Source organism: Leeuwenhoekiella sp. W20_SRS_FM14 (assembly GCF_052119605.1).
GTDB lineage: Bacteria > Bacteroidota > Bacteroidia > Flavobacteriales > Flavobacteriaceae > Leeuwenhoekiella.
In genome coordinates this window covers 288,357-346,027 of record NZ_JBGQOK010000004.1, presented here as the reverse complement: position 1 = coordinate 346,027, position 57,671 = coordinate 288,357, and the positions used below count along the sequence as shown (strand labels likewise).

Here is a 57,671-nt window from a genome sequence, read left to right as displayed (position 1 = left end):
CTTAGAATCACCTACTTCTTATCGTTGATGTTATTATTTTCCTGCACAGATAAACCTGCAGAATTAACCATGTTTGTAAAGATTCCCGCACATTTATCACATTTAGATTTTGAAAATACCCTTGTAGAAAATGAATTGTTCAATATTATGGATTATCAATATATGTACAATGGCGGCGGTGTGGGAGTAGCAGATTTTAATGGTGATGGTCTTCCCGATGTCTGTTTTACCGGTAATATGGTGAGTAGTAAAATTTACATCAACCAGGGGAATCTACGTTTTAAAGATATAACTGAAACCTCGGGCTTTATAACAGATAAATGGTGTACAGGTGTATCAATTGTAGATATCAATAATGACGGTAAACCAGATATACACATATCGACCGCGCACGATCTTAATTTAAAGGAATCTAAAAATTACTTCTACATCAATAAGACAGATGCAGACGGAATAGTAAAGTTTGAAAACCTTGCGGTAGAAATGAATCTAACAACTACGGGCTACGCCATACAGGCAGCCTGGTTAGATTATGACAAAGATGGCGACCTGGATATGTATCTGGCAACAAACTCAAATGAAAATTACCCTAAGAACAATCCGTTTGGACAGCGCAAAGATGGCACAGGTAACAGCACAGATCATTTGTTTCAAAATCAGGGGTTAAATGAAAACGGCATTCCGGTTTTTAAGGAAGTTTCTGCACAAGCCGGTATTCAAATTGAAGGATGGAGTCTGGGCCTTAAAGTGCTTGATATTAATCAGGATGGTTTCCCAGATATATATGTGGCAAATGATTTTATGTCTAACGATATCTTGTATGTTAATAATGGGGACGGAACATTTACAAATAAGATAGCAACGTATTTTAAGCATCAAAGCCATAATAGTATGGGCATAGATGCTGCAGATTTAAATAACGATGCCCTGTTAGATCTGGTAGTACTTGATATGCTCCCAGATGATAACGTACGTAAAAAGACCATGTTTTCAGAAATTCCTTATGATCGCTATAATACTGCCATAAAGTCTGGGTATCAGCCCCAATTTGTGCGTAATGTGTTGCAAATAAACACTGGAAACAACTTTAGTGATTTGGGCTATTTTTCTGGAATCGCGGCAACAGACTGGAGTTGGTCTCCTTTAATAGCAGATTTTGACAATAATGGCTATAAAGACATTTACATCACAAACGGCTACAAAAAAGACATTACAGATATGGATTTTGTCGATTTTAATAATTCGGCAAGTAGTTTTGAATCACGCGATAAGCACATTGAAAAATTACGCGCAGAATTGGCCAAAATGCCAGGTGTAAAAAAATCGAATTTCTATTTTCAAAATGAAGGGTCAAACAGGTTTTCAAATCAAACTAAAGCCTATGGCTTAGCATTACCCTCCTACTCTAACGGTGCTGTTTATGCAGATTTTGATTTAGACGGCGATCTGGATATGATTACAAATAACATAGATGAACCCGCTTTTCTATTTGAAAACACCACGTTCAAAAAGGAAACAACCGCACATAATTATTTAAAATTAAACTTTCAGGCAAATGGGCAAGATCTGGGAGTAAAGGTGTGGTTGTATGCTCATAACGGTGTTCAGTTTTCAGAATTGTATCCGCATCAGGGTTATTTATCCTCTTTTGAACCTTCGCTATATTTTGGTTTAGGCAAGTCGCAGCAAGCCGATTCTATACGCATTTTGTGGCCAGACAATACCACCATCCTCTTAACAAATATTGAGAAAAACCAGATACTTACACCCACAAAAGGAAAAAAATTTCTAGCAGATCAAAATACACAAAAGCCTAAATCTTCCTATTTAACGCTTTATGAAGTAAAAGGTTTAAACTTTAGACCTGAAGAAACTACGTTTAACGATTTTAAAAAGTGGCCGTTACTCTTTAGAGCACACAGTAAACCGGGCCCTGTCATAGTCACAGGAGATAGCAACGGTGACGGCATTGAAGATGTATTTGTAGGCGGATCGAAAAATCAAAGAAACCACCTCTATTTACAATCTAAAACAGGTGATTTTAAACTAAAAAAGGAAAACCTGGTCGCTTTAGATTCAATTTCTGAAGTTTCTGCAGCCTTGTTTTTTGACGCAGATGGTGACACGGATCTTGATCTTTATATCGCCTACGGAAGCTCTGAGAATTACTTTGACACCAGTCGTTATCAAGACAGGCTTTTTATAAATGATGGTACGGGTAACTTTACCTACTCCCCCAATAGCTTACCTAAGATAGAATTTCCAACCAATACGGTTGTACAAATTGATTATGATCAAGATGGTGATCTCGACCTCTTTGTAGGCGGCAGACTCAACCCCAATAACTACCCATATGCTCCGCGATCGTATCTTTTAGAAAACAACAATGGCATCTTTAAAGATGTTACTGCTTTAAAAGCGCCTGCACTTCTCAATCCGGGAATGGTGACGGGTGCTTCTGTACAGGATCTCAACGCAGATGGCACTGCAGATCTGGTTCTCGTTGGCGAATGGATGCCTATACAGGTCTATTACTCTAAAAATGGTAAACTCATACCAGACACCTCAGCAAATGGTTTAGCTAACACAAATGGCTGGTGGAACTGCATAAAATCTGGAGATTTTGATGGGGACGGAGATCTGGATTTTGTTGTAGGCAATTGGGGACTTAATAACCCGTTTAAAGCTTCGGTAGAAGAACCGCTGCGTATTTATGCTAAAGATTATGATTCTAATGGAAGCATTGAGCCCATTATGACGCACTATATGCAGCACAAAGAATATATTATGCAGCCCAGAAACACGCTTATAAGTCAGATACCTATGATACGTAAACGTACAGGCTCCTATAAAATGTACGGCAGCTCAACCTTTCAGCAACTCTTTGGAAGTGTAAAATTTACTTCCGAAGAAATTTTAAATACATATATGTTACAATCTATATATATAGAAAATCTTGGCGACGGAACTTTTAAGTATACCGCTCTTCCTGATGAAGCGCAATGGGCTCCTATTTTTGATTTTGAGTTTATAGATATAAATGCAGATAAAAAACCTGATATTCTCGCAGTAGGAAATTATATAGATACTGAAGTATTAACGGGACAATACGATGCAGGAAATGGTTTATGCCTTATAAATAGAGGACATAATACCTTTACAGCTGCAAATGCTACAGAAAGTGGTTTTTATGTACCTGAAGAAGCCCGAAAAATCGTAAAACTGAAAACTGAAGATTCTAAAGATATATACATTGTGAGTCTTCAAAATGCTCCTTTAAAACTATTTAAAACCCGGTAGAACTTGCAATACTGCCACTCAATAAAAACCCTGAAGCTACTAAAAACACATTATACACGTGATTTTTAGTAAGTTTAGGGAATAGCATTTATTCTAAACTATTTAATTCTACGCTGTTTCAAGTCGGTTTCTATTTGAGTTTCTGCTTTTTTATTAATCTCGTAGAAAAACAACAAGCCTATACCTATTAAAAAAGGTATTGAAGGATAAATACTCACCAGCAAACGGGTTCCCTGTATAGCACTTTCGGGCTGTATAAGCGCTTCTCCTGCTACCGCAGCTTCTTTAGTGATATAGTTATATAAACCTAAAATCCACGTGACTAAAGCACTCCCAATACTCAACCCTCCTTTTAAACCTACCATCATTGCCGAAAATATAATAGCGGTTGCTCTTCGATTATTTTTCCATTCAGAATAATCTGCAACATCTGCAATCATTGCCCAAAGTAAGGGTATGGTTAACCCATAAAAGAATCCGTGTAGGATTTGGGAGAGAAATATTAAGCCTACAGACTCTTTTGAAAAAAAGTAAAACGCAATTATAAAAAGTGTTGATAAAAATAAAGCCACACCAAAAACATCTCGTTTTCCGTATTTATCTGCAAAGCGTTTTGAGAAGGTAATCCCCACAATCATAAAGATAATACCGCCGGCATTAAATAGACCAAAGCCCGCAGAGACCGGGTTTTCCCCAAAAAAATTAATTCCTATAGAATTTAAAAAATCGAGTATAGGCTGTATAAACGTAGTAAGCGCATTTGGGTCTACATAATTTTTAAAGTAATAGACATACGAACCCCCTTTCATTGCAAGTGTTATAAAAACTAACGTAGTAAGCACCAGCATTATCACCCAAGGGCGATTTTTGAATAAATCACCCAGGTCTTCCTTAATACTTGACTTTTGATCTACAGATGGTATAATACGCTCTTTTGTGGTTAAAAAAGTAATGATGAGCATTATGGTACCTATTATAGCAAGCCATGTCATTACAATCTCAATGCCTACGGCTTTATCGCCATCTCCTGCAGATTCAATGATAGGCAGCATAAATACCTGAACAAAAAACTGAGCAAACATAACTGCCACAAAACGATAGGCAGATAAACTGTTGCGTTCTCCCATATCTCCCGTAATCACCCCGCTAAGTGCGGAATAAGGAAGATTATTAGAAGCATATAAGAGTAATAATAATGTGTAGGTTACAACCGCATAAACCACTTTACCTTTATACTCAAAATCTGGAGTTGTAAAGGCTAAAAGCGCTACAATACCCAAAGGTACTGCCGTCCAGATAATCCACGGTCTAAATTTACCATACTTCGATTTTGTACGATCTGCCAAAGCCCCTATTACTGGGTTGAAACCAAATGCAGCCACCAGTCCTACAGTAAGAATAATTGCTGAAGCATCATTTGCTTTTAAACCGTAGATATCTGTATAAAAATAGGCCAGGTAGGTCATTAGGGTTTGAAAAACCAAATTTGCTGAAAGATCGCCCAGGCTGTAGCCTATTTTTTCCTTGATCGATAATTTTTGTGAATGGGTGCTCATGAAATATGTGGTAGGGTATTTATTAGTTTAAAAGGAGCTTATTTTACATGAATTTGAATCAACACATTTTGTAATACAAACAAACTAGAAAACGTTTTACGCAAATACATCGTTTGCGTAATTAACCGGTTTAGTCTAGATGTTTCCATTATTAATTTTAGCGATTAGGTGTTCAAAAAACACGTGTTGTTAGATCTCTAAAATTCGCCCAATTAAAATCTACCCAATACTAACTATGAAGCACTTGTTGAAACATTTGTGGCTAAATGCAGCAAATACGCGATCTACGAGCTCTATTTAAGCTCAGTAGGTAAAATCCCAAAATGAGCCTTAAAACATTTAGTAAAATACGAAGGGGACGAGAAACCCACTTTAAAACAAACCTCACTTATTGAAGCATTACCACTTTCGATGAGTTCTTTTGCTTTTTCAAGGCGTATTTTTCTCAAGAATTCATTAGCAGAATTACCGGTAAGAGCTTTAATTTTTCGATACAACTGACTTCTACTTAAATTCAGCTCTTCGGCCAGATTTTCTACCGTAAGGTTTTCATCAGAAATATTTGTAGTGATATACTCCAGCACTTTTGTGATAAATTTCTTGTCGAGCTGTGAGGTGTTTTCGGGAATCATGACATTATTAGAATCCTTTAGATATTTATTAAAAAGTACCTGACGACTCAAAATAATCTGACGTAATTGTGCCTTTAAAATTTTCATGTCAAAGGGCTTGTTGAGGTATACATCTGCACCGGCATCTATACCGGTTACCCAATCTTCAGTCATTGCCTTTGCCGTTAACATTATTAGTGGAATGTGACTGGTTTTTAAATCGGCTTTGAGCTGTGCGCAAAAAGCAAAGCCATCTAATTCGGGCATTACCACATCTGTAATGATTAAATCGGGTATCTTCTTCGAAGCAAGAGCTAAACCTTCGGTACCGTTAGAAGCTTCCAGAATAAAATATTCTGAAGAGAGTTCGTTTTTTAGATAATTGCGCAACTCTGCATTATCTTCAACAATAAGCAAACTTTTTAAATCGCTGTCTTTTAATAATTCTGAAACCGAATCCCTTTGAATCATATTATTTTGTGGCACAGTAGCACTTTCCTGCGGAACCAAAAACAGTTCATTTGCACTAAAGTGCGCATAGCCTAACGGGAAAAACAATTTAAACTTGGTCCCTACACCTTCTTCACTTTCTACTTCAATTTTACCTTTAAGAAGGTCTATAAAATTTTTAACCACCTCGAGACCTATACCTGTACCGCCGTAGTACTGACTGTTCATTTTTTCAACTTGATAAAACCGCTCAAAAATTTTATCTACTTCTTCTTTTTTAATACCCAGGCCAGTATCCTCAACCTGTATTTCTAAAGCAGAAACGGGTTCGTTCTCATCTACTAGCGGGAGTATTATTTTTTGATTACACCTGTACACACTTACTGAAATGCTACCAGAATCTGGTGTGATTTTAAAGGCATTTGACAATAAATTGAATAAAATTTTCTCAAGCATAGAAGGGTCGCTCCACAGATTTACATCAACCTCATCGGTCTCTACGCTCAGTGCTATATTTTTAAGTGAAGCTTCTTCTTCAAAATGAGAAGTGATTTCTTTAACAAAAGCTCCTGCATCTAATTTTGAAGCTTTTACCGAAAATTTATTGATCTCGAGCTTTCTAAAATCCATAAGCTCGTCTATAAGGCGCTTGAGACGGTTTGTATTTTTATGAATGATTGCAAGCTTATCGGTAACGGGTTTGGGCATTTTTGAAAAACCCCCATCTATAATATCTTCTAACGGATTTAAAATAAGTGTGAGGGGCGTTCTAAACTCGTGCGAGATGTTTGTGAAAAACTGAAGCTTTCTATCATTTAATACTTCTTCCTGTATTCTTCTGTCCCGTTCTGAAGCTATTGCGCGTTTTTCGGCAACCCGTTGTTTTACGAGATTGTATATAAAAAACGAAATGATAAGCAGTGCAAATAAATATGCCCCAATAGCTGTATTTGTAGACCACCACGGGCGTAAAACTTTTATGTTTAATGTCTGCGGAATTTCATCCCAAACACCATCATTATTAGCGGCTTTTACTTTAAACACATAATCACCGGGAGGAAGATTTGTGTATGTAGCGCTTCTGCTTTGACCTACATAATTCCATTTCTCATCAAAGCCTTCTAGATAATATGCATATTGATTTTTTTCAGATCGTGTAAAACTAATTCCTGCATATTCTATTGTAAATACAGATTGCGCACTGGTGAGTGTGATTGCCTCTGTTTGTGAAATAACTTTCTTTAAAGGAGCATCTTCACTATTAGGAATAACAGATTTATTAAAGAGTTTGAAGTCTGTAAAATAAACCTGCGGACTATAATCGTTAAAACTTATGTTCTTAGGATTTAAATAATTTATACCCTCATAACTACCAAAATATAAATAGCCATTCTCGTCTTTAAATGATGCATTATAATTAAAATCATTGGCCAGGAGACCATCTTGCTTATCAAAATTCTTAAACGTTTTTGAGGCGGTATTAAATTGCGTTAGACCGTTGTTTCCACCTACCCAAATATTACCCAGATCGTCTTCTAATATAGAAGCAATCGTCTCTTGACCCAGGCCATCTTCTCTAGTAAACCATGTAAATGTATTTTCAGCAGGATTGTATTTACACAAGCCGGCTCCTATGGTACCTGCCCAGATGATACCTTTAGAATCTTCAAATAGCGAAACGATGATATCTACCTCTGTTCTGTTTACTAGATTTTGACGCATTTTCTCTTTAAAAGAAATTGCACGCATACTGCCGTCAGGAAGTTGTTCTACTTCGTAAAGACCACTGGTAGTACCCAGCCAAACCGCATCTTTTTTATCTACTAAAACAGTACGCACATCGCGCTGGCTTGCCAGGGGATTCGTAAATAACTGGTCGTTAACGTGAGTGAATTTTTTAGTTTGTGGGCTGTATGAATGCAAGCCCATGAGAAATGTTCCTATCCAGATAGTGCCTTTTGAGTCTTCTGCAAAACTCATAATACGGTTTGATTTTAAACCGCCATCAGTATTAGAGACATTGTATTGTATAAATGCCGAAGCATTTTCTGGCAGATAGAAAATCCCCGAATTCCAGGTGCCCACCCAAATTGTATTTTTACTGTCTATAAATAGTGTGACAATATCGCGGGCATCAAGATTTTTTGCTATAGGGTTGTTAGGATCTGTAAGGTGTGTGATATTTTTACTTGCCGTGTTATACACATCAACACCACCGCCGTCTATCCCTATCCAGATATTTCCTTTTTTATCGTTAATTATACCGGTTACCGAAGCACCGTGCAGCGAATTATTAACGTATGGCAGGCTTTCTATATCTTTAAATTTATCATAGAATTTATCGTAAACAGCCAATCCTTGATTGTAATATCCTATCCATATACGGCCTTGCGTGTCTACAAACAAAGACCAAATAGAATTTGATTTTATGCTTCCGGTATCAAATTTATTATGTCTGTAATTTTTATAAACCTGATCATTTTTATCAATAACAAAGAGTCCGTCATTTTCAGTTCCGCAGAGCATTTTACCATCTGGAGCCTGTGCTATAGCAAGAATACGTTTATCACTTATTTCATAACGTAATGTGGTATAATTTCCTCGCGCATCAAAGCTTATTTTAAATAATCCGTTTGCAAAGGTTCCCAACCATAAAGCACCGGTATTATCAAAATACAAGGTTTCAATATGGTGTGATATAAGTTTATCATCTTGTTCATATTGAGCTAATACCGGTTCTACAATGGTACCCGTATATTTAAAAAGCCCTTTATTTGTACCTATGTATAAATCTCCGTGTGTACTATTTACAATGCTGTTAACTTCTAGCGAATTAATTCCTGAAAACCGCACGGGCACCTGATATCCTTTTAATGTTTTTGGGTTTACTTTAAAAAGCCCGTGATAATGCGAGCCTATTAACAAATTGCCATTTGCATCTTCCTGTATCGCCCTAATTTGAATATTTGAAACCTCTAGTGAGTCTACATAAAGCTTAACTTCTTTAAAATTATCAAAATCTCGATTATACAGATTTAACCCATAGTTTGTACCTGCCCACAGGCGATTTGCCTTATCTATAAAAAGTTTATGTATAAGTGAACTACCTAAAGAGTTGCTATCATTAAAATTCTGCTTGTACGATGTTAAGTCGGCACCATTATATCTATTTATGCCTACGCCATTTGTACCAAACCAAATAAAACCCAGACTATCCTGAACAATTGTAGAAACAGCTCGTTGTGTATTTCCGTTTGCAATATTTAAAAAACGGTACTCTTCTCCTACTTCCTGAGCAAATAGACTACTTTGTAGTAGTAAACTAAAAATAACTGCTATCTTGAAAGACACTCTAATCTTCATAATTCTTTAAAACGAAAAGGTACAGGTTAATTCTATTTTGACGCGTATAGGGAGTTCGTTAATTTAAAAAAAGAAAAATATCTTTTTAAAAAAATGGAAGAACTTCAGCTTTAAATTTTAGACCACATATTAGATTAATTTCAATATAAATAGAAAAAAATAACAGATTTATAAATGCACCATATGTACTAGCAAGAGCAACATATATGCTAGAAACTACCGGTTTTAACCAGGATATTTGAGCTCTAGAGAAATTAATATCATAGATAAATCTATTTTAAAATATTACCTGCATAAACTTTAAACTCCTATGAAGAATAGAATTAAAACATATATTCAAACCCTGCTCTTATTAATCATAGCTGTATTTACAACAACTGCACAAGTACAAGAATCATCAATTCCGCATCTTAGAAAACAAGGTAATGCCACTCAACTTATTGTAGAAGGGAAGCCTTTTTTAATATTGGGAGGAGAACTGGGCAATTCTACGTTTACCAGTCTTGAAAATATGGCACCTGTATGGCCCAAGTTGAAAGCACTCAATCTCAATACTGTTTTAGCTCCCGTTTACTGGGAATTATTAGAACCGGAAGAAGGAAAGTTTAAGTTTCAGCTTTTAGATGATTTACTAAAAGAAGCTCGTAAAAACGAACTCAAAGTGGTGTTGCTTTGGTTTGGTTCCTGGAAAAATAGTATGTCTAGTCATGCTCCATCCTGGGTAAAAACCAATCAGGAAAAATTTCCGCGAGCAAAAGATGATAACGGAATTAGCCAGGAATTACTTTCCCCATTTAGCTCGGCAAATTTAAATGCAGATCGCGCTGCGTTTAAAGCATTAATGCTGCATTTAAAAGAGTTTGATTCAAAAGAACAAACTGTAATTATGGTACAGCCCGAAAATGAAATAGGAATGCTACCCGCTGCACGAGATCACAGCAAAGAAGCTAATCTCAAATTTGAAATGGCAGTTCCGCAAGCTCTTATAACTTATATGCAGAAACACAAAGAGAATCTTGTGCCAGAACTTTATAGCGCGTGGGAACAACAGGGCTTTAAAACAAAAGGAAATTGGGAAGAACTCTTTGGTAAAGGAGAACACACCGATGAGTTTTTTATGGCCTGGTATTTTTCTGAATTTACAAATGCGGTTATTACAGCCGGTAAAGATGCCTATGCGCTCCCTATGTTTGTTAATGCTGCTTTAAATTACAAAGGTCGTAAACCGGGTGAATACCCTAGTGCCGGCCCTCTGCCGCATTTAATGGATATCTGGAAAGCTGCGGGATCTAAAATAGATTTTATGGCTCCCGATTTTTACAATCCAGATTTTAAATATTGGAATGATTTATATGTAAGACAGGGAGACCCTTTATTTATTCCTGAGCATCGCTATGATAATACCATTGCCGGGAAAGCTGCTTTTGCAATAGGTCACTATGAGGCAATAGGTTTTTCACCATTTGCAATAGAATCTGCTGAAAATCCCGAAAATCAACCCTTATCTAAAATGTATAATTTACTGCGACAATTAACACCAATTCTAATGGCTAATCAGGGTCAAAATAAAATTGAAGGTGTCTTGCTTGATAAAGAAAATGAAGGGAGTGTAATTACTCTGGGAGATTATGAATTTACATTTAACCACAGTTACAAATTAGGTTGGGAAGATGCCGCTAAAAATGAAAATTGGGATATGGCAGGAGCACTCATTGTACAAACCGGAGCGCATGAGTTTTATATAGCAGGAAACGGAATCTATGTAACCTTTAAAAATCTCAAAAATCCAGATTTACATGTGGGCATTTTAAAAGTAGATGAAGGAGTTTTTGAGAATGATAACTGGAAAATAATACGCCATTTAAATGGTGATCAGACGCATCAGGGCAGGCATTTGCGCATCTTTAAAGAAGATTATAAAATACAGCGTTTAGAGCTTTATAATTATAAATAAAAGTAGATTTCAATTAAAATATATACGTCACCATCTTATTAAACAAAAAAAGAAAGCCAAAAAATAGTACACATAAAATAATAACCTGCAGATAAAATTTAAAATGGTTTGTTTTCATCTGTTTTAAAATTTAAGTGAGTTATAAACTTCTTGTGTCTCTATACGTGTTATCTTATTTCTAACGAAATAAGGCGCTCATAAATGATGTTTTGTAGCGCTTTAAACTCTCTAAAATGATTTGTAAACTGATTGCGTTGCATATCTTGCTCGTGATTCCAATCTAAATTGTAAATCCCAGAGCCGTATTCTTTTTCTTTTTGAAGCCTCTGCTCCTGTCTAAATAAAGCAGCAAGAAATAACGTATTTTTTCTTCTGAATGCGAGCAGGTTATAATTTAAAGAATTGTTTTTTAATAGTTTTTTTTCGATAGCAGTTAATTGGTTTATCTCTACAGTGAGCTGCTCTAGTTGCATCATCCAGAAATTCAATTCTTTAATATCTTTATTAAAAAGTTGAATTGTTAAAAAATAGTCTTGAGGTTTATTCATTAGTATACAGCCAGAATCTTACTTCATTCCCGCTTGAATGTTGTTTTTAAGTTGAATATTTGATTGCAGGTTTAAACTATTAAAAAAACTGCATTTTAATTTTGTGCATTGTTCAGCATGATAGTTAAATAATCGTCTTAGCTGCTCGTGCTGGCGTTGATAATAAATTTCACAATCCATATCATCGCATTCTCTATTATCTTCAACCTGATTTACATATTTATAATAAATATTAAGCTGTGAGCTTGTTTCTGCTTTCTTATCAACTATCTTTTGAATTAAGCTTGAGTCTATAGTATGATTATGTTCAACGAGATTAACGAGTGTTTCAAACTCCAGATTTAGATTTTCTAATAGCTTAATCCAGGTATACAGTTCTGCGCGTGTATTCTTCTGAAAAAGATCAAACTCGTTATCGTGATTATAAGTTCTCATATTCATAATAAATAATTTACTCAACTATTATAAAACAGTAGTATCTATAGAAGTGTCTTGCTGCAAAACAGCTTTAATAAGTAAACGTTTAGAACCATCTGGGAAATCGCCTAAGACTTCATCTCCTTCAGAGAAACCCATTAATGCAGCACCTAAAGGTGACATAACAGAAATGCGTTTTTTTAAGAGATTACTTTGCGCAGGAGGCACTATGTATAAATCGTGTGTTTGCTCGCTGCTCTCAACCGTAACTTTACTATTAAACCGAACCACATCTGCGGGGACATCTATATCCTCGCAGATCATGGCCAGTTGTAATTCTTCGTTCAATTTATGTATTGAATCGCGTATAATAGGGTCGTCTAAATGATAGGAGATATTCATAATACGCTTTAAAAGAACGTATTCTTTCTTCTCTAAAATTAAGCTTCCGTATTTCAAAACAGGTATTTCAATTATGGGAAAATCCCGCGTTGCACATATGCTTTTTCAATACGCTCTATCGCTAAAATGTACGCAGCAGAACGCATATCTATATTACGCTCTTCTGCAGCATTGCATACATCGTGAAAGTTTGCTCCCAGTTTTTTATCTAATTTTTCAATAACCTCATCAAGCTTCCAAAGCTCTCCGTTACGGTTTTGAAGCCACTCAAAATAACTGGTTATAACCCCGCCAGAATTGCATAAAATATCAGGAATGATGGTCACACCTTTTTTAAGTAGAATTTTTTCTCCCTCTACATTTGTTGGTCCATTGGCACCTTCAGCTATAAGAGTTGCTTTAATATCTGCGGCATTATCTTCGGTGATTTGATTTCCTAATGCTGCCGGAATAATAAGATCACAGTCTATACCAAAGAAAGTGTCTTTCTCAATTTCGCTAGCACCCGGAAAATTCTGAACACCGCCTTCATTAGCATTAATATGGGTAAACAGCTCTGCTACTCCTATACCTTCTGCCTTATAAATACTTGCAAAAGCATCTTGAACACCTACCATAAGAGCACCTTCCTGCTCCATAAAATAAGCGGCCCAGTATCCTACATTTCCAAAGCCCTGTACAATATATTTTTTGCCCTTAAGCGGCATATTGTTTTTTTCTGCCCAGAGTTTGATACATAAATAAACACCATATCCTGTTGCACGATCGCGGCCTTCAAGACCACCAGAACCTACCGGCTTACCAGTAACAACGTGTTGATGCGTAGAACGCTCAGACGGACTTTTTGTAGACATGTATGTATCTGCAATCCACGCCATCGTTTGCGCTCCTGTGTTAACATCTGGCGCAGGTATGTCATGTTCAGGTCCTATGTTTTCACCTAATGCATACGTAAACCTACGGGTAATACGTTCTAATTCAGATTGAGAATACAGTTTAGGATTTATTTGAATACCTCCTTTTGCACCCCCGTATGGTAAACCAGCCAATGATGTTTTCCAGGTCATCCACATAGCTAAAGCCTTTGCAGCATCAATATCTACGGTATCGTGGTAACGCAGGCCGCCTTTATAAGGTCCTAAAGCATTATTGTGTTGTACACGATAACCTGTAAAAATTTCGACATCACCATTATCCATCTTTACCGGAAAATGTATGATAATCTCATTGTTAGTTACGCTAAGAATCCTGCGTATGTTAGGATTTAAATTGATAATATCTGCCGCAGTGTTAAACTGCTCCAGAACATTTTCTACCATCCCCGTTGCATTAGATTTTGAAGGACGATTTACAACTACCGTTGTATTTTTTTCTAGACTTGTCATATAAATTTATTATTTCAAGGTTACTTCACCAGTTGATAAAGCACCCTTCAAATTTATGCTAACTGCACTAACTGCATTAAAAAACTTTGATCCATCTGCGAGTTTAACGTCAATTTTAGAAATACAGCCTTCTTTATGTTGTACACCTGTTATTTCTACCTCTTTATTATTTAATTTTTTGTAGTCTACGATGCCTCCACGTTTAATTATGAAGTTTTTCTTCGGAAAATTTATATGTTGAAAGGTCGTATTTGTATCACCAGAAATTTTTAGAACATCACCTACTTTCAAATCTGGAGTATCACATTGCTTTTGTGCCTGAAGACTTAATGAACCAAAAGCGATTAGCATTGTAAATAAAATAGTTTTCATAGTACTATGTTTTAAGTTTAGTAATTATTTTTTTTGTTGTTGTGTTTGTATTAAATGTGAATTAATGAGCGTATCTGAAAAGTCGTATTCGCTGCAAGACCATACCTGATCTTTTTGCATTGTTAGCACACACGTATGCACGTGTCTGCAACTGGGGCAAATGTTAAATGAATTGATTTTCATAGTATATAACTTTAACTATACTGCTAAGGGCAATACTAATGCCAATACCGCATTAATAAAGCAGGACAAATCTCAACATCCTTATATTTAGACACTTATAGTGTCGTGCGTTATTTTTTTCGATTTAAGAAATAGGAAAAGTTTACCCAAGTGGGTAAGGATTGACCAGCTGGTGTATGTAGCACCAATTAATGGTTTTAAAATTTTAATCGTTAAATAAGAAATCCCGTCCTTTACTTGTCTGTGCTGCTTGTACCTTAGCAATGCAATTTGATAGTTAATCTTTAAGTTTTTCGCGAAGTGTTTTGCGGGTAATTTGAAGAATTTCTGCTGCTTTGGTCTTGTTGTTACCTGTAGCTCTAAGTACTTTTAATATATAATTCTTTTCCATTGCAGCTAAAGTAGTTAAAGCCTCTTCCGGAAAATCTAAAACATATTTCAAGTGATCTGGTAAATGTGTTACCTTAATATTCTTGTCACACATTATAACAGCTCGTTGTATTACATTTTCTAACTCTCTAATATTACCGGGCCATTGATAGCGCTTTAAAACGTCTACAGCTTCTCTATCTATTTTTATAAACCGGTCTTTGTATTCAATCCCGTATTTAAAGAGAAATTTTTCTACAAGCAAGGGTATATCTGCTACACGTTCGCGTAATGGCGCAACATTTATCTCTACCACACTAAGCCTGTAATACAAATCTTCTCTAAAAGTTTGTTTTTTAATCATTTCGTGTAGATCACTGTTTGTTGCTGCAATCACACGTAAATCTATTTTTTCTGGGATCTGCGATCCTATACGTACTACTTCTTTTTCCTGTAAAACACGTAGTAATCGCACCTGTACTGCAAGCGAAGCATTGCCTATTTCATCTAAAAAAAGCGTACCACCCTGAGCCGCTTGAAAAGCTCCTTTTCTATTTTTATCTGCTCCTGTAAAAGCTCCTTTTGTATACCCAAAAAGTTCTGCTTCAAGTAAATTTTCAGGAATACCCCCACAATTAACTGCAATAAATGGTGCCGCAGCAAACTTTCCGCTGTAGTGAATTGCCCGCGCCACCAGTTCTTTACCAGTACCACTTTCACCCGTAACCAGAACTGTAGCTTTGTTGTTTTTTACACGATCAATAATCTGCAGAACCTCGCTTATTTTTTCGGAGGCACCTATTATTTCATTAAACGCAGTATCATTATTTTTTGAACGCTGAATTGGTTCAACACTCTCTTTTAAATCTTTAGGGATTGCTTTTTCAATAGCATTTTTTAATTCGTCTTTAGTAAAGGGTTTAGTAAGATACTCGAGTACGCCAGATTTAATCGCTGCAAGCGAGTCTTGAACCGAAGGATAGCCGGTAACTATTAACTTAGGAATCTGTGGGTAATGCTCAGAAACAAATTTTATAAGTTCGAAGCCATCTATTTGAGGCATTTTTAAGTCTGTAATCAACAAATCTACTTGAGTATCGCTTAAAATACTCACGGCCTCTTTAACCGAAACTGCCCTGTAGGTATGATAATCCCAAGAGTTTAAATGCCGCTGCAATAGCTCTAAGATATTGAGATCATCATCAACAATAAGAATATTCTCTTTACGTAATTGCATCTCGTTTATTTAGGTAAGCTTACTATAAATGTAGCGCCTTTATCACTATTGTTTTCTGCACTAATAGTTCCCTGATGGCTTGCTACAATGCCATGTACCACGCTAAGTCCTAAACCAGAACCTTCTCCCGTAGGTTTTGTGGTAAAAAACGGCTGAAAAACTTTTTCTAAAGCGTCTTCAGTCAAACCGGGACCTTCATCAATGATTTTTAAAACAATTGTATTTGAATCTTCGTGGACTTCAACGGTAACTAATCCTTCTTCTGGAGTAAAGTATATAGCATTTATAATAAGGTTAAAAATAATTTGCGTGATTTGCACAGTATCTGCCCGCAAAAACATTTCCTCTTCCTGTATTTTTACTATGTATTTTACCCGCTCTTTTTTAAAGGTAGCGTCAAGCAGATTAATAGCATCATTAATATGAGGTACGATGTTTATCTTCTTTTTTTCCTGAGGCATAGCACAGGCAAAAAACATGAGTTTCTTTACCACCTCTCTAGAAAAAATAGCGTTTTTAATAATCTTATCTAAATCTGCTACTGTTTCTTTATCATCTTCAAAATTATCTTTAAGTAGTTCTGAAAAACCTAAAATATTAGCCAATGGTGTATTGAGCTCATGAGCAATACCCGCAGTAAGTTCGCCTAAAATTGATAGGCGGTCTGCACGCTCCATCTGTTGTTTAAGGAAGGTCTCACTACGTTTAATTGCAACCCGCTCTAGAAAATCTCCAATTTTAAGTGCAATATTGTCTATGAGCTGCTGCTCTTCCGCAAGAAAAAGCAACTCTTTTTTATTAAGACCTACCTGCAGAATACCTTCTTCTTTGTTGAATAAATTTATTGAAGCTTTTAAAAAATTGTCTGTTTTAAAATCGCCCGTTTTTGTGCTGGTCTCCCCCTGTTGAATTTTAATCTCGGTAAATTCAGGATACTGAAAAGCCCGCTTTAAACACAAGCTAATAGCTCTAAAAGTCTCTTCCTGCTCCTCAGGATTTGCATTTACCAGAATTGAAGAAACTTCATAAAGGCAGGTAAGTTCTTTAATACGTTCTCTTAATGCATCTTCGGGACTATTCATAAATTTAAATATGTTACCATAATTACCCTAAATACTGAAAACTTCAAGCTGTAAAATTACGCTTGCTTTCAGATTACTCACCACGTTTAAACCTCAATATCAAATATCCTAAAATCGCTGCAATTAACGAACCTATAAGTATGCCCATTTTTGCAGATAAGTTGTAAATAGGATCACTCGCAAAAGCTAAATTAGAAACAAAAATTGCCATCGTAAAACCTATACCTGCCAGAAAAGATGTTCCAATAATATGCTGCAGCGTAATATCTTTAGGAACTACAATAAGTCTCATTTTTTGTGCTAAAACTACAATTGCCGTGATGCCTAAACTTTTACCTAAAACAAGACAAACAATTATATTTATTATCAACATGGTGTCTAGATCTACATCATTTGACAAGGTTATCCCTGCATTAGCAAGTGCAAATATTGGAATTATTAAATAGGCTACCCAGCCATGTAAATTGTGCTCCATATGCTGCAATGGAGATTGATATCTACTCGTCCAATCTTGTAAATCATCTATTTCTTGTATTTGCTCCTTACTTAAAATAGGTTTCTTAGATATAGCTGCCTCTTTAATATTGGTGGTAATAGCTATTAGATTTTCTATAAATGCCGGTGTGTTTATGGTTTGTCGTATAGGTACTGAAAATGCCAGTAACACGCCTGCAAGTGTAGGGTGAATGCCCGACTTGAGAAACAATACCCAAATTATAATCCCAAACGTAATTAAAACAAATTTTGAATAATACCGCTTGTACGAGAGTAAATACAACATCCCTAAGAGTGCAACAGCAATACTTAAAAGTATGAGATTAATAGTCCCACTATAGAAAAAAGCAATCACCAGCACTGCTCCCAGATCATCTACGATGGCAAAAGCCGTTAGAAATATTTTGAGACTAAGCGGTACTTTTTTTTTACTTAATGTATTTAAAATAGCAAGAGAAAAAGCAATATCTGTTGCCATAGGTATTCCCCAACCTTTATAAGTTTCTCCATTGTTATTTAGTACCAAGAAAAACACAACCGGTATCAGCATTCCGCCTACTGCACCAAAGAGTGGAAAAGCCATTTTTTTTAATGAATTTAATTCTCCTATGAGAACCTCGCGCTTTATTTCTAACCCTATCAAAAAGAAGAAAATAGTCATAAAACCATCATTTACCCAAAGAATTAATGGTTTATAGAGCTCAAAACTTTCCATCTTAACACCTATCTTATAATCCCACAAGGCAGCATAACTTGCCCCTAGGGGTGAATTTGCCCACAATAAAGCGGTAAATGTTGCGAGTAAAAGTAATATTCCTCCTGAACTTTCAATTTTTACAAATTTTTAAATGGAGTAATGCGTAGTATTTTTTTTTCCATAGAGAATTTTTAAAGGATAATTAGTACTGCCCCAGGTTGTGCAAGATGCATCCTACTAACGGCTTTTCTTTACCCTATAAAAGAGAATAAATTGTATAGCTATTCCGGTTATAATAAGAAATAGGATTTCTAAATTAGAAAGGAGCTCACTAAAATCTAAAGACTTTTGAGCATTAAAGGTAAGATCTCTACTCTCTCTAATTTGAATTTCAGAAAGTTCTTTAAGATTTACCTGCATTGCTTCAAGCGTTTGAGAAATTTTGCCTTTAAGCACTACTGTATCTTTTACCGGTTGAGAATATTGAGATTCTAATTGAATTAATCGATCAAAGTTCGCCTGTAATTTATCGAGATTTCGTGCTTCGGCAACAGTAAGCTTAGTCTCTTTAAAATTTAAAAGAAGTGTGCGTATATTCTCATTTTCTTTAAGTCGTTGCAGCTTAACAAGACTATCTTTTAGAGCCAAACGCTTATAAAATAAAGCATTAGATATTGAGAATATATAATCCTGTACTACAACTCGATCATTATAAACTTCTTTAACTGAGTTTTGAGCGACTTCAAAATGTTTTCGATCTATACGATTAGTAGCCAGTACCAATAAAAAAACAATGGAAAGGGCGAGAATGGCGTTTACGCGTTTTGATATCGATATTTTTTTAAACATACTTGGCTGTACTTAAGGTTTGTATTTCTTTGAATATGAACCTGCAAAGACTTTTCCAAATCAAAATGAAACAAAACTGAAAATCTATAACCGCCTAAATACCTGTATTTTACGCAAAAAGGAACAGATTAGAATGTGTTATATCAATGGATTTATTTTTCCCGATAGGGTAATTATTACCCATAACAAATTATATAGCAATAAAATAAGCTGATACACAAAAATCTAAAAAAGGAACAAAGCGTAACCCAGACAAGAAAGATTCTAAAATTTTCCTATTTCAACATAGCGAGATCAACCACAGTTCTAAAACCGGTATGGTCTGAAGAAGAATTTAAGCTTTGCCCCATACGGGCAGAAATGCGATAGCTCGCACAATAAGACTTATCACATAAAAACGAACCTCCTTTAATCACCTTCTCCTGTTGATAAGGATTTTCAGGATTAAATGATTTTTTTGGTCCTTGTGGATTGAGTGACTTTTTGTTATTATTTATATCCTGATAATAACGCACTGAAAACCAGTCTTGGGTCATCTCCCAAACGTTACCTGACATATCGTAAATACCAAGTGAGTTAGACTCAAAAGAAGCTACCGGTGCTGCATATGCAAAACCATCTTCTTGCATATTTTTATTAGGGAAATCACCTTGCCATGTATTTGCCTTAGTAGTTAATTCTTTCTCATCATTTCCCCAGGTATAAATACCACCATGCATTTTTCCATGGGCAGCGGCTTCCCATTCGGTTTCGGTAGGCAGTCTCCTATTTGCCCATTGGCAATAAGCAAGAGCATCTTTATAGGTAATGTGAACAACAGGATAATTTTCTTTTCCCTTAATCGAACTTTCTGGTCCCTGAGGGTGCTGCCAATTAGCTCCTATTTTCCATACCCACCATTGTATATAATTACGCAAATCTATTACCTGCTTAACGTTACGATTAAATATTAAAGAGCCAGGCTGTAGTAGGCTGTCTTCTGGCTTTGGAGTTCCTGCCGGTAATTCTTTTTTTAATTCCTCCCATTCAATAGGCCGTTCTGCTACAGTAACATAACCCGTTGCATCAACAAAATCTTTAAATTGAGCGTTTGTAACTTCGGTCTTATCTATAAAAAAACCATCTACAACTACAGGATGTGCGGGTTTTTCGCGCGGTAAAGCCAGTAGATCAGTAGCTGTTGCTCCCTGAGTAAACTGTATCCCCGAAACCCAGACCATTCCGTCTGGTGTAGCAATACTATCTGGTTGTGCTATAATTCGTGGCGCTATTTCTAAAGCTGCATTTTCTGTAATAGTTTTTATAGGGTGCTTCTCTCTACACCCCGTTGCTTGCGTGCATAAAACTATCGACATCAATAAGACGGAAAGATATTTTTTTAAGATCATAACCTTACTAATTATATTGAATCTAATCTTCCTCATACCCAGGCAAACGGTTCTCTGGTAAAAGTAACCACGTAAGTACTTCTAATAAAGTTTTTGCTGTTAATTGTAAATTTACAGAAGCCCAATAGCACTTATTCAAATCTAAAAAATACTACTTTTGTAGCGATGAGAATATTGATTCTGACCCTTTCTGTTATCACGCTTTTTTCTTCGGTTTTTCCGTGCTGTTTTACAGAGCGTTTTTGCGATTCTGCACCTTTAGAAATTTGTGATGACACCTCACAGCGTGATCACGATGCTGATCATTTACCCTGCTCTCCATTTTTTAGCTGCGGAAACTGTACCGGTTTTATTAGCCCTAGTTTTGATCATATTTCATTTATACAAGAATCTATTTTAACTTCTAAGATCGTATCCTATAAAAGTCTGAACACCTATAACTTCTGTTCACCTTCCTTTAAGCCTCCTAAGGCTAGGTATAGAAATTCTTCCGATTTCGCTTAAGCGAAAAACAAATTTTATAATCAAAACATTTACAAATTGAAACATCTCGTTTTAATGTTGTGGCTATTAGCATGCACAACAACCTGGGCTCAAAATTCATTTGAAGCCACTATACAAGAATCTGAAAACAACGAACCGCTTTATGGCGTTTCCGTATTCATTAAAACTTTAAATAAAGGTGCGGTAACTAATACGCAAGGTCTCGTACATTTAAAGAATATACCAGACGGCACACACACTATAGAAATTAGCTATGTAGGTTTTAAAACCTTAAGAATTACACGAAATTTTCCTTTAGATAATCAATATTTAAATGAAACAATCCTACTTCAGGAATCTCACGAAGAAATGGACGAAATTATTTTGACCTCTACACGAAGTTCAAGAACTTTTCAAGATACTCCTTCCCGTCTAGAATTTATTGCCGGTGAAGAATTAGCCGAGAAAGGAAACATGAAACCTGGTGATATTAGAATGCTACTTAATGAAAGTACCGGAATACAAACGCAGCAAACCTCTGCAACCAGTTACAACTCGAGTATTAGAATACAAGGTTTAGACGGTAAGTACACCCAGTTAATACGTGATGGTCTTCCGTTATATTCGGGTTACTCAGGCGGATTAAGCCTAATGCAAATCGCACCCTTAGACCTTAAGCAGGTCGAAGTAATTAAAGGTTCGTCTTCAACATTATATGGCGGCGGAGCGATTGCAGGTCTGGTTAACCTAATTTCAAAAACACCTCAAGAAGAACGAGAGTTAAGTTTTATGGCCAATGCCACATCAGCATTAGGTTTAGATTTGAGCGGTTTTTATTCTGAAAAATATGGCAAAACCGGAACCACAGTTTTTGCTTCCTACAATACCGCTACTCCTTATGATCCGGCAGATATAGGCCTTACAGCGATTCCTAAATACGATCGTTTTACCTTAAATCCCAAGCTCTTTTTGTATTTAAATGAAGAAACTAATTTAAATATAGGCTTCAATTTTGTTACTGAAAATCGCTTGGGCGGATCGATAGATTTTATAAAAGAAGATCGCGATGCGGGTTATTTTGAACGCAATAGTACAGACCGTTTTTCGACACAACTGCTAGGGTCACATAGCTTCTCGAGTACCCTGTCACTGGTAGTCAAAAACAGCATTAGTTTTTTTGATCGAAAAATTGAAATCCCTGAATATACATTTGCAGGAAAGCAAACCTCCTCATTTTCAGAAATAAACCTAACCGCAATTGAGGAGAAGACCGAGTGGGTTGCCGGTATTAATTTATGGACAGAAAATTTCAAACAATATGAGGGAAATCCCAATCAGGATTTAAGTTTTACAAATTATACCTTCGGAATGTTTGCCCAAAATATATGGGATATTAAAGAAAATTTGACGCTTGAAACCGGCTTGCGAGGTGACTATCAAAGTGATTACGGGTTTTATATACTTCCCCGATTTTCTGTAATGTACAAACCTTCAACTCAACTTACCTTAAGAGCCGGTGGAGGTTTAGGTTATAAAACACCCACCGTTTTTACAGAAGATGTAGAGCGCTTGCAGTTTCAGAATATATTACCTATAGATGTTGATGAAACCAGTGCAGAGCAATCTGTGGGATTAAATTTAGATGCTAATTACAAATGGTCTATCACAGAGGATCTGAATCTATCTACAAATATTCTGCTGTTCTATACACAAATTAACGATCCCCTATTGCTAACCAGAACATCGGGTTCTTCGTTTGAATTTACTCAACCAGATGGTGCAATAGATACAAAAGGAATAGAAGCAAACTTGCGTTTGAGTTATCACGATTTAAAATTATTTGTAGGCTATACATTAGCTAATGTAAACCAGGAGTATAGCGGTGAGCGCGAGCAATATCCTCTAGTAGCTACCCACCGACTAAATAATGTGTTGATGTATGAAAAACACGAAAATTTCTGGATAGGTCTCGAAGGGTACTACTATAGTCCGCAACAATTAAATGACGGTGCTACCGGTGATGCATACTGGATTGTAGGTATAATGACCGAAAAAAAGTTAGGAGATAAATTTTCGCTATTTCTAAATTTTGAAAACCTACTAGACACACGTCAAACCAGATTTGATACGATTTACACAGGAAGCATTGATGATCCTCAATTTAGAGATATTTATGCACCTGTAGATGGGTTTGTAATTAATGGAGGCTTTAAGCTAAAATTATAGCACTTATCTGTACTATAACTTATAACAAATCCGCATATCGTTACTAAACGATATGCGGATTTATTGTTTAGGTCCTGAATGATTCTACTAAAGACGGTCTATCCAGTTATCTTTAAAATATTGTATTGGAATAGCTCCTTCAAAATAGTAATTAAATGAGTTTTTATACTACTTAACAAAAATCAATAAAAAAGCCCAACATTTCTGTTGAGCTTTGTACCCCGGGCGGGAATCGAACCCGCACTCGTAAGAACTGGGTTTTGAATCCAGCGCGTCTACCAATTCCGCCACCGAGGCATTGTACGTGCCAAAATTAATAAAAAATAAGGTTCTTTCACTAAAATTTATCATCAAATAAAACTCTACAACCCAATTAAATTTATACTTTTGCAGCCTCTTATAAATTTAGCTAATCTAATCATAAGATACAGATGCCTTTACAAGAACCCGAAGCAAAAATTTTTCCCTGTACTCAAAGCAGGGCCTTAGCTGAAAAAATAGCTGAAGCTTACGGGCAACCGCTAGGTAAGATTATCACATCAACCTACAGTGACGGTGAATTTCAACCTTCTTTTGAAGAATCTGTAAGAGGATCACGAGTATTTATCATAGGCTCCACAATGCCCAGCAGTGAAAACCTGATGGAAATGTTGCTTATGCTCGATGCCGCAAAACGTGCTTCTGCTCGTCATATCACGGCTGTACTCCCCTATTTTGGGTGGGCACGCCAGGATAGAAAAGACAAACCCAGAGTACCTATTGCCGCAAAACTAGTCGCTAATTTATTAGAGACTGCAGGAGCTACACGCATCATAACGATGGATTTACACGCAGATCAAATACAAGGCTTTTTTGAACGCCCGGTTGATCACTTATTTGCATCTACAGTATTCTTGCCGTACTTACGCTCTTTAAATTTACCTAACCTAACGATAGCTTCACCAGATATGGGTGGTTCTAAAAGAGCCTACGCCTATTCTAAAGCTCTTGATTGTGATGTGGTAATTTGCTACAAACAACGTGAGAAAGCTAATGTAATTAGCTATATGGAACTCATAGGTGATGTAAAAGGTCGTAATGTCATTTTAGTTGATGACATGGTAGACACCGCCGGTACACTTACAAAAGCTGCCGATCTAATGATGGAACGTGGCGCATTAAGTGTACGTGCAATATGTACACATGCCCTACTAAGCGGCGATGCTTATGAGCGTTTAGAAAAAAGTAAATTAGAAGAACTTATCGTAACCGATAGTATTCCTCCACGTAGAGAAAGCAATAAAGTACGCATCGTAACATGCGCAGACTTATTTGCAGATGTAATGCACCGTGTGCACAATAACACGTCTATTGCATCAAAATTTATAATGTAATTTATTAATACTTAATATATAATTAAATGAAGTCAATCACGATCACAGGATCTAAAAGAGAAAGCGTGGGCAAGAAAGCTGCAAAAGCCCTACGTAATGCTGGACAGGTTCCTTGCGTATTATACGGAGGGGATGAGCCAGTACACTTTAACGCACCAGAATTAGCGTTTAAAAGCTTGGTTTATACTCCAGATGCGCATACCGCGACTTTGGAGCTTGACGGAACTACCTATATGGCAATCCTTCAGGACATTCAATTTCACCCGGTAACAGATCGCATACTTCACGTAGATTTTTACCAGATTTTTGAAGGTAAAGAAGTTACAATGACTATCCCTGTACACTACGAAGGTAACTCTAGAGGTGTACGTAATGGTGGTGTTTTACGTAAAACATTCCGTACGTTACGTGTTAAAGCATTGCCTAAAAACCTTCCTGATTTTGTTGTTGCAGATATTACCAAACTTAAAATTGGTGATAAATTGTACATTACTGAAATCGAACAAGGAGACTGGAAATATCTTCACCCAGACAATACTGTTGTTTGTCAGGTTAGAACTTCTCGTAATGTTGTTGCCGATATGGATGACGAGGATGAAGAAGAAACTGAAACTACAGAAGCAACTGAACAAGCTGCTAATCCTGAAGCATAGGTTTAATCAAAAAACCATAACAAAAACACCCGCTATCGTGGGTGTTTTTTTATGCGCAAACTTCAAGAGCAAATTAAAGACCGTAATTTTCTGATAAGCTTAACCAATTATTCAAATTCAATACATTCAAAACCTTAAATTTGCAGAGATAATAAACCCTATACGCCAGAATTATTGTGTAGGTTATATAATTTATTGATTCTCATTTTTCAAAATTGAAATACCAGAAATGTATTCCACAGAGATTTTAGAACATTAAATTTTTGAATATAAACAATGCTCTTCATTAATTGAGCAGTAAAATATGAGTGCATTCTTTAGCAAATTTTTTAGCTCATCAAAAAAGGAAACCATAGACCCTATGAAGAAGTTCTTAATAGTAGGTTTAGGCAACATAGGCCCTAAATATGCAGAAACCCGACACAACATTGGTTTTAAAATTGTTGATGCCTACGCAGAATTAAAAGAAACCACCTGGGAAACAGAAAAATTGGGTGATGTCGCTTATACTAAGGTTAAAGGTAAAACGGTTATTTTATTAAAACCTAATACCTATATGAATCTTAGTGGTAAATCTGTAAACTTCTGGATGCAAAAAGAAAAAATAAGTTTAGAAAATATTCTGGTTATTACAGATGATCTTAATCTTGATTTTGGAACCATTCGCGTAAAAACAAAAGGAAGTGATGGTGGTCATAACGGTCTTAAAGACATTCAAAATCAGCTTTTAACTTCAGCATATAACCGGTTTCGTTTTGGCATAGGCGATCGTTTTAGCAAGGGCAGACAAGTAGATTATGTTTTAGGAGAATGGGTAAAAGAAGAACAACTAGACATGCCCGAAAGGCTTGATATGTCGTGCAAAGTTGTTGAAAGTTTTATAGCTTCGGGCATTACAAATACAATGAACGCGTACAACGGCAAATAAATTGGAACAACACATTTCTGCAGAAAGCTTTAACGGTTCAAAACGCACCGTAGTTACTATTGGCACTTTTGACGGTGTTCATTTAGGACACCGCAAAATTATAGATCGCCTGCTTACCAGTGCGCAAAACAACGATTTAGAGTCTGTAGTACTCACTTTCTTTCCGCACCCTAGAATGGTGCTTCAAAAAGATACCCAGATAAAACTTATAAATACAATAACTGAGCGTAAAGACCTTCTTGAGGCAACAACACTCAACCATTTAATAATTCATCCCTTTACCAAAGATTTTTCACGTTTAACAGCAGAAGAGTTTGTAAAAACTATTTTAGTAGATCAGCTTAAAGCGCATAAAGTAATTATAGGATACGATCATCATTTTGGCCGCAACCGCAATGCAAATATTGAAGATCTGAAAGAATTTGGTAAACACTATAATTTTGAAGTTGAAGAGATTTCAAAAAAAGATATTGATGACGTCGCTATAAGCTCTACTAAAATTCGCAAAGCACTTCTTGAAGGTGATATTAGACTTGCAAATGACTATTTAGGATATTTTTTTATGCTTAATGGCATTGTTTCTCGCGGCAGAGGTTTAGGTAGAAAATTTAATTACCCTACAGCAAATCTTAAGGTTGAAGAAAACTATAAGCTTATTCCTGCTAAGGGCGTTTATGTTGTAAAATCTGTTATTGCCGGGCAGACGGTTTACGGGATGATGAATATAGGCACAAACCCCACCGTAGGTGGAAGCGATCTTACCATAGAAACTTTTTTCTTTGACTTTAACGAAGATCTTTACGACCAGCATCTTCAAATAGAACTGCTTACCCGAGTGCGCGATGAGAAAAAATTTAATGATGTAGCCGATTTAATTGAAGCTATGCAGGCAGATGAACGTTTCTCTCGGGAATTTATTAAAAAATTAGATGCTTAATAAGTATCTCTACAAACAGGTAGACAATAGCGCTCTCATTGTGTTTAGGGTGTTTTTTGGCCTGCTGATTACGATAGAGGCCTGGGGAGCAATTGCCACCGGGTGGATTCGCACCACCTTAATGGAAGGCGATTTTACATTCAATTTTATAGGCTTAGATTTTTTACAACCTCTTCCCGGCAATGGTATGCTCTACTATTACGGGATAATGGGATTATTTGGCGTATTTATTATGCTAGGCTATAAATACCGCCTTAGTGTTGTTGTTTATGGTATTATGTGGTCTGCGGTTTATTTGATGCAAAAATCATCGTACAACAATCATTACTACCTCTTAATGCTTCTTTTGGGTATAATGGCTTGCCTGCCTGCAAACCGATACTTTTCAATAGACGTAAAACAAAACCCGGCCTTAAAGAAGATAAGCATGCCGCGTTGGGTTTATATGATTATAATCGCCCAACTCTGGATTGTTTACACCTATGCTTCCGCAGCAAAACTTTACCCAGACTGGCTCGATGCTAGTATGGCAGAGCAACTTATGCGCTCAAAAGCAGACTATCGCATTATAGGAGGACTCCTTCAACTAAAATGGGTGCACTGGTGCATCGCCTATTTTGGAATCCTATTTGACCTGCTCATAATCCCTGCATTACTGTGGAAACCTACCCGTAAATTTGCTTTTATATTTTCAATCTTTTTTCACTTATTCAATTCGGTAGTATTTCAAATTGGCATTTTCCCATATATGTCATTAGCATTCACGCTGTTTTTCTTTCCTGCGGAAACTATACAGCGTATTTTCTTACCAAAAAAAGAATTTTACGATAAAGCTGAAGTGATACGGCCAGATACCTACAAACCGGCTCTACTACTTTTCGGTTTTTATTTTTTAATTCAACTGGGGCTCCCTTTACGTCATTGGATTATTAAAGATGATGTATTGTGGACAGAAGAAGGGCACCGTCTAAGCTGGCGCATGATGCTGCGTTCTAAAGGCGGAAGAATAAATTTTAAAGTTATTGACAAAAACACCGGTCTTCAAATCCCATTTGATCATAATAAAATGCTCTCTCGCAAGCAGCAACGATCTGTAGGCACAAAACCAGATGTCATTTGGCAATTTTGCCAGCGTATTAAAAAGGATTTTGCGGCAAAAGGTAAAGACGTTGCAATTTATGTAGATTGTAAAATTCGGGTTAACGACAGCGATTATCATACCTTAATTGATCCAGAGGTAGACATGGCTGCTGCTAAATGGGATTATTTCTGGCACAATGAGTGGATTATGCCGTCTCCACTGGGAAAGGAATCTGCGTCTACAAAAGAGGCTTTACATAATTAATTAAGGTCTGCTTTTTTTATAGCATAATTCCTAAATTATTAGCTTCCGTTTTTAACACGCATTTACGTACTTTTGCCGTCTAATATTTAAGATATGCTACACCTTGCAGATATACGTGAAAACAAAGAAGAATACATCAAAGCACTTACTAAACGTAATTTTGATGCCACTTCTGTATTTGACCAAGTTATTTCTTTAGACGACAAGCGTCGTAGTACCCAGGCTTCCTTAGATAACACCCTGGCGGAAAGCAATAAGCTTTCTAAAGAAATAGGTGCCATGTTTAAAAATGGTGAAGCTAATAAAGCTAACATTTTAAAAGAGCGCACTGTAAAGCTGAAGGAAGATTCTAAAAATTTACAGGAAACACTCACTGCAACTATTGAAGAATTAGATCAATTACTATATACCATTCCAAACATCCCACAGGAAAGTGTACCCGCAGGGAAAAGTGAAGAAGATAATGAAGAGGTTTTTAGAATGGGAGATATTCCTGTTTTAGAAGAAGGTAGCTTGCCGCATTGGGAACTGGCAAAAAAATATGACATCATAGATTTTGAACTGGGCAACAAAATTACAGGTGCCGGTTTTCCGGTATATAAAGGAAAAGGTGCGCGTTTACAACGTGCCCTTATAAACTACTTTTTAGATAAAAATATAGCCGCCGGTTATACTGAATTTCAAGTACCACATTTGGTAAATGAAGCTTCAGGTTTTGGTACCGGTCAGTTACCAGATAAAGAAGGCCAGATGTACCACGCAGGTATAGACGACTTATATTTAATTCCTACTGCAGAAGTACCGGTTACAAATATGTACCGCGACAGCTTGCTTGAAGAAAAAGAACTCCCTATTGCCTGTACTGCTTACACACCTTGTTTTAGAAGAGAAGCAGGTTCTTATGGGGCACACGTACGCGGCTTAAATCGACTACATCAGTTTGACAAAGTTGAAATCGTACGCCTGGAAAAAGCCGAAAACAGCGATGCTGCACTTGACGCAATGGTTGACCACGTGAAAACCATATTAGACGAGTTAAAATTACCATACCGCATTTTAAGACTTTGTGGTGGCGATCTTGGCTTTACTTCTACCCTAACCTATGATTTTGAAGTTTTTTCTACGGCTCAGGATCGTTGGTTAGAAATTAGTAGTGTTTCTAATTTTAAAACCTTTCAGGCAAATCGCTTGAAACTGCGTTACCGTGATGCAGATGGCAACAAACAACTTGCACACACGTTAAATGGTAGCGCACTTGCATTACCCCGTGTTCTTGCTGGTATATTAGAAAATTATCAGACAGCAGATGGCATTAAAATTCCAGAAGTTCTGGTACCGTACTGCGGCTTTGATAAAATCTAAGATTTAATACGTTTAACACACAGTGCGTTATAGTGAAGTGTAGACTCTGCTGCATCTTTAGTATATTTATTAAAAATTGTAATTACGTGCTGCGCCTTTTCTCATTTATCGTATTTGTTTTTTGTATTTCCGTAGCTGGAAATGCACAGGATGAACTTGCGCGTAATTATGCAGATCAGGGAGCTTTTGAAAAAGCTGCACTTAGTTATGAGGAATTACTTAAAGAGTCACCCACAAACGCTAATTATATTCACGCACTCGTTGAAGTTTATCATCAGTTAAAAAAATACGATGCTGCCGAAACCCTACTTAGTCGGGCAATACAGGTTTCTAAAAACAACAAAACCTTGCTTGTAGATCTGGGTTACACCTATCAATTACAAGGCAAAACCACCGAAGCAAGAACGTATTACGATAAAGCGATAGCAAGTATTACCGAAAATGCTGCCTTTGCCTATCAGGTGGGTAATGCGTTTCAAAGTTACAGCTTGCTCGATGAGGCTATTCAAGTGTACACTTATGCATCACAACAAAATCCCCGATTCAATTTTGAGTCATCTTTGGCCCGCATTTATGGGGAACAAGGCAAGATTGACAAAATGTTTAATTCCTATCTTGATCTTATTCTTAAAGATGAAAAACAGGAAGCCATTTTACAGCGCTATTTCAACGAATTCATAACAGAAGATCCTGAAAATGAAGCCAATCAAATTTTAAAAAAAGTACTGCTAAGCCGCATGCAAGAAGACCCCAACCTGTTTTATAACCGAAAACTAAGTTGGTTGTTTATTCAGCAAAAAGAATATAATAAGGCCTTTTTACAAGAAAAAGCAATTGCCAAGCGCAGTAATAATGAATTAATAGGCGTACTAAGACTTGTTGATGTTGTTTTAGATAATGAGGAGGATGAGCTGGCAACTTCGATACTTAATTACATCATAGAGAATACACTGGTAGACGAACTCAAACTTCAGGCACATCAAAAGATTCTTGAAATTCGAATTAAAACTGCAGAACCCAGCACTTTTAATGACATCAAGGAAGAATATAAAAACCTGCTTTCAGTATATGGCTCTGGTGCTTCAACATTAGATCTTCAGACTGAATATGCACACTTTCTGGCGTTCAGTAAAAAAGAAGAGGAAGCTGCCTCAGATCTTTTACAAGAGACTTTAAAACTGAAGCTAAATACATTTGAACAAGCCCGCGTAAAAATGGAACTTGCAGACATTCTGCTGCTACAAGAGCGGTTTAATGCAGCACTTATCTATTACTCCCAAATTCAAAAATTGCTTCCTAACGACCCTATTGCACAAGAAGCCCGCTTTAAAGTAGCAAAAACCAGTTATTTTAAAGGAGATTTTGAGTGGGCAAAAACCCAATTAAAAGTTTTAAAATCTTCAGCAACCCAACTTATTGCAAATGATGCTCAAGATCTGTATTTACTAATAACAGACAACGCTGTTGAAGATTCTACTCTGGTAGGTTTAAAAGCTTATGCACGTGCAGAGTTACTACAATATCAAAATAGAGATGAAGAAGCACTAGCCGTTTTTGACAGCTTGCTTATTATTGAAAAAGGCAAATCTATAGAAGATGAAGCGCTTTTAGCTCAGGCTATTTTATTTGAAAAAAAGAAAAATTACGCGAAAGCCGAAGAAAATTATTTAAAAATCATTCAATACCACAACGACGATATCTTAGCTGACGATGCCTATTATAAATTAGGAAACCTGTATGCCAATGTGCTTCAGGAACCCGAAAAAGCTAAAGCTCAATACGAGCAAATCATATTTAATTTTGCTGACAGTATTTTTTATGTTGAAGCACAGCAGAAATATCGAAAATTAAGAGGAGACGCGATTAACTAAGGTATCTTTGCCCTCACAAAATAAAACTCCCTATGATAATATATAACGTTACGGTTAACGTAGATGACAGTATTCATGAAGATTGGCTGTACTGGATGCGCAATGAGCATATTCCTGAAATTTTACAAACAGGTAAATTTTTAAAAGCGCTAATGACTAAAGTTTTAGTAGAAGAAGAAATGGGTGGCAAAACCTATTCTGTACAATACACTGCTAAAAGCAAAGACAGTCTTATGCGTTATTATAAAGAAGATGCACCTCGACTTAGAGAAGCTGCAGCCCGTTTTGGTGATAAAACAGTAGCATTTAGAACAGAACTTGAGATTATTAGCGAGCAATCTGAATTTAAGCCCCAATAAGACGGCATAAATAATCAATACTAAATCACACTCATGAAAAAAAAGTTTACCCGGTCTCATTCTAAACCTGCATCAGATGATCCCATAAAGGCAAAGAAACATCTGGGTCAACATTTTTTAAAAGATGAAGGTATTGCTCAAAAAATTGCAGAAACTCTTACACACTCAGGATATAATGAGGTGTTAGAAATAGGGCCGGGAACTGGTGTTTTAACTAAATATCTGTTACGCAAAAACAGCCATATCACCGCAATGGACCTTGACAGCGAGTCTATTGTATATCTCAATCACAGTTTTCCGCTTGAGTACCCTGCCCTTTTTGAAACAGGTTCACTCACCGTTTTAGAAGCAGATTTTTTGAAATATGATTTAAGTGAGCTATACGCAGAAAAGTCGTTTGCCATAACGGGTAACTTCCCTTATAATATTTCTACACAGATTGTTTTTAAAATGTTAGAATGGCGGGATCAGGTTCCAGAATTTAGCGGAATGTTTCAGAAAGAAGTGGCACAACGCATCTGCGCACCTTCGGGCAGCAAAACTTATGGTATTCTTTCGGTGCTGGCACAGGCGTTTTACAATGCAGAATATCTGTTTACAGTACCACCCGAAGTTTTCAATCCGCCGCCTAAAGTAGATAGTGGTGTTCTTAAACTTACGCGTAAAGAAAACTATAGAGAGCTCGCTTGCGATTCCGCAGAACTTTTTAAAGTTGTAAAAATGGCGTTTCAACAACGTCGCAAAACCTTACGTAACAGTCTTAAACAACTAGAATTGAGCGAAACATTAAGAGCTACAGATGTTTTTGACAAGCGCCCCGAGCAATTAGATGTTAATCAATTTGTAGCACTTACTCAAGCAATACATGAGGATTTGCTTTTAGACAAAAACTAAAAATACGCATCTTCAACACCTTACTAGAAAGCCATTGATGGTTTTAAATACCAGCCTTAAAGAATCTCTTATAATTGACATTCTAAGAGGGTAAATCTATCACAAAGCGACGCTCGTCTCCTACTAGTTTATTTATATTTGCCAGACCCAAAAAATAAGTAATAACCCGTTAAGTGAGCAACTATGGCTTTTGAAATTACTGAAGACCTTATAGCGCAAATCGAAAACTTAATCGAGGCTCGTGATGACGCTGCTATTCTTGAGCTTCTTGATGAGGTTCACCACGCGGATATTGCCGAAATTTTTGATGAGATTAACCTCGATGAAGCAACCTATCTGGTAAAACTTTTAGATAGTGAAACTACTTCTGAAGCCCTTATGGAGCTTGATGAAGACCTGAGGGAAGACATTCTTGATAATCTTTCTCCACAGGAAATCGCAGATGAGCTTAACGAGCTGGACACCGATGATGCGGTTGACTTTTTATCAGAACTCTCTGATGAGATTCAAAAGCAGGTTATAGATGCTATTGAAGATGAAGCGCATGCTCGTGATATCGTTGAGATGTTGCTTTATGAAGAGAATTCTGCAGGGGGTTTAATGGCAAAAGAGCTTATACGTGTACGCGAAACCTGGACGGTTGCCGGTTGTGTAGATAAAATGAGAGCTCAGGCCGAAAATGTAACCCGGGTACATTCAGTTTATGTAGTTGACAAAAGAGACCATCTTATAGGAAGGCTCTCGCTTAAAGATCTCTTAACTGCAGATGCTAATGCAAAAATTTCAGACATTTATATTCCTAATGTAGATTCGGTTAACGTACACGATTCTGGTGAAGATGTTGCCCGTTTAATGCAAAAATATGATTTAGAAGCCGTGCCGGTTACTAATGATTCTGGCGTGCTTTTAGGGAGAATTACCATAGATGATATTCTAGACTTTATACGGGATGAAGCAGATGAAGATTACCGTATGGCTGCGGGTTTATCACAGGGAGCAGAAGCAGATGATACCACCTGGGAACTTACCCGGGCACGATTACCGTGGCTTGTACTAGGTCTCGTAGGAAGTCTGGGCGCTGTAAATATTATGAAAAGTTTTGAAGGTGCTTTACAGGTACATCCCGAACTGTTTTTCTTTACACCTCTCGTAGCGGCAGTTGCCGGTAATGTAGGTGTACAATCAAGTGCGATTATTGTTCAAGGTCTCGCTAATGACAATGTAACGGGTAGTTTGTGGCTGCGACTTCTTAAAGAAATAAGTATAGGACTTATTAATGGTATTGCATTGGGATTACTCGTAGTAAGCTTCGGACTTATATTTGGTTTTGGCTGGTTATTAAGTTTAACTGTCGCTGTGGCAATGCTTTCTGTTATTATTGTAGCTGCTCTGGTAGGTACGTTTGTCCCCATATTATTAGACTGGAAAGGTATAGATCCTGCAATTGCAACAGGACCTTTTATCACCACGAGCAATGATATCTTCGGAATTCTTATCTATTTTAGCCTGGCGAAACTCATCCTGGGGTTTTAAATAAGGCTAAAATATTCCCAAATAAATCTCAAAACAGGTAGTTAGACATACTTGCCAAATTAGTTTAGTATTTTTGAGAAATGAATGCAAAAACATTTAAGCTTAATATAACGGTTCCTGCTGAAGCTATTGACGGTCTTGGTCACGTAAATAATGTAATTTACCTTCAGTGGGTGCAGGATGTTGCAGAAGCACACTGGCAACACAATTCTACAGAAGAAATGTTACAAAAGTATGCCTGGGTAGCACTCGAGCATACTATTAAATATCACGCCCCTGCATTTGAGGGAGAGGCGGTCACCATAGAAACGTGGATTGAAAAATTTGAAGGTGTTCGCTCGTTCCGTAGAACAAAAATATTTAGACCGGCAGATAATAAGCTACTGGCTAGCGCTATAACGAGTTGGTGTTTACTGAATATGGATACTCGTAAGCCTTTACGCGTACCTGAAGGTTTTGCCGCATATTACGAAGAAGTAAATCAATAATTTCCTGATTATCCTACCTATGAAAATTTTACATATAGACAGCAATCATGACTTGATGATTGAACAATTAGAGGCAGCCGGTCATAGCAATCATACAGACTTTACCTCTTCTAAAGAAGAAATTGAAGCAATAATTGATGCGTATGAAGGTGTTGTAATTAGAAGTAGGTTTAAAATAGACAAACAGTTTATTGATAAAGCAATAAACCTAAAATTTATCGCGCGCGTAGGTGCCGGACTTGAAAGTATAGATATCTCGTATGCCGAATCTAAAGGAATACAACTTATAGCCGCTCCTGAAGGAAACCGAAATGCTGTAGGAGAACACGCATTGGGAATGCTCCTAATGCTCTTCAATAAATTGAAATTGGCAGATGCAGAAGTAAGACAAGGCCAATGGAATAGAGAGAAAAATAGAGGTTTAGAGCTTGAAGGAAAGACTGTAGGGCTTATAGGATATGGCAACATGGGAAATGCCTTTGCTAAAAAACTACAGGGCTTTGATTGCGAAGTACTGTGTTATGATATAAAACCCAATTTGGGTAATGCGCATGCACGACAGGTTACTCTTGAAGAATTACAAGAAAAATCAGATGTCTTAAGCTTGCACACTCCGTGGACACCACTAACTGACAAGATGGTTGATAAACAGTTTATAGAAGGGTTTAAGAAACCATTTTGGCTCATCAATACTGCCCGTGGTAAAAGTGTGGTTACGGCAGATCTTGTAGACGCTCTTAAATCTGGTAAAATCCTGGGTGCCGGTCTCGATGTTTTAGAATACGAGAAACTTTCTTTTGAAAATTTATTTACTACCGAAGAAATGCCAGAACCCTTGCAGTATTTAATCCAAGCTGATACGGTTATTCTAACCCCGCACATTGCAGGTTGGACGGTTGAAAGCAAGATTAAACTTTCTCAAACAATAGTAGATAAAATTTTAAAGCTTTAAAAAAACTACTACGGTTTCCTAACTAGTTTACATAAAAGGTTGATTTTTAATGTGCTTTTGTTATTTTAGAAGTAACAAAAGGTATTTTATGCAACACATTTACGATCCTAAATTTCAAAATCAAAATCTTTCTGTACGCACAACTGCGGCTTTTGATAAGCTTGCAGATGCTTTTAGAACACTCGCCTGGAAAGGTCAAAAGCACAGTGGTTTATCTCCACTTCAACTAAAACTATTACTATTTATAGCCTATCACGAAGCAAAAGATAATACGGTAAGCAGATTAGTAAACGAATTTCAAATTACTAAAGCAACAGTTAGTGATTGTATTAAAACGCTTGAAAAACAGGGACTTCTTCTCAAAGTATTAAACTTTAGAGATAATCGTAGATTTCATATAGAACTTACCGAAAAGGGCAGGAAACGTATTTCTGAAATTCAAGAGTATACAACCCCTGTTTTAAATATTTTAAACGATGAGAAAACAGAGAATTTAGAGGCTATTTATAGTAGTCTGTTTTCCATACTATCTAGACTCAATTCCCAGAATACAATACAATTAAACAGATCTTGTGCAAATTGTATAGCTTATAGATCTGACGGTATTAATCACGCCTTTTGTATGCAACTGCGCGTGCAATTAAAGCCAAAAGACAGACGAATTGATTGTCCCAAACATCAATCTAAATAAAATAATATGAAGAATAGAGTTACCGGATTAGGAGGATTTTTTTTCAAAACTAAAAATCCAGATCAGATTAAAGAATGGTATAAAACTCATTTAGGAATACCCACAGATCAATACGGGTGGACATTCTGGTGGCATGATAAAGACGGCAAAAAGTGTTCTACACAGTGGAGCCCTTTTGAAGAAAAGTCAGAATACTTCTCACCCAGTGACAAACCGTTTATGATGAATTTTAGAGTTGAAAACTTAACCGAATTATTAGAAACTCTCAAAGAAGAAGGCGTCACTATAGTTGGTGAAATTGAAGAATATGAATACGGAAAATTTGGTTGGATTTTAGATCCCGAAAACAATAAAATAGAATTGTGGGAACCTAAGGATTCTGTATTTTTAGAAAATAATTAATTAACAATCAACCAAAATCAGTAAATCAATGAATGAAGATAAAAACTTCGAAGACCAGGCCAGAGAAACCGCTAAAAACTTTGGCGATGGAGCAAAAAATGCTGCTAATGATTTTAAAGAAAGCTGGAATCAAACAACTAATCACGGAGAGAATAAAAAATTAATCTGTGGTATTCTGGCATTAATTTTTGGATACTTAGGTATTCATAAATTTATATTAGGTTACACAAAAGAAGGTATCATTCAAATTGTAGTTTCGGTTGTTACTTGTGGAATAGGTGGCCTTATAGGTTTTATAGAAGGCATTATCTATCTTACAAAAACAGATGAAGAGTTTTATCAAACCTATCAGGTAGGGAGAAAACCCTGGTTTTAATTTTAGATGGATTTCTTTATATTTCAGTAGTAGAAATACTTGAATATAAAATTTAAAACATAAAATGTCGCTACAAACATAAAGCTAGTAGCGACATTTTTTATATATACAGGTTCTTTTGTTCTGTTCTAAGACTCTCTAGCAGACTCTTCTTCTTCCCGCTTAGATTGCTCTAGTTTTTGTTCTAATTCTGCCTGAAACTCTTCTAAAACCGGTTTTACTGTACTTTCAGGAAGATCTTCTATACGTATATACATTAACCCGTCTATTGCGTCATTAAAAAGCGGATCTACATTAAAAGCGACAACTTTAGCATTTTGCTTAATGTATTTTTTGATCAAAACAGGAAGACGCAGGTTACCGGTTTCCATCTCTTCAATGATTTTATCAAACTTATTCAGGTCTGCTTCTGTCTCGTCAAAAACAAATTCTTTATCAGCATCCTTCAGCTTAACCTTAAATTCTTTTTTCGGTCTAATGTATTGTGCCACATAAGGATCGTAGTAATGCGAGCGCATAAATTCAATCATCAAAGATTTTGAGAAATTAGAAAACTGGTTGCTAATACTTACCCCGCCTATAAGATATTTATGTTCTGGAAAACGCAAAGTTGTGTGCACAATACCTCTCCACAGCAGGAATAATGGCATTGGTTTTTGCTGATATTCTTTTATGACAAATGCACGTCCCATTTCAATACTCTCACCCATCATCTTGTGCAATTCAGGCTCAAATCTAAAAAGACTTTGAAGGTAAAAACCATTTATACCAAGTTTCGGCATAATCTGAGAACCCAATCCCATACGGTACGCGCCAGCGATTTTTTTATTGTCTTCATCCCATAAAAACAGGTGATGATAATGGCGGTCATAACCATCCAGGTCTGTAGGTTCATTAGTTCCTTCTCCCACTTCTCTAAAGGTGATCTCGCGTAAACGACCTATCTCATTTAGTATATTCGGAATAATTTCGGCGGAAGCCAAAAACACTTCATAGTTTTTGCTTTGCAACAGGCGACGCTCATTATCCCGAAGAAAATGAACTTCCTTCTCAATAAGCTCAGACTTCACACCTTTTACAATCTTTTTAGGCTCTTTAGGCACTTTTAAAGACTGCGGAATAGTACTCAAAATTGACTTTTTCTCAAAAGTCTTGGCAAGCATATAGGTTTTCTTTCTTAAAAATTCGGTGAATTCTTCTAATGTGGCATGCTCTTTTTGAGCTGCGACATTTATAGGATTACCTATACGTACGTGAATGGTACGCTTCTTCTGCGTAAGTAATTCTGAAGGTAATTTTGCCGTACGCAACGTATCACTTATACGGGATAATTGATAAAACAGTCGGCTGTTTTTTGCGTGAAAATAAATAGGAACAACAGGCACTTCTGCACGTTTAACGAGCTTCATCGCTGCTTCTTCCCAGGGTTTATCTATAATGAGTTTGTCATCTTTGTAAGTAGAAACTTCCCCTGCAGGAAAAATCCCTAAAGGATGCCCATCTCTTAAATGTGTAATTGCTTGCTTAAATCCTGCAATGCTCGATTTTGCATCTTTGTGATCTTCAAAAGGATTTACCGGCATTACATAGGGTTTAAGCGGCTCTATACGGTGCAGTAAAAAATTAGCGATAATCTTAAAATCAGGGCGCTGCTCTATCATCAGCTTTAAAAGCAGTATACCATCTATACCGCCCAGCGGATGATTACTTATGGTTATGTAACTTCCGTTTTTAGGAAGTCTTTTCAAATCTTCTTCAGGTATATCAAAATCGATCTCAAATTCACCTAGAATAGCGTCCAGAAATTCCAGGTCGCTCAAATGCTTATTACGATCATAAATCTCATTTGCTTTTGAGATTTTGAGCACTTTCATAAGTGTCCAACCCATAAATGTACCCGCAAAACCAAATTTATCTACATTAATTGCTTTTGCGACTTCTTTTGCGGTAACTAATCCCATTAATTGCTAGTGTTCAAAACCTTTAAATAAAAATAAAGGTTGTATCGTTTTAACTAAATTATTTTGAAGGCAAGGCCTACTATTAAAAGACCACCAAGAAGGTAGAAAACAAATATAGGTAAAAACGCAGCAAGCTACCTATAATGTAACCAGTTGAACGGTATTTTGCGCAACTTGTTTTAATAAGATCTGTTTATTTAACTCTAAAACTTTTACAGAATCATCTGTAGCATGTCGCAGTGTGTACAACGATACATCCTGATATACAGTCACCTTGAAGTCTGCCCGCAGCTTTGCAACCAGCGCATCTAAGTTTTTATATTTATTATCTATACACACCGAAAAACTAATAGCAGAGTTCTGTATTAAATCTACCTTCATTTTATACGTACCCAGTAATTTAAAAATTTCACCAATATTCTCTTCGGCCATAAATGAAAAATCTAATGATGCCAACTCTAGCAAAACCTGCCCGGTTTTTAAAATATAGCAAGGCACTTCGGGCTCTATAGCTTTACCCAAACTCACCTGTGTTCCTGGTGCTTTAAAATCGTTAAAAGAGCGTACATAAAGCGGAATTTCCTTACGCTGCAACGGCTGTAATGTTTTAGGATGTAGTACAGACGCCCCATAAAAAGCCAGTTCTATCGCTTCTTGATAGGATATAAACTTTAGTAAAACGGCATTTTCAAAATACCGCGGGTCTGCACTTAAAACACCGGGCACATCTTTCCAAATAGTTACCTGTTTAGCATTTAAACAATAGGCGATGATAGCAGCCGTATAATCACTGCCTTCTCTTCCTAATGTTGTAGTAAACCCATTTGCGTCAGAACCTATAAAACCCTGCAAGAGGTGAATTCCACTTTTAGGCAAATTTCTACTTAGATTACGCATCGTAAGTTCCCAGTTTACTTTTCCTTCTCGGTAACTCGCGTCAGTTTTTATATACTCTCTTACATCGTGCCAGGTGCTTCCTAAACCTTGCTCTTGTAAATAGGCGTTTACGATAGTAGTACTTAAGAGTTCGCCATAACCCACAATCTGGTCATATACAAAATCGTAATCGGGAGATTTATTGCGGTTTAAAAAACCTCTCAATTCATCAAAGAGACTTTGTAATCTTTTAAATACGGGTGCAGCAGGATTTTCAAATAAATCACCTGCAAGTGCAAAATGAAATTCAATAACCGGCTGTAAGGCTTCAATACAACCTTTTGGAGACTCAAAATAGGCCGCAATTACCCGCTCCAGAGCATTAGTCATCTTACCCATCGCCGAAACCACTATTATAAGGTCTTGATTTTCGGTTTCTTTAAGAACGCTTATTAAATTACGTACACCGTCGGCACTTGCTACAGATGCGCCTCCAAACTTGTAAACTTCAAAACTCATAAGCTGTTAATCGAGCATTCCTTTAGTAAACAGAAATTTCTTCATAGCCTCGGTATCCATTTGTACTGTATTCCACTCTCGCATCACATTTGCTCCAGAAGCTTTATAAAAATCAACTGCAGAGGTATTCCAGTCTAGCACGACCCATTCCACACGTTTTAAACCCAGCTTGTAAGTATATTTAATCACTTCGGTATACAATGCCATTCCTATACCCTCGCCGCGGTATTGCTGGCGTACGATAAGATCTTCTAGATGCACGGTACGGCCTTTCCAGGTAGAAAACCTAAAATATACCAATGCTATACCCAGAATTTCACCCTCTCGTTCTGCAATAAAGCACGTAAAATCAGCATCATCACCTGTTCCATAAGAAATAAGATCATCTACAGTAACCTCAACGGCATCCGGTTCTTTTTCATAAACAGCAAGCTCTTTGATTAAGCGTAAAACCTGAGCCATATCGTTAGATTCTGCTATACGTATGTGTACATTCATAAAATGGGATTTTCTCGTTAAAGATACATTTAAAAAAAAAGAACAAAATCACAAGAACCCATACCTTTAAATAGATTATTGAGAGTTCCTTAATAAAAAAACCCGCTACAACAGGTTGTACCGGGTTTAATATATATTTATAACCTGATCTTACTTCTTATTTAAAAGGTAGATATAATCTTCAAAATCTACACCACCTTGAAAAATCTCAATAGATCGCTCTATTAAACTTTTTGATTTTTCTGCACTAAAACCAAGACCTATCGCATATTTTTCAATTAAAAAACGCTCGTGATCATCAATCTCGTGGTCGATAAAAATCATTTTAAACAAATCATGTAAACGCTCTAAACGTTTTTCTGAAGTGTTAGGAGGATTAATTGGGTATTTACGTGCATTTTCAACGATATCAACATATTCACTCTCGTCAATATCAAGTTTAACTGCAAAACGCTTTAAAAGTTTAGTTTCTTCCGCGTTAAGTTCACCATCAACAGTCGCCATATTTGCAATTGCTGCAAAATGACCCAGGTTGCGTCTGTGTTCTCCGCTATCAAATAAATCTGTAAAAGACATGGTTGTATTTTTAAGAGCCCAAAGATAATTAATATGTAATCGTATTAAAACATAAAAGTAATTATTTGAGAGATTGCATTTTCAGCTTAAAAAAGCTAGAAATGCACCGGGCTATACGCGCTACACGGTAGCTTGCTGCTATCCCTATCTCAACGGCAAGTTTAGCAATTATAATTTACTATGAATATTCAAACTTCTTTTTCCTACTTTCCAATTCTCTTTTCTGATATACCTTTTATTTCTATTTTAAAAAACCTGTAAGATCACTTTCAATTTAAATAATTTGATAATCATCAACAATAATTACCTGTTGACGCTAATATTTTCTTAATCCTACAAAGGCTTTACAGACTGCATTGTAACTTTAAATAAAAAAGCTAGAAATCATCGCAGAGCCACTCTTACAATTTAACGACAAAGGTATTTACTGTGCTGCCGCCAAGGTCTATCTCGACCCCTGGAAACCGGTAGACAAAGCCATTATATCCCATGGTCACGCAGATCACAGTCGCTACGGTCATAAAGCATACATTACGCATCATACTAATGTCCCTATTATTCAGCACCGGCTGGGAGCAATTAATGTGACCGGTAAAGAATGGGGAGAAACCTTTATAATTAACAATGTAAAATTTAGTCTGCATCCTGCGGGACATATTATTGGCAGTTCGCAGATACGAGTAGAACACAAAGGTGAAGTCTGGGTATTTACCGGCGATTATAAAACCGAAGATGATGGCATTGCGGTACCTTATGAGCCGGTAAAATGCCACACATTTATTACCGAAAGCACCTTTGGACTTCCGGCATTTAAATGGCGCCCGCAAGCTGAAGTATTTACGGACATCAACAATTGGTGGGCAGAAAATAAAGCCGAAGGTAAGACCTCTATAATATTTGGATATTCATTGGGTAAAGCGCAACGATTACTGCGCTACCTGGACACAGACATTGGTAAGATATATACCCACGGGGCAATAGAAAACATGACCGAAGTCATACGACCGCTTACCCCAATGCCGGTAACCACACGTGTAACCCGAGAGACCAAAAAAGAAGATTTTATAGGTAATATTGTGGTTGCGCCGCCCAGCGCGCACGGCAGTACCTGGATACGTAAGATGGTTCCCTACGTTACCGCATCTGCGAGTGGTTGGATGACTTTTCGCGGAGCGCGAAGAAGAAGAGCCATAGATAAAGGTTTTGTATTGAGCGACCATTGTGACTGGCAAGGTTTACTAGAAAGTGTAAAAGCCACTGGCGCAGAAAAAATCATTAGCACCCACGGTTATACCGATATTTTTACGCGCTATTTACTGGAACAAGGTTACGACGCACGTACCGAAGCTACACAATATGAAGGCGAACTCGGAGAAGAAAATAAAAAAGAAGAATCTGAAGAAAACTAACTGCTCGGCTCCCTTTTCTCTGTTGAGAAGGGCTGGGGATGAGGTACAGCGATATGAAGGCATTTGCACAGCTTATTAAAAAAATAGACAGCACGAACAAGACTAATGTTAAGGTAGATGCACTTACCCAATATTTTCAGGAAGCTTCCCCTAAAGATAAAGTGTGGACGATTGCTATTCTTTCACACCGTCGCCCACCACGCCCGGTAAACACCACATTATTGCGTACCTCGGCGACAGAACTCGCCAATATTCCTTTATGGTTGTTTGAAGAAAGCTATCATATCGTAGGTGATCTCGCAGAAACGATTGCACTGGTGATTCCGGCTTCTGAAGATAGTACCGAAAAAAGCCTGACTCAGTTTCTTGAAGAAATGATTGCCCTTAAGAAAAAAACCGACGAAGAAAAAAGAGAATATCTTCATGAAAACTGGACGAACCTCAACTATTACGAGCGCTTTGTATTTACTAAACTCATTACCGGAAGTTTTCGAATTGGCGTTAGTCAGAAGTTAATGACGCGTGCACTGGCAAAAGCTACAGGTATAGACATTGATGTTTTGGCTTACAAACTGATGGGGAATTGGGATCCTAAAAAAATTAGTTTTCAAGAACTAATTTTAGAAGAAAACGCAGCAGATTACCTCAGCAAACCCTATCCCTTTTACCTCGCCTATGCTATTGAAGACAAACCCGAAGATTTAGGTGATGTAAATAATTGGTACGCAGAACATAAATGGGACGGTATACGTTCTCAGGTAATTATTCGTAATGAAGAATTGTTTGTATGGAGCCGCGGAGAAGAACTCGTTACCGATAAATATCCTGAGTTTGAAGCTTTTGTTTCAGCATTACCTAACGGAACCGTACTAGACGGCGAAATCCTCCCTTATAAAAAAAATACAATAGGCACATTTAATGATTTACAAACCCGAATCGGTCGTAAAAATATTACCAAAGCCCAACTCAAAAAAACTCCTGTAATTCTTAAAGCCTACGATATTCTGGAATGGGATGGCAAAGACATACGTGATCTGGCTTTCACCGAAAGGCGGAGAATTTTAGAAAAACTATATGCCGAAGTTAAAACTGAAGAATTACCATTACATCTTTCAGAAACCATCGAGTTTTCAAATTGGGAAGAGGCAGCAGTAGAACGAGAACGCAGCCGCGAAGTCATGTCTGAAGGCTTAATGCTCAAGCGGAAAGATTCTCCTTACCTCGTAGGTCGTAAAAAAGGCGATTGGTGGAAATGGAAAGTCGATCCGCTTACTATAGATGCTGTTCTCACGTATGCAATGCGGGGTCACGGGAGACGCAGCAACCTATTTACAGATTACACATTCGGTCTTTGGGATGACAATAAAGAAGAACTTGTAACATTTGCTAAAGCCTATTCGGGATTAACAGACGCCGAGTTTCGCAGTTTGGATGCCTGGATTAAGAAAAATACGTTAGAACGTTTTGGTCCCGTGCGCAGTGTCACACCACATCATGTTTTTGAGATCGCCTTTGAAGGCATCGCGCTATCTAAACGTCACAAAAGCGGCGTCGCCACCCGTTTCCCGCGTATGCTGCGTTGGCGGAAAGACAAAAAAATTGAAGATGCCAATACTTTAGAAGATCTTAAGCAGTTGATTCCGAAGCCTGAAAAAGGTGAATAATCTGGTATGACAACTAAACAACTACATACACTCGCAAAATCCTGGTTTAAATCTCAGGGCTGGAAACCTTTTCCCTTTCAGGAAGAAAGTTGGGATGCATTTTTGGCGGGTAAAAATGGTTTATTAAATGCGCCAACAGGAAGCGGAAAAACTTATGCCTTGTGGGCCGGGTTTGTTTTAGACTACATTAAAAATAATCCTGATTATAAAACGAAGCACAAGCCGGGATTAAAAGCAATATGGATTACACCACTGCGAGCGCTTTCAGTAGAAATTGCACAGGCGGCGCAACGGTTTTCTGATGGTTTAGAAACTCAACTAACTATAGGCATACGTACAGGAGACACGCCTCAAGCAGAGCGTGCGAAGCAAAAACGCAAAATGCCAGATTTACTCATCACTACTCCCGAAAGCTTACAGCTTTTACTAACTTCTAAGGGCTACGACAAGGTTTTTAAAGATTGTACCGCAATTGTAATTGATGAGTGGCACGAACTTTTAGGCAGCAAACGAGGCGTTCAGGTAGAGTTAGGCCTTTCAAGATTAAAAACAGTTTCCCCCAAATTACGCATCTGGGGAATTTCAGCAACTATAGGAAATCTCAATCAGGCACGCGAAGTGCTTTTAGGAACCGACTCTGAGGCCTTTGATAATTCAGTATTAATAAAAGCAAATCTCGGGAAATCGTATAAAGTAGAAAGCATTATCCCTGAGACTATGGAAAAATTTCCGTGGCGCGGTCACATGGGATTACATCTGGTTGAAGAAGTTGTGCCTATAATCAATAACAGCAAAACAACTTTACTGTTTACAAATACCAGAGCGCAATGCGAATTGTGGTTTCAGAAATTGATGCATAAACATCCTGAGTATGCGGGCGAACTCGCAATGCATCACGGAAGTATAAATAAAGAAACCCGATTGTGGGTAGAAGAAGCCATTCGCAACGAAAGTCTAAAAGCCGTGATTTGTACTTCTAGCCTTGATCTGGGTGTAGATTTTGCTCCTGTAGAAAGCATTATTCAAATAGGCGGACCTAAAGGCGTTGCGCGCTTTTTACAACGCGCAGGACGCAGTGGTCACCAGCCGGGGAAAGAAAGCGTAATCTATTTTTTACCTACACACGCGATTGAGTTAATCGAAGCTTCGGCATTAGGGAAAGCAGCTATTAACCAAGTGGTAGAAGATCGCATACCGTACTTATTAAGTTTTGATGTGTTGATTCAGTATTTGACGACTTTGGCGGTTTCTGATGGATTTTACCCAGCAGATATCTGGAAAGAAATTAAACAGACCTTCTGTTTTCAGGCAATGACTGAAGATCAATGGCGCTGGATTCTCAATTTTATAACTAAAGGGAGTCAGTCTTTACAAGCTTACGACGAATACAAAAAAATTGAAATTGAAGACGATGGAAAATTTAAAGTAAACAGCAAAGCCGTTGCCATGCGCCATCGCCTGCAAATAGGAACTATCGTGAGCGATGCCGTACTGCAGGTAAAATATCTCAAAGGTGGTTTTATAGGTAGTGTTGAAGAATGGTTTATCTCAAAATTATCGCCGGGTGATGTATTTACGTTTGCTGGTAAAAACCTCGAACTTTATCGCATAAAAGGAATGCAGGTTTTAGTCAAAAAGGCCAAAACTAAAAAACAAGCTCGCGTGGTAAGTTGGATGGGAGGCAGACTCACCTTATCTGCTCAAATGAGCGAACTGCTTCGGGAAGAGCTCTACTCTGCAAACTTACCCTTTGCACAACAAACCCGCGAACTGCAGGCCTTAAAAGAGATTTTTGAGCGTCAGCGTTTGGAATCTATCGTACCTACAAACGACGAATTTCTTATAGAAACTTTTAAAAGTAGAGAGGGCTATCATCATATTTTTTATCCTTTTGAAGGACGTTTTGTACACGAAGCTTTAGGAAGTTTACTAGCATATCGCATTAGTTTACTTTCGCCCATAACCTTTAGCATTGCCTTTAATGATTATGGTTTTGAAATTTTATCAGACCAGAAAATAGATATGCAACAGGTGCTCGATAATGATCTTTTTACTTCAGAGTTTTTATTTGAAGACTTGCAAAAAAGCTTAAACAGTACCGAAATGGCACGAAGGAAATTTAGAGATATTGCGGTCATCAGCGGGATGGTGTTTACCGGATTTCCGGGGAAAATAGTCAAAAACAAACACCTGCAAAGCAATAGTCAGTTGTTGTTTGAAGTATTCAGAGATTATGAACCCGAAAATTTGTTGTTTCAGCAGGCGTATCGTGAGACGTTTGAGCACCAACTTGAAGAAGGCCGCTTGCGTATTGCCTTAGAGCGCATCGAAAATCAAGAAATAATTGTAAAAGAATGCCAGAAAGCAACGCCGTTCTCCTTCCCTATTATTACAGATCGCCTACGCGAAAAACTGAGTAGTGAAAAACTCGAGGATCGCATTAAGAATATGCTGAGGTATCTAGATAAGATTTAGTTTTCGGTAGAAATAACAGCTAAAACTCCTCCTTTTAAACTCACTATTTTTTTAAGCGGAAAATATTCTATAAGTGCTTTTACCGCATTAGCACTGCGTTTTCCAGAGGCGCAATACAATACGAGGTTCTCCTGCGCTGCGAGTACTTGAGGATTTGCCAACAGTTCATTTAAAGGAATGTGCAAACCACCTAAACTGAAATGTTCCCGTTCTTCCTGTTCCCGTACATCTACTAAAAAATACATTTCTTGAGCTTCCGCGTAGGCGGAATAATCTATTTCAGGAATTGAAGGTATCGCACAACTCAAATCCAGTTCAATAAGTTCTGAGATTTTGATGGCCTCATTTTTTGTAAACGGAAGTAGCATTTGAGAAGCTTCAAGACTATTGTAAATGAGAAGTTTCCCAGAAAGCACATTCCCCAAATCTAAAATAATCTTGAGCACTTCATTTGCCTGAAACATTCCTATAATTCCGGGTAGAATTCCCAGTACACCCACTTCGCTACAGGTAGGCATTTCTGCTTCTGAAACCGGCTCGGGGTACAGGCAACGGTACGTAGGGCCGTTTTTGTAATTAAACACAGAAACCTGCCCTTCAAACTTAAAAATAGATCCAAAGACCAGTGGCTTATTGGTTAGTACCGCAGCATCATTCGCCAGGTATTTTGTACTGAAACTATCGCTACCTTCAACAATAACATCATATTTATCAAACAAATCGAGTGCATTTTCCGCAGATAAGCGTGTGGGATAAGTCGCAATTTTCAAATGTGAATTCAGCCTGGTTAACACCTCTTTTGCAGCTTCAACTTTTAATGTTCCGACGTGATTTTCTGTAAATAAAATCTGTCGTTGCAGATTACTAACATCAACGCGATCATCATCTATAATCCCTAATTGCCCTATTCCGGCAGCAGCTAAATACTGTAAAACGGGACAACCTAAACCACCACAGCCAATTACAAGCACTTTAGCATTTTTAAGTTTTTGCTGCCCCAATTCTCTAACCTCATCAAGTAGAATATGTCTGGAATACCGCTTTTTATCTTTAGTAGTTAACATCATTTACCAGTTTTGATCCCAATCTTTCCATACCGGTTCACGACCGCTATCGCGTAACATTTGAGCTATAACCTCGGTACTGCGCTCATCTGAAATTTCAAACTGCTCCAAAGACTGCGGTTCTACCACATAACCTCCGGGATTTGTTTTTGACTCCGCACTCATCGAAGTGATTCCTAAATGCACAATATGATCTCTAAACTTTTCCTGTTCGCGCGTAGATATAGACAGTTCTACATCTTCATCAAGAATGCGGTAGGCACAAATTAATTGCAGCAAATCTGGATCTGTCATTGCTACTTTAGGTTCGAGACCGCCACTAAAAGGACGCAATCTGGGGAACGAAATAGAATACTTCGTTTTCCAATAGGTTTTTTGTAAATATTTGAGATGTAAGGCTGTAAAAAAACTATCTGCTCGCCAATCTTCAAGCCCGAATAAAGCGCCGATTCCTATTTTATGAATTCCGGCTTTTCCTAACCTATCTGGTGTTTCTAACCGGTAATCGAAGTTTGATTTTTTCCCTTTTGGATGGTGTATTTTATAGGTTGCCTCGTGATAAGTTTCTTGATACACTAGTGTGGCATACAAACCTTCTTTAATTAAAAGCACGTACTCATCCTGATCTAACGGCTGTATTTCTATAGAAATGTTTGCAAAATGCGGTTTCAATAAGCGTATCGCATTAGCAATATACCCCACGCCTACCGTCTGATTCGCTTCACCGGTAACCAGCAAAATATGCTGAAAACCTTTATCTTTTAGAAACTGAGCTTCCTTAAGAATTTCTGTATCAGTCAGCGTTTTTCTGGGAATTTTGTTTGTAAGACTAAAGCCGCAATAGGTACAAATATTCTGACACTCATTACTCAAATACAAAGGCGCATACATTTGCATGGTATTGCCAAACCGTTTCTGCGTAATCGCCTTGCTTTTTGCCGCCATTTGCTCTAAAAAAGGTTTTGCCGCAGGCGAAATCAAAGCTTTAAAGTCTTCGAGAGTGGGTTTAGTATTAGCTAATGCTAAATGAACATCGCGTTCTGTTTTAGAAAAAATAGATTCTAAAACGGCATCCCAGGAATGTGCGTTTATGTGCTCTTTAAAATTAGTCATACAGAAATTGAGTTAGTGGGCTGCTTGCCTGTGCGTGTGTAGCTTGCGGTGCAAATCGTGCTGTAAATGCCATTCTACCGGCTTCAACAGCCATTTTAAACGCTCTTGCTATCCTCACAGGATCTGGAGAAACAGCAATTGCTGTATTTACTAAAACGGCATCGGCACCCAGCTCCATAGCATCTGCCGCGTGAGACGGTCTGCCAATCCCCGCATCTATGATAACCGGCACATTGCTTTGCGCTATAATGATTTCTAAAAAATTCCGTGTTTTAAGTCCGTTGTTACTGCCTATAGGCGAACCCAGCGGCATCACACATTGTGCACCTACTTCTTCAAGACGCTTGCACAACACCGGATCTGCCTGTATGTAGGGCATCACCACAAATCCTAATTTTACCAGCTCTTCACATGCTTTTAAAGTTTCGATAGCATCGGGTAATAAGTATTTAGGATCTGGATGAATCTCCACTTTAACCCAGTTAGTTTGTAAAGCTTCGCGAGCCATCTGTGCTGCAAAAACCGCTTCTTTTGCGGTGCGTACTCCAGAGGTATTGGGAAGGAGATGCAGGGTTTCATGAGCAAGATTGCTTATCATATCATCCTCAGTATTTCCTGCTTCTACGCGTTTTAAAGCAACGGTCACCAGCTCACTTTCTGAAGCTAAAATCGCATCGCGCATCAATTGCGAACTGCTGAATTTTCCGGTTCCTGTAAACAGTCTTGAACTGAAGGTTTTATCTGCTATTCTTAATTTTTCCATATGTATTTTTTAAACGTTTTGCCAAATGCTGAATACCTGCTCAATAGGCTCTTCAAGGTTCTGTGATTGAGTAAGTAATCCTGAAACCGCAACACCGTGTATTCCGCAGCTTTTTAATGCCTCAAAATCTTCTGTGGTAATGCCACCAATAGCGATAATAGGTACTGTATTTTGATTTTTTAAATACTTCTGAAGCACGCTTGAATACCCTTCTATTCCTAAAACCGGACTCAGCTTTTTTTTAGTTGAAGTAAATCGTAACGGCCCTAAACCTATATAGTCAACCCCATTTTTTAGGTGATCTAAGCATTGCTCTAGTGTATTTGCAGTACCACCAATTATTTTAGACTCGCCTAAAATCTTTCGCGCTTCTGCGGTTGACATATCCTGTTGCCCTAAATGAACACCGGTTGCATCTACCTCCTGAACGATACTCATAGTATCATTTATAATGAGTTTTGCATTGAATTCATCGCATAATTTTTTCGCTTTATGCGCAGTCTCAAGAACTTTTTCATAAGCTGTATTTTTCATTCGCAGCTGAACCCAATTGCAACCTGCCTTTAAAACCCGATCTATATGTTCTAAATGGGCTTTGCCATCTGCACCCTGAGAGATATAGTGCAAATGAGAAATTTCCATATTTACACGGGTTTTATCTATAAATGTGTTCATACTCATCTTTGATTTTAATAAAAGTTTCTACGGGATTTTCAGAAAGCCAGATCGCGCCCAAAACAGCAATTCCGCTAAATCCCCGTTGGTGTACTTCTGAAATTTTTTCTGAAGTAATTCCGCCCAAAGCGATTATTTGTTGTGGGATATTGTGTACTTTAAACCCTTTCCCTTCATATTCTGTTTTAGAAATCGAAGTAAAAACCGGACTTAAAAAACAGTAATCAAAAAGTGCTGAATAACTATTGAGTTCGTTTATCTCGTGAAAAGAAGTACTCACCTGAAACCCTTTCTTTTTAAGTTTTTCTAATTGAAATCTAAAAGCTTCTGACTCTGTATTGCGCTTCATTTCTTTAAAATGCATTCCCTTACAGCAAAATTCCTCAGCTAGTTTATGATGCTGATGTAGCATCATGGTCGCTAAATAATGAGGCTCAAACTGCTGCAACCAACTTTTCAATTCAGCACAAGAATTTTGTGGTTTGCGGATGTGAACTGTTTTTAAACCCAAATCAATAAGTTGTTTAATTTGGGTTATTTCAGCAGTAAAAAATGTTTCGGCAGTAATAACAACCAGCATCTTTAAGGATTTACAGATATACTTCGCTTCCGTGTTTTTTAAACTCTTCAGACTTTTCCTTCATCCCCTTCTCGAGTGCTTCTTCGGTCTCTAAACCATTTTCTTTAGCGTAATTGCGCACATCCTGACTAATTTTCATCGAGCAAAAATTAGGTCCGCACATAGAACAAAAGTGAGCTACTTTGGCATTTTCTGAGGGTAAAGTCTCGTCGTGAAATTCACGAGCCGTATCAGGATCGAGCGCTAAATTAAATTGATCTTCCCATCTAAATTCAAACCGAGCTTTACTCATCGCATCGTCTCTATGTTGCGCTCCCGGATGCCCTTTTGCAAGATCTGCCGCATGTGCCGCAATTTTATAAGTTATTACACCGGTTTTTACATCTTCTTTGTTAGGTAAGCCCAGGTGCTCTTTAGGCGTCACATAACACAACATCGCACAACCGTACCAGCCTATCATTGCAGCACCTATACCACTGGTGATGTGATCATAGCCCGGAGCAATATCTGTAGTTAAGGGACCCAATGTGTAAAACGGAGCTTCCCCACACACCTCAAGCTGCTTATCCATATTTTCTTTTATCATATGCATTGGGATGTGCCCGGGACCTTCAATAATACATTGCACATCGTGTTTCCAGGCGATTTTTGTGAGTTCGCCTAACGTTTCTAACTCGGCAAACTGCGCATAATCATTAGCATCTGCGATACTTCCGGGACGCAAACCATCTCCTAAAGAGAATGACACGTCATAGGCTTTCATAATCTCACAGATATCCTCAAAATGCTCATATAAGAAGCTTTCTTTATGATGCGAGAGACACCATTTTGCCATTATAGAACCTCCCCGAGAAACAATTCCGGTAAGGCGTTTTGCTGTATGTGGTACATACTTAAGACGTACACCGGCGTGAATCGTAAAATAATCTACTCCCTGCTCTGCCTGCTCGATAAGCGTGTCTCTAAAAATCTCCCAGGTTAAATCTTCGGCTTTGCCATTTACTTTTTCTAAAGCCTGATAAATAGGAACTGTACCTATGGGCACAGGAGCGTTGCGTAAAATCCATTCCCGAGTTTCGTGAATATTTTTACCTGTAGAAAGATCCATTATGGTGTCTGCTCCCCAGCGGCACGCCCATACCGCTTTTTCTACCTCTTCTTCAATGGAGGAACTTACTGCAGAGTTACCGATATTGGCATTTATTTTTACTAAAAAATTACGCCCTATAATCATAGGCTCTGCTTCCGGGTGATTGATGTTTGCCGGGATTATTGCTCTTCCGCGAGCCACCTCATCACGCACAAATTCTGGGGTAATCACTTTTGGAATACTCGCTTCATAACTGTTGCCAGGATGCTGTGAGGTAATGTGTTGTATTTCGGCAAGTTTTTGATTTTCGCGAATTGCGATATACTCCATTTCAGGAGTAATGATTCCCTGACGCGCGTAATGCATCTGAGTTACGTTTTTGCCTGCTTCAGCCTTTAACGGATTTGCATTGCGTACAAAGCGCAAATGATCGAGCGCAGGGTTTTCTTCCTGTTTACGACCGTAAGCAGAAGAAAGCCCTGATAATTGTACGGTGTCTTTTCGGTCTAGAATCCATTTTTTACGTACGGGATCAAGTCCTTTTTTTACATCAATCTCAATATTAGGATCGGTAAATGGACCGCTGGTGTCATACACCAAAACCGGCGCGTTTTTTTCAACCTTACCATTAAATTTATCTACCGTATCTGCCAGAGAAATCTGGCGCATAGGCACTTTAAGGTCTGGGTACAGGCTGCCGCTTACGTACACTTTTTCTGAATTAGGAAAAGGTGCTCGGCTAATGGTTTGTTGCTTTGGGATTTTTTCGGTCTTCATAACGGGTAGTTTTAAGAATTATACGTGTCACAAATCAATAATACTATCCGCCTTGCGTGGCTTTAACGATAAGTACCAGAGCACCATCTTTCAGCATAAATTCATTCCATGCAGTTTGGGTAACAATGGCGTTATTAACAGCCACAGCGATACCTTTTTGCACAATGTTGAGATGGTTTAAAAGTTCTGAAAGCGAAAGCTCTTTAGCGAAAGAATGTGATTGATTGTTGACGTTTACAATGATCATTTAAAATAGTTTTAAACTGTAAACTGAAGGTGGCATACGCCAAAAAGCAACAACCCGTTTGAATGGAATCTTTATAAAAGATCCTATCTATTGTGGAAAGTTTTCACTTTTCCCTTCGCTGGTACTAACCAGATCAGGTTCAAAGGGTACTATCTCAGCCGATATTGCTATCAGCGCCCCTAAAGTTTACAACGTAAAGCTATACATAAATTGGAGACCTACTGCACTTATGATTTGAAAATTTTAAAAAGGCATTCTCCTACTTAACATTATTTAGCCTTTGATTAAGAACAAAATAACACGAAAGAGCCCATAAATACACGCCTCGCTTTGTAATTTTAGAATAACTAAAAAATCAAAAATTATGAAAACAGTAAAACCATATTTAACCTTTAGAGGTGAGTGTCAAGAAGCTTTAAATTTTTATAAAGACTGTTTTGGTGGAGATATCATTAACAAAGAAACTTACGAAGGGAAAGACATTGATATTCCGGGAAGTTATAGAGATAAACTACAGCATGCAGAGCTTAAAGGAAAAGGAATTCATTTAATGGCATATGATGCTTCTCCAGATACACCCTTACAGCACGGCAATCAAGTGCAACTGGGCGTTGATCTTGAGAGTAAAGATGAAGTAAGCGAATTATTTAATAAGTTATCTGCAGAAGGCCAAAGTCTTGCAAAACCACAAGAAACCAGCTGGAATGCCTATTACGCTCGTGTACGCGATAAATATGGTGTAAACTGGATGCTTAATTACGATATGTAACAATATCATTATTATAAATTTTTAAAATGCCGAAGTACTGCTTCGGCATTTTTTATGCGTCTGCGTTTAAGAAGTGGCTAAAAAGACTGAAATTTGCAGCGCTATGAATCAAACTATTACCATACTCGATAATACCTTTGTTTTACATCCTGCAGGTGGTATTTATTGGGTAGAACAGGAGACGCTTCTTATTGCAGATGTACATCTGGGAAAAGTTTCCCATTTTAGAAAACACGGAAGCGCTGTGCCTTACAAGGCTGTAGCCGAAAATTTTATACAACTTTCACGCATTGCAGATTCTTTTAAACCTAAAGGCATTTGCTTTCTGGGCGATTTGTTTCACAGCAGTTTAAACACCGAATGGAATTTATTTGAAGACTGGGTTGCCTCCCGAGAAGAAAATATCATTCTTGTAGCAGGAAATCATGATATTATTGCTCCGCTGAAATATGAAAAACTGGGAGTTCCCATATATTCTGAAATTAAAACCGGGACGTTTTTACTTACGCATCACCCGGAGGAAACTGAAGGCTTTTTCAATTTTTGCGGACATATACATCCGGGAATTCGTCTGGGCGGAATAGGCCGTCAGGTTTTAAAACTTTCATGTTTCTTTAAGACTGAAAATCAATTGATCTTACCGGCTTTCGGTACATTTACCGGAAACTATTATCTGGAACCAAAACCTGGAGATGCTGTTTTTGCCGTAACAAAAAAAGAGGTAATACAGGTTCAATAGAAAGCTGCTCTAACGCAATGAAATGATACTATTTTAAGTCTTTCAAATTATTATCAATGCTGGATAGTTTAAATACCTAAATATTTTGACAGACTCAGAATACTAATTTGATTTTTTATACAAATCGAAATCTATGAAAAAGAAACTCGCTATACTCAATTTGCTTTCGGTACTTCTGGTTATTACCGTTAATGGCTTATCACAAGCACAACGCTGGAATAATACTACTATTGGCGAAGTAAGTAATCGTTATGACAATCTGTTTACGCCTGCGGGTTATGCTTTTTCAATCTGGGGTGTTATTTTTCTGGGTTTATTGGCGTATGCAGTATTTGGCATTAGACGCGCCTTTTTCAGTAAAAAAGATACTCCGCATATCGAGCAAGCAGGTTTCTGGTTTACGAGTGTAAATGTACTTAACGCATTATGGGTGGTTGCTTTTACGTATGATTACGTCTGGCTTTCCGTATTTATAATAATTGGGATGCTTTTTTGTCTGCTTAAAATTGTTTTAAAAACATATATGGAACGCTGGGATGCTCCTATAGAAATTATAGCATTTGTATGGTGGCCTATTTGTATTTACAGCGGTTGGGTAGCGGTTGCAGTCATTGCAAACATTTCAGCATTTTTAGTAAAATTAGATCTAGCCGGCAGCCAGTTAACCCAGATTATTGCTACGATGACGTTAATTACTATTGCTGTGTTTATAAATCTGCTTATGATTAACCTGCGCAATATGCGCGAATTTGCAATGGTAGGCGCATGGGCGCTTTTTGCCATATTCATAAGACATAAAGACAACCTGGAAAGTGTTGCCTATTTTGCATTATTAGGAACTTTATTACTCGTAATTTCTTCAGGATTGCACGGCTATCGCAATCGGGAAACAAACCCTATTAATAAACTTAAAGAGCGGTTTAAATCATAGATTTAATATCGTTAGACCAGCTGGGATAAGTAAAAACCATCTCTTTTAAGGTGTTTACATCTAGTTTGCCGCACATTGCCATAACAAACATATTTATAGTTTCTGCGGCATCCCAACTTAATAGATGTGCTCCTAAAATATAACCTGTTTCTTTATCAACGATTGTTTTAAAGGCATAGCAATTTTGATTCATTCGTTTTGAGTTATACCATGTAGGCACATTTTCTTCCCGTACTACAATATCATAACCCTGCTCTCTGGCTTCTTTTTCATTAAAACCTACAGTTGCCAGTTGTGGCTGGGTAAATACAACAGAAGGCGTAGGTGGCACATCTAGCTTCAAATAATTTTCTCCTTTAACTATATTCTTAGCTACAACTCGTGCTTCCTGATGCGCTATAGGGGTTAGTGCTAATGTGCTCGTGTCTGATACATCTCCACAAGCATAAACATTTACATTTGTTGTGCTTTGCAAATACTCATTGACCTCAATCCCCTTTTTACTGAACGCTACGTTTCCATTTTCAAGCTCTAAATCTGCTATTGCCGGCACACGACCTGCAGTATTAAAGACCATTTCAGCTTTCAATTCAATAGACTCTTCTCCCTGATCTAAAGTAACCCTATAGTTCTTTCGAAGTTTTTCTATAGCGGTGGCTCGTGCATTAAAAACAAACTTAATTCCTATTTGCTCAGAATTCTCCTGAAGATATTTAGCCAGCTGGCTATCAAAATTAGAAAGAATACCGTCATTCACATCTACAATAGTTACATCTACCCCGCAACGTGCAGCAATATGGGCGAACTCCATCCCAATGTATCCTGCACCTATAAAAATCATGCTTTCGGGTAATTCTTTGAGCTCTAAAAAGTCATCGCTTATGTGCGCATATTCTCTTCCCGGTATTTTTAACTCAAGTGGTATGTTTCCCGTCGCAATTACAATTTTATCTGCCGTCACCGTTTTACCTTCCACAGAAAGGGTTTGCGCATCAATAAATTTTGGTGACTGATGGTATAATTTGATTCCTGCATCTTTCAGTTTTCGCTCTGTAGTAAAAGGTACTGCACTGGTGAAAGTCTCTTTAAATTTCATTAAATCTCCCCAGTTCACTTTAGGCAAATCATCGATTCCTTTACCGCTTAAGTCACGACTACGCTCTAAAACTTCGGTTATTCCTACTAAAACTTTTTTAGGATCACATCCTCTGTTTGCACACGTACCGCCAAACTCTCTATTATCTGCAATGGCAACTTTTAATCCGGCTTCAACAGCATCATAAGCTACATGCTTTCCTGCGTTACCGGTCCCAATTACAAATACATCAAAGTGTTCAATTGCCATAAAATCTAGTTTTTTATAAAGATACTGTTTGCCGCAAGGCTATCTTGTTATTGAAATTGTAAATACCTG

At 37.4% G+C, this 57,671-nt stretch carries 49 protein-coding genes, 1 tRNA gene and 1 riboswitch (1 of these 51 only partly in view); of the genes, 25 read left to right on the top strand and 25 right to left on the bottom strand.

Features of this window, described 5'->3' with window-relative positions:
• On the top strand, nt 1–3,300 hold the 3' portion of the coding sequence (locus ACEN25_RS09800; protein ID WP_441802749.1) for a VCBS repeat-containing protein. The gene continues 3 nt to the left of window position 1, outside the view; 3,300 of the gene's 3,303 nt are visible here — the last part of the coding sequence; the start codon falls outside the window, past its left edge; the stop codon is at nt 3,298–3,300.
• A gap of 98 nt (nt 3,301–3,398) precedes the next feature.
• Here ACEN25_RS09800 and ACEN25_RS09795 read toward each other — a convergent pair whose 3' ends face one another.
• Nucleotides 3,399–4,856 carry an MFS transporter gene (locus tag ACEN25_RS09795; RefSeq protein ID WP_441802748.1) on the bottom strand — a complete coding sequence of 486 codons (1,458 nt, stop codon included), beginning with the start codon at nt 4,854–4,856 and terminating at the stop codon, nt 3,399–3,401.
• Nucleotides 4,857–5,149: 293 nt separating this feature from the next.
• Nucleotides 5,150–9,280, bottom strand: coding sequence for a two-component regulator propeller domain-containing protein (locus ACEN25_RS09790; RefSeq protein WP_441802747.1), 4,131 nt, complete (start codon nt 9,278–9,280; stop codon nt 5,150–5,152).
• Nucleotides 9,281–9,590: 310 nt separating this feature from the next.
• On the opposite strand from ACEN25_RS09790, the gene ACEN25_RS09785 reads away from it, so the two are divergent.
• A complete protein-coding gene (locus ACEN25_RS09785) occupies nt 9,591–11,234 on the top strand; it encodes a GH35 family beta-galactosidase (protein ID WP_441802746.1) in 1,644 nt (547 codons plus the stop codon).
• 167 nt (nt 11,235–11,401) lie between these two features.
• Here ACEN25_RS09785 and ACEN25_RS09780 read toward each other — a convergent pair whose 3' ends face one another.
• The 10 genes from ACEN25_RS09780 to ACEN25_RS09735 form a co-directional block, all read right to left on the bottom strand.
• Nucleotides 11,402–11,782, bottom strand: a complete 381-nt coding sequence (locus tag ACEN25_RS09780) for a hypothetical protein (protein ID WP_441802745.1) — start codon at nt 11,780–11,782, stop codon at nt 11,402–11,404.
• 18 nt (nt 11,783–11,800) lie between these two features.
• Nucleotides 11,801–12,223 (bottom strand): hypothetical protein, encoded by a 423-nt coding sequence (locus tag ACEN25_RS09775; RefSeq protein WP_441802744.1) that lies wholly within the window; start codon nt 12,221–12,223, stop codon nt 11,801–11,803.
• Nucleotides 12,224–12,244: 21 nt separating this feature from the next.
• The gene (locus ACEN25_RS09770) at nt 12,245–12,658 is read right to left on the bottom strand and encodes a GreA/GreB family elongation factor (RefSeq protein WP_441802743.1); all 414 of its coding nucleotides are present in this window, start codon (nt 12,656–12,658) and stop codon (nt 12,245–12,247) included.
• Nucleotides 12,659–12,672: 14 nt separating this feature from the next.
• Nucleotides 12,673–13,920, bottom strand: a complete 1,248-nt coding sequence (locus ACEN25_RS09765; RefSeq protein WP_441802759.1) for a Glu/Leu/Phe/Val family dehydrogenase — start codon at nt 13,918–13,920, stop codon at nt 12,673–12,675.
• Between the two features lie 75 nt (nt 13,921–13,995).
• Nucleotides 13,996–14,358: a hypothetical protein gene (locus ACEN25_RS09760; RefSeq protein ID WP_441802742.1), complete on the bottom strand. Its 363-nt coding sequence runs from the start codon at nt 14,356–14,358 to the stop codon at nt 13,996–13,998.
• A 460-nt stretch (nt 14,359–14,818) separates the two neighbouring features.
• Entirely contained in the window at nt 14,819–16,147 is a 1,329-nt protein-coding gene (locus ACEN25_RS09755) for a sigma-54-dependent transcriptional regulator (RefSeq protein WP_441802741.1), read from the bottom strand.
• A gap of 5 nt (nt 16,148–16,152) precedes the next feature.
• Nucleotides 16,153–17,229 (bottom strand): sensor histidine kinase, encoded by a 1,077-nt coding sequence (locus ACEN25_RS09750; RefSeq protein WP_441802740.1) that lies wholly within the window; start codon nt 17,227–17,229, stop codon nt 16,153–16,155.
• A gap of 73 nt (nt 17,230–17,302) precedes the next feature.
• Nucleotides 17,303–18,538 carry a Na+/H+ antiporter NhaA gene (nhaA, locus tag ACEN25_RS09745; protein ID WP_441802758.1) on the bottom strand — a complete coding sequence of 412 codons (1,236 nt, stop codon included), beginning with the start codon at nt 18,536–18,538 and terminating at the stop codon, nt 17,303–17,305.
• Nucleotides 18,539–18,658: 120 nt separating this feature from the next.
• Nucleotides 18,659–19,270 carry a hypothetical protein gene (locus ACEN25_RS09740; protein WP_441802739.1) on the bottom strand — a complete coding sequence of 204 codons (612 nt, stop codon included), beginning with the start codon at nt 19,268–19,270 and terminating at the stop codon, nt 18,659–18,661.
• A 275-nt stretch (nt 19,271–19,545) separates the two neighbouring features.
• Nucleotides 19,546–20,658, bottom strand: a complete 1,113-nt coding sequence (locus tag ACEN25_RS09735; protein WP_441802738.1) for a formylglycine-generating enzyme family protein — start codon at nt 20,656–20,658, stop codon at nt 19,546–19,548.
• 165 nt (nt 20,659–20,823) lie between these two features.
• On the opposite strand from ACEN25_RS09735, the gene ACEN25_RS09730 reads away from it, so the two are divergent.
• Both ACEN25_RS09730 and ACEN25_RS09725 read left to right on the top strand, forming a co-directional pair.
• Nucleotides 20,824–21,162, top strand: a complete 339-nt coding sequence (locus ACEN25_RS09730; RefSeq protein WP_441802737.1) for a hypothetical protein — start codon at nt 20,824–20,826, stop codon at nt 21,160–21,162.
• Nucleotides 21,163–21,198: 36 nt separating this feature from the next.
• On the top strand, nt 21,199–23,367 hold the full coding sequence (locus ACEN25_RS09725; protein WP_441802736.1) for a TonB-dependent receptor: 2,169 nt from the start codon (nt 21,199–21,201) through the stop codon (nt 23,365–23,367).
• Nucleotides 23,368–23,584: 217 nt separating this feature from the next.
• On the opposite strand, the gene ACEN25_RS09720 is transcribed toward ACEN25_RS09725, so the two are convergent.
• Nucleotides 23,585–23,664: transfer RNA gene (locus ACEN25_RS09720), tRNA-Leu, on the bottom strand.
• Between the two features lie 134 nt (nt 23,665–23,798).
• On the opposite strand from ACEN25_RS09720, the gene ACEN25_RS09715 reads away from it, so the two are divergent.
• The 15 genes from ACEN25_RS09715 (at nt 23,799) to ACEN25_RS09645 (ending at nt 37,531) form a co-directional block, all read left to right on the top strand.
• A complete protein-coding gene (locus ACEN25_RS09715) occupies nt 23,799–24,740 on the top strand; it encodes a ribose-phosphate pyrophosphokinase (protein ID WP_028374449.1) in 942 nt (313 codons plus the stop codon).
• A 26-nt stretch (nt 24,741–24,766) separates the two neighbouring features.
• On the top strand, nt 24,767–25,393 hold the full coding sequence (locus tag ACEN25_RS09710) for a 50S ribosomal protein L25/general stress protein Ctc (RefSeq protein WP_028377301.1): 627 nt from the start codon (nt 24,767–24,769) through the stop codon (nt 25,391–25,393).
• Nucleotides 25,394–25,697: 304 nt separating this feature from the next.
• Entirely contained in the window at nt 25,698–26,321 is a 624-nt protein-coding gene (pth, locus tag ACEN25_RS09705) for an aminoacyl-tRNA hydrolase (RefSeq protein WP_028377300.1), read from the top strand.
• A gap of 1 nt (nt 26,322) precedes the next feature.
• A complete protein-coding gene (locus ACEN25_RS09700) occupies nt 26,323–27,258 on the top strand; it encodes a bifunctional riboflavin kinase/FAD synthetase (protein WP_441802735.1) in 936 nt (311 codons plus the stop codon).
• The gene (locus tag ACEN25_RS09695; RefSeq protein WP_441802734.1) at nt 27,251–28,603 is read left to right on the top strand and encodes an HTTM domain-containing protein; all 1,353 of its coding nucleotides are present in this window, start codon (nt 27,251–27,253) and stop codon (nt 28,601–28,603) included. The genes ACEN25_RS09700 and ACEN25_RS09695 overlap by 8 nt, the downstream gene beginning before the upstream one ends.
• Nucleotides 28,604–28,696: 93 nt before the next feature.
• A complete protein-coding gene (serS, locus tag ACEN25_RS09690; RefSeq protein WP_441802733.1) occupies nt 28,697–29,965 on the top strand; it encodes a serine--tRNA ligase in 1,269 nt (422 codons plus the stop codon).
• An 86-nt stretch (nt 29,966–30,051) separates the two neighbouring features.
• Complete coding sequence (locus ACEN25_RS09685; protein WP_441802732.1) at nt 30,052–31,836, top strand: tetratricopeptide repeat protein; 1,785 nt, start codon at nt 30,052–30,054, stop codon at nt 31,834–31,836.
• A 32-nt stretch (nt 31,837–31,868) separates the two neighbouring features.
• Nucleotides 31,869–32,195, top strand: coding sequence for a DUF4286 family protein (locus ACEN25_RS09680; RefSeq protein ID WP_441802731.1), 327 nt, complete (start codon nt 31,869–31,871; stop codon nt 32,193–32,195).
• Nucleotides 32,196–32,228: 33 nt separating this feature from the next.
• Nucleotides 32,229–33,089: a 16S rRNA (adenine(1518)-N(6)/adenine(1519)-N(6))-dimethyltransferase RsmA gene (gene rsmA / locus ACEN25_RS09675; RefSeq protein ID WP_441802730.1), complete on the top strand. Its 861-nt coding sequence runs from the start codon at nt 32,229–32,231 to the stop codon at nt 33,087–33,089.
• 183 nt (nt 33,090–33,272) lie between these two features.
• A complete protein-coding gene (mgtE, locus tag ACEN25_RS09670; protein WP_441802729.1) occupies nt 33,273–34,622 on the top strand; it encodes a magnesium transporter in 1,350 nt (449 codons plus the stop codon).
• An 80-nt stretch (nt 34,623–34,702) separates the two neighbouring features.
• Nucleotides 34,703–35,110, top strand: a complete 408-nt coding sequence (locus tag ACEN25_RS09665; RefSeq protein WP_441802728.1) for an acyl-CoA thioesterase — start codon at nt 34,703–34,705, stop codon at nt 35,108–35,110.
• Between the two features lie 19 nt (nt 35,111–35,129).
• Entirely contained in the window at nt 35,130–36,062 is a 933-nt protein-coding gene (locus tag ACEN25_RS09660) for a 2-hydroxyacid dehydrogenase (RefSeq protein WP_441802727.1), read from the top strand.
• 88 nt (nt 36,063–36,150) lie between these two features.
• Complete coding sequence (locus tag ACEN25_RS09655; protein ID WP_441802726.1) at nt 36,151–36,753, top strand: MarR family winged helix-turn-helix transcriptional regulator; 603 nt, start codon at nt 36,151–36,153, stop codon at nt 36,751–36,753.
• Nucleotides 36,754–36,759: 6 nt separating this feature from the next.
• Nucleotides 36,760–37,155: a VOC family protein gene (locus tag ACEN25_RS09650; protein WP_441802725.1), complete on the top strand. Its 396-nt coding sequence runs from the start codon at nt 36,760–36,762 to the stop codon at nt 37,153–37,155.
• Between the two features lie 28 nt (nt 37,156–37,183).
• The gene (locus ACEN25_RS09645) at nt 37,184–37,531 is read left to right on the top strand and encodes a TM2 domain-containing protein (RefSeq protein ID WP_028377288.1); all 348 of its coding nucleotides are present in this window, start codon (nt 37,184–37,186) and stop codon (nt 37,529–37,531) included.
• 128 nt (nt 37,532–37,659) lie between these two features.
• Here ACEN25_RS09645 and ACEN25_RS09640 read toward each other — a convergent pair whose 3' ends face one another.
• From ACEN25_RS09640 to ACEN25_RS09625, 4 genes are all read right to left on the bottom strand, one after another.
• Complete coding sequence (locus ACEN25_RS09640) at nt 37,660–39,492, bottom strand: GNAT family N-acyltransferase (protein WP_441802724.1); 1,833 nt, start codon at nt 39,490–39,492, stop codon at nt 37,660–37,662.
• A 138-nt stretch (nt 39,493–39,630) separates the two neighbouring features.
• Complete coding sequence (locus tag ACEN25_RS09635; RefSeq protein ID WP_441802723.1) at nt 39,631–40,887, bottom strand: aspartate kinase; 1,257 nt, start codon at nt 40,885–40,887, stop codon at nt 39,631–39,633.
• Nucleotides 40,888–40,893: 6 nt separating this feature from the next.
• Entirely contained in the window at nt 40,894–41,385 is a 492-nt protein-coding gene (locus ACEN25_RS09630) for a GNAT family N-acetyltransferase (protein ID WP_441802722.1), read from the bottom strand.
• 150 nt (nt 41,386–41,535) lie between these two features.
• Nucleotides 41,536–41,961, bottom strand: a complete 426-nt coding sequence (locus ACEN25_RS09625; RefSeq protein ID WP_028377285.1) for a TerB family tellurite resistance protein — start codon at nt 41,959–41,961, stop codon at nt 41,536–41,538.
• A gap of 386 nt (nt 41,962–42,347) precedes the next feature.
• Here ACEN25_RS09625 and ACEN25_RS09620 point away from each other — a divergent pair, with 386 nt between their 5' ends.
• From ACEN25_RS09620 to ACEN25_RS09610, 3 genes are read left to right on the top strand one after another with little or no spacing between them, the layout of a single operon-like run.
• Nucleotides 42,348–43,370 carry a ligase-associated DNA damage response exonuclease gene (locus tag ACEN25_RS09620; protein ID WP_441802757.1) on the top strand — a complete coding sequence of 341 codons (1,023 nt, stop codon included), beginning with the start codon at nt 42,348–42,350 and terminating at the stop codon, nt 43,368–43,370.
• Between the two features lie 53 nt (nt 43,371–43,423).
• Nucleotides 43,424–45,034: an ATP-dependent DNA ligase gene (locus tag ACEN25_RS09615; RefSeq protein ID WP_441802721.1), complete on the top strand. Its 1,611-nt coding sequence runs from the start codon at nt 43,424–43,426 to the stop codon at nt 45,032–45,034.
• A 6-nt stretch (nt 45,035–45,040) separates the two neighbouring features.
• Nucleotides 45,041–47,509, top strand: coding sequence for a ligase-associated DNA damage response DEXH box helicase (locus tag ACEN25_RS09610; protein ID WP_441802720.1), 2,469 nt, complete (start codon nt 45,041–45,043; stop codon nt 47,507–47,509).
• Here ACEN25_RS09610 and moeB read toward each other — a convergent pair.
• Genes moeB through thiS form a run of 7 tightly spaced genes read right to left on the bottom strand, consistent with a single transcriptional unit; the run spans nt 47,506 to nt 53,818 of the window.
• Nucleotides 47,506–48,576 (bottom strand): molybdopterin-synthase adenylyltransferase MoeB, encoded by a 1,071-nt coding sequence (gene moeB / locus ACEN25_RS09605; protein WP_441802719.1) that lies wholly within the window; start codon nt 48,574–48,576, stop codon nt 47,506–47,508. The two genes, ACEN25_RS09610 and moeB, sit on opposite strands and share 4 nt — an antisense overlap.
• Nucleotides 48,577–49,686, bottom strand: a complete 1,110-nt coding sequence (gene thiH, locus ACEN25_RS09600) for a 2-iminoacetate synthase ThiH (protein ID WP_441802718.1) — start codon at nt 49,684–49,686, stop codon at nt 48,577–48,579.
• Nucleotides 49,679–50,449: a thiazole synthase gene (locus ACEN25_RS09595; RefSeq protein WP_441802717.1), complete on the bottom strand. Its 771-nt coding sequence runs from the start codon at nt 50,447–50,449 to the stop codon at nt 49,679–49,681. The genes thiH and ACEN25_RS09595 overlap by 8 nt, the downstream gene beginning before the upstream one ends.
• Nucleotides 50,450–50,458: 9 nt before the next feature.
• Nucleotides 50,459–51,124, bottom strand: a complete 666-nt coding sequence (locus ACEN25_RS09590; RefSeq protein ID WP_441802716.1) for a thiamine phosphate synthase — start codon at nt 51,122–51,124, stop codon at nt 50,459–50,461.
• On the bottom strand, nt 51,105–51,704 hold the full coding sequence (locus ACEN25_RS09585; RefSeq protein ID WP_441802715.1) for a thiamine phosphate synthase: 600 nt from the start codon (nt 51,702–51,704) through the stop codon (nt 51,105–51,107). The genes ACEN25_RS09590 and ACEN25_RS09585 overlap by 20 nt, the downstream gene beginning before the upstream one ends.
• A 10-nt stretch (nt 51,705–51,714) precedes the next feature.
• Nucleotides 51,715–53,571: a phosphomethylpyrimidine synthase ThiC gene (gene thiC / locus ACEN25_RS09580; RefSeq protein WP_441802714.1), complete on the bottom strand. Its 1,857-nt coding sequence runs from the start codon at nt 53,569–53,571 to the stop codon at nt 51,715–51,717.
• A gap of 43 nt (nt 53,572–53,614) precedes the next feature.
• Nucleotides 53,615–53,818, bottom strand: coding sequence for a sulfur carrier protein ThiS (gene thiS / locus ACEN25_RS09575; RefSeq protein WP_441802713.1), 204 nt, complete (start codon nt 53,816–53,818; stop codon nt 53,615–53,617).
• A 93-nt stretch (nt 53,819–53,911) separates the two neighbouring features.
• Nucleotides 53,912–54,009, bottom strand: a riboswitch (TPP riboswitch).
• A gap of 173 nt (nt 54,010–54,182) precedes the next feature.
• Here thiS and ACEN25_RS09570 point away from each other — a divergent pair.
• The 3 genes from ACEN25_RS09570 to ACEN25_RS09560 all read left to right on the top strand — a co-directional run bounded on the left by ACEN25_RS09570 (nt 54,183) and on the right by ACEN25_RS09560 (nt 56,257).
• Complete coding sequence (locus tag ACEN25_RS09570) at nt 54,183–54,587, top strand: VOC family protein (RefSeq protein ID WP_028377274.1); 405 nt, start codon at nt 54,183–54,185, stop codon at nt 54,585–54,587.
• Nucleotides 54,588–54,690: 103 nt separating this feature from the next.
• Nucleotides 54,691–55,326 carry a ligase-associated DNA damage response endonuclease PdeM gene (gene pdeM, locus ACEN25_RS09565; protein WP_441802712.1) on the top strand — a complete coding sequence of 212 codons (636 nt, stop codon included), beginning with the start codon at nt 54,691–54,693 and terminating at the stop codon, nt 55,324–55,326.
• A gap of 133 nt (nt 55,327–55,459) precedes the next feature.
• Nucleotides 55,460–56,257 (top strand): tryptophan-rich sensory protein, encoded by a 798-nt coding sequence (locus ACEN25_RS09560; RefSeq protein ID WP_441802711.1) that lies wholly within the window; start codon nt 55,460–55,462, stop codon nt 56,255–56,257.
• Here the strand turns inward: ACEN25_RS09560 and ACEN25_RS09555 are convergent.
• A complete protein-coding gene (locus tag ACEN25_RS09555) occupies nt 56,247–57,602 on the bottom strand; it encodes a dihydrolipoyl dehydrogenase family protein (RefSeq protein WP_441802710.1) in 1,356 nt (451 codons plus the stop codon). The two genes, ACEN25_RS09560 and ACEN25_RS09555, sit on opposite strands and share 11 nt — an antisense overlap.
• Nucleotides 57,603–57,671: the final 69 nt, after the last annotated feature.

Coding starts and splice junctions, on each gene's coding strand:
- ACEN25_RS09795 (WP_441802748.1), bottom strand. CDS start 4,856: ATGAGCACCCATTCACAAAAATTATCGATCAAGGAAAAAATAGGCTAC.
- ACEN25_RS09790 (WP_441802747.1), bottom strand. CDS start 9,280: ATGAAGATTAGAGTGTCTTTCAAGATAGCAGTTATTTTTAGTTTACTA.
- ACEN25_RS09785 (WP_441802746.1), top strand. CDS start 9,591: ATGAAGAATAGAATTAAAACATATATTCAAACCCTGCTCTTATTAATC.
- ACEN25_RS09780 (WP_441802745.1), bottom strand. CDS start 11,782: ATGAATAAACCTCAAGACTATTTTTTAACAATTCAACTTTTTAATAAA.
- ACEN25_RS09775 (WP_441802744.1), bottom strand. CDS start 12,223: ATGAATATGAGAACTTATAATCACGATAACGAGTTTGATCTTTTTCAG.
- ACEN25_RS09765 (WP_441802759.1), bottom strand. CDS start 13,920: ATGGTAGAAAATGTTCTGGAGCAGTTTAACACTGCGGCAGATATTATC.
- ACEN25_RS09760 (WP_441802742.1), bottom strand. CDS start 14,358: ATGAAAACTATTTTATTTACAATGCTAATCGCTTTTGGTTCATTAAGT.
- ACEN25_RS09755 (WP_441802741.1), bottom strand. CDS start 16,147: ATGCAATTACGTAAAGAGAATATTCTTATTGTTGATGATGATCTCAAT.
- ACEN25_RS09750 (WP_441802740.1), bottom strand. CDS start 17,229: ATGAATAGTCCCGAAGATGCATTAAGAGAACGTATTAAAGAACTTACC.
- ACEN25_RS09740 (WP_441802739.1), bottom strand. CDS start 19,270: ATGTTTAAAAAAATATCGATATCAAAACGCGTAAACGCCATTCTCGCC.
- ACEN25_RS09735 (WP_441802738.1), bottom strand. CDS start 20,658: ATGATCTTAAAAAAATATCTTTCCGTCTTATTGATGTCGATAGTTTTA.
- ACEN25_RS09730 (WP_441802737.1), top strand. CDS start 20,824: ATGAGAATATTGATTCTGACCCTTTCTGTTATCACGCTTTTTTCTTCG.
- ACEN25_RS09715 (WP_028374449.1), top strand. CDS start 23,799: ATGCCTTTACAAGAACCCGAAGCAAAAATTTTTCCCTGTACTCAAAGC.
- ACEN25_RS09710 (WP_028377301.1), top strand. CDS start 24,767: ATGAAGTCAATCACGATCACAGGATCTAAAAGAGAAAGCGTGGGCAAG.
- pth (WP_028377300.1), top strand. CDS start 25,698: ATGAGTGCATTCTTTAGCAAATTTTTTAGCTCATCAAAAAAGGAAACC.
- ACEN25_RS09695 (WP_441802734.1), top strand. CDS start 27,251: ATGCTTAATAAGTATCTCTACAAACAGGTAGACAATAGCGCTCTCATT.
- serS (WP_441802733.1), top strand. CDS start 28,697: ATGCTACACCTTGCAGATATACGTGAAAACAAAGAAGAATACATCAAA.
- ACEN25_RS09680 (WP_441802731.1), top strand. CDS start 31,869: ATGATAATATATAACGTTACGGTTAACGTAGATGACAGTATTCATGAA.
- rsmA (WP_441802730.1), top strand. CDS start 32,229: ATGAAAAAAAAGTTTACCCGGTCTCATTCTAAACCTGCATCAGATGAT.
- mgtE (WP_441802729.1), top strand. CDS start 33,273: ATGGCTTTTGAAATTACTGAAGACCTTATAGCGCAAATCGAAAACTTA.
- ACEN25_RS09665 (WP_441802728.1), top strand. CDS start 34,703: ATGAATGCAAAAACATTTAAGCTTAATATAACGGTTCCTGCTGAAGCT.
- ACEN25_RS09660 (WP_441802727.1), top strand. CDS start 35,130: ATGAAAATTTTACATATAGACAGCAATCATGACTTGATGATTGAACAA.
- ACEN25_RS09655 (WP_441802726.1), top strand. CDS start 36,151: ATGCAACACATTTACGATCCTAAATTTCAAAATCAAAATCTTTCTGTA.
- ACEN25_RS09650 (WP_441802725.1), top strand. CDS start 36,760: ATGAAGAATAGAGTTACCGGATTAGGAGGATTTTTTTTCAAAACTAAA.
- ACEN25_RS09645 (WP_028377288.1), top strand. CDS start 37,184: ATGAATGAAGATAAAAACTTCGAAGACCAGGCCAGAGAAACCGCTAAA.
- ACEN25_RS09640 (WP_441802724.1), bottom strand. CDS start 39,492: ATGGGATTAGTTACCGCAAAAGAAGTCGCAAAAGCAATTAATGTAGAT.
- ACEN25_RS09635 (WP_441802723.1), bottom strand. CDS start 40,887: ATGAGTTTTGAAGTTTACAAGTTTGGAGGCGCATCTGTAGCAAGTGCC.
- ACEN25_RS09630 (WP_441802722.1), bottom strand. CDS start 41,385: ATGAATGTACACATACGTATAGCAGAATCTAACGATATGGCTCAGGTT.
- ACEN25_RS09625 (WP_028377285.1), bottom strand. CDS start 41,961: ATGTCTTTTACAGATTTATTTGATAGCGGAGAACACAGACGCAACCTG.
- ACEN25_RS09615 (WP_441802721.1), top strand. CDS start 43,424: ATGAAGGCATTTGCACAGCTTATTAAAAAAATAGACAGCACGAACAAG.
- ACEN25_RS09610 (WP_441802720.1), top strand. CDS start 45,041: ATGACAACTAAACAACTACATACACTCGCAAAATCCTGGTTTAAATCT.
- moeB (WP_441802719.1), bottom strand. CDS start 48,576: ATGATGTTAACTACTAAAGATAAAAAGCGGTATTCCAGACATATTCTA.
- thiH (WP_441802718.1), bottom strand. CDS start 49,686: ATGACTAATTTTAAAGAGCACATAAACGCACATTCCTGGGATGCCGTT.
- ACEN25_RS09595 (WP_441802717.1), bottom strand. CDS start 50,449: ATGGAAAAATTAAGAATAGCAGATAAAACCTTCAGTTCAAGACTGTTT.
- ACEN25_RS09590 (WP_441802716.1), bottom strand. CDS start 51,124: ATGAACACATTTATAGATAAAACCCGTGTAAATATGGAAATTTCTCAT.
- ACEN25_RS09585 (WP_441802715.1), bottom strand. CDS start 51,704: ATGCTGGTTGTTATTACTGCCGAAACATTTTTTACTGCTGAAATAACC.
- thiC (WP_441802714.1), bottom strand. CDS start 53,571: ATGAAGACCGAAAAAATCCCAAAGCAACAAACCATTAGCCGAGCACCT.
- thiS (WP_441802713.1), bottom strand. CDS start 53,818: ATGATCATTGTAAACGTCAACAATCAATCACATTCTTTCGCTAAAGAG.
- ACEN25_RS09570 (WP_028377274.1), top strand. CDS start 54,183: ATGAAAACAGTAAAACCATATTTAACCTTTAGAGGTGAGTGTCAAGAA.
- pdeM (WP_441802712.1), top strand. CDS start 54,691: ATGAATCAAACTATTACCATACTCGATAATACCTTTGTTTTACATCCT.
- ACEN25_RS09560 (WP_441802711.1), top strand. CDS start 55,460: ATGAAAAAGAAACTCGCTATACTCAATTTGCTTTCGGTACTTCTGGTT.
- ACEN25_RS09555 (WP_441802710.1), bottom strand. CDS start 57,602: ATGGCAATTGAACACTTTGATGTATTTGTAATTGGGACCGGTAACGCA.